Source organism: Streptomyces sp. NBC_00647 (assembly GCF_045207245.1).
Classification (GTDB): Bacteria; Actinomycetota; Actinomycetes; order Streptomycetales; family Streptomycetaceae; genus Streptomyces.
In genome coordinates this window covers 5,614,499-5,672,169 of record NZ_CP109040.1, presented here as the reverse complement: position 1 = coordinate 5,672,169, position 57,671 = coordinate 5,614,499, and the positions used below count along the sequence as shown (strand labels likewise).

Below are 57,671 nucleotides of genomic sequence, written 5' to 3'. Positions count from 1 at the left end.
ATCGCGTACGCGCCCGTGGGGGTGAGGCTGCCGGAGGCGACGACGTAGCCACCCCAGGCTCGGGTGTCGATGCGCTTGCCGAGCCGTCCGGCCGTGTTGCCGAGCCGAATTCGGGGCGGGGCGGTGAAGTACAGGTGGACTCCGCCACCTGCGGTCCGGATCGTGCGGGTGGTGGGAACGGCCTGTCCGGCGCGCTCGCAGAGCGCACGAAAGGTCGTCACGCCGGAAGGCGTGTCCGCACTGCTTTTGCGCTTGGGCATGTCGAGGTCGACGACGACCAGCCCGGACGGGCCGGTCGCAATGCCCACGTTGAACGGCAGGTCGCCCCAGGCACGGCGGATGCGGTCCGGGTCGATGGTGGCGCGCTCTTCCCACTTGCGGTGGCCACCCGCGCAATCGCCGATGCCGGGACAGACGTCCTCGCCGTGCAGGGCCGGACGTTTGTCGCCGGGACGCAGCGGGAGCACGGCCCAACCGCGTTCGGCCGCATCCAGCGCGGCATACAGGAGGTGGTTGTTCATGCCACCACCTCCACAGCGCGTGAAGCGAGGTATGCGCGGCCAATCAACTCCGTGTAGGCGGGCGGAATGGCCTCGGTCAGTTCCTCGCGGACGTCAGTCCACGTGATGCCCATCGCGGTCTGAAGCTCGGGGATGGACGGCTTGCCCCCGCCGTTGCCGTAGGCGGCCACGTACGGGCCATCGAAGTACTCACCGTGTCGCCAGCCCTTCACACGTCCGCGGTGGGGGGCGTGCGCCGGCTGCTCGACGGTCCATCCGCCCAACTCGAAGTTGCGGTGGCGGAGGACGCCGAGCCCGAACATCTCGCCGCACAGTGTGAGGTCTTTGCGAATCTCCGCGCGGCCGTTGGGCTGCTCGATGAGGTACGGCAGGCCCGTCTTGTCGAGCAGGTCTCGGGTGGGCGCCACGAGATCTTGGTGGGTTCCACCCCAGCCCTGGGAGCGGTTCGTCCCGACGGTCAGCGTGCACTTGTCCTGACACGGTGGGGAGGCGTGCACGAAGGCGTACCGGCCGATCTCCCCGGAGAGAATCAGCGCGGCGAGTCGTTCGAGCGCGTCTCCTCGGTGCTGCGGGAAGGGGTAGTTGGGCCGGTCGGCGATGTCCACGCCGTCTACGACGAAGCCAGCGCGGGCGTAGCCCACGGCGGCGCCGCCAGCGCACGAGAACAAGTCCAGGAGGCGCGGCCGGAGCCGATCGCTGCTCCTTGGGGTGGTGTGGGCCGGGCGGCCCTCGCTGAATAACGCTCGTTCGGTCATGCTGGAGGTCTCCTAGTTCTGAGGGACGGGAGAACCGGGGCGGGCGCAGGCTTGTGGTGAGACGGCGCCCGCCTCGGGTGTGTCTGCACGTGGACTGCGCGAGGCATCGAACGTGCGAGTGCAGACAGCGGGAACGACACGTGCAGTCGTGGGGACTGCTGTCGAGAGCCTTGCGGTGCGACGAAGTGGTATCGCAAGGCCAGCAGAAGTGGGGGTACTAGAAGTGGCCCTGAACGTCGTGACGTTGCTGGTTTCCGTGCTCGCCCTGGTGATCTCGGCCTGGTTGGCGTGGGGGCAGCTCACGTCATCCCGGAAGTCGACAATCCTGGCGATGATCATGGATGGGTTCAAGGACACACGAGGGGACGACTACCTAGAGGCGGTCGAATACGTGCTGTACCAGCTCGCCATCGATCACCCGCAACCGGTGCCCTATCTTCAACTCCCGGGGGAGGCTAAGAAACATGTGCAACGGGCCGGTCTCTTCTACAACGACCTGGGCAAACTGGTCGCGCACGGCATCGTCGACGAATCCCTGATCATCGGCGCCTACGGGAAGAGCCTGCTGCGCGCATGGACCGTGCTCGCGCCCTTCGTCTACCTCGAACGCCGCGCGCGTCAGCGCAACGCCATGCCGTACTTCGAGGACCTGGCATGGCGGGTGTCCAACAATCCTCCCGAGAGCGTGTACCGAAAACTGGGGCTCCATGTGCTCCCGCCTCCAACCCCGCGGTGAGCGCCAGTGGACGCCTTCGCGGGCTCAGTGCTCCTTCCACCTGTGGAAGGCGGGCACCTGGGGGAGGTTCGCGTGCTCTAGGGCCGTCGGGTCGAAGCCGGGCAGCGTGGCGCGGGAGACAAGTGCCTGGGCGAGAGATTCGGCGTAAGCGGCGCCGGTGCGTGCGACTTCGATCTGTGCTCCGGCTTTGAGGGCTTCCACTCGTTCGATGTGGGCGTGTTCCTCGCGCCGCTCCCCCATGTGCCGCTGTTGGGCGACGTGTTCGCGGCGGTCGGTGCGCCAGTGCCGGGCGGCGAGTCCGTAGGCGGCCGTGGTGGCGAGGACCCACAGCAGCAGAGGCAGGGAGAGCCCGTCGGCGTATCCGGCCACGCCCGCCAGTGCGAGCCCTCCGGACGCGGCGAACGCAGTTCCCGCGATGACGGGGTCACCGGCGCGGCCGATGCTCGCGCACATGCCGGCCGCGCCCGCGGCGAGGGAGAGCGCGGTCATCAACACCGCGTTGCCGAGGGAGTGTTCGGCGCCGTTGGAGTTCCAGATCCGAGCCAGGATCAGCACGGTGGACGTCGCCGCTGCCGGGGCGGCTTTGGGGGCGATGAGGGCGAGCCAGTGGCGGGCCACGATCTGTTCGTTCACGGTGGTCTCCTAGATCTTGCCGAGGGCGTCGACGACTGCGGCGGTCAGCTCGGTCACGGGGCCGGAGGCGCCGGTGGAGGAGAGGTAGAAGCCGAACATCACGGCGATGAACGCGGAGCCGTAGCCGAGGGTCTTGGAGCGGAGCAGGAAGAACAGGACCAGGCCGAACAGGGCGACCAGGGAGACGGTCACGGCCATCGGGTTATCCCTTCCGGGCGGGCCGCCGCGCGGCGGCGGGGGTGTCGGTGCCGTCGCGGGCCACGCGCAGCCAGAGGTTGTAGAGGTGGCGGCCGACGCGTATGCGTTTGCCGTGGCCCTTGCAGCGGCGGCATGGCTTGCCGCGCTTGAGGCGGCCTTTGCGGTCGGTCTTCATGGCGAAGCCGAAGCCGCGGCACTTGCGGCAGTCGCCGTACGGGCTCGCCGCACACAGACTCCAGTAACCGAGTGTGACGGCGAGCAGGCAGGCGCCAGCAAGGAGGAGGAGGGTCATGGGGTGCCCTTCCAGGCGGGATTCCGGGTGTTCTCGCAGGTCGGGTGCTAGGTGCGAGGTTGCTGATCAGAGCCGGTATGGGGTGCTAGCGGGGCTGCTAGGTCTAGCAACGAGGGCTGCTAGACCTAGCAGCGGTGCGCGGTCAGCCTCCGGACCGCTTTCGGTCACGCTGGGTGATGGCGGTGGTGATGTCGGCGCGGGCGATGCCGCGGCGGGTGGTGCCCTTGCCCTTGTCGGTGGTGCCCCAGACGTCCTGCGCGCTGATGCCGTGCGGGCGCAGGTTCGTGGTCACCGTCTCCGGCTTCCACCCGCCGTAGATCTCCGGGCGGAGACTGGCAAGGCGGGCGGCGATCTTCTCGTTCCACACCTTGTCCTCGTCGACGGCGACGACGTTGAGGATGTCGGCGAGCAGATCGAAGGCGGCCTCGCCGCTCTCGGGGCTCTCGCCGATGGCGTGGCCGGTGATGTTGCCGTACGCCTCGCGCATCGTCCGGGCCCGCACCACGACCTGCTCGGCGCCCAGTGCATCGACGAACGCGGACGCGACGATGCGGGGGTCGTCGCCCTCGCCGGCCATCCAGCAGATGCCGCGGTCGGTGCGGGAGAACATCGTCGCCCGGTATCCCGCCTTGTACATCGACGTACCGAGCACCATGTCGTTGGCCGGCTGGCCCATCACCTTCAGGCAGAACCGCAGCACCGCGTTGGCGGAGATGCCGGTGGGCAGCGACTTCGCGTCCGGGCGCTGGGTGCCGAAGAGGGTCACCATGCCCAGCGCGGGACCGCGCTTGCCCAGGTCGGTCGCGATCTCTTCGATCTCCGCGCCGTACTTCTCGTGCTCGAACGGCACCTGGCACTCGTCGAACCCGGCGACGATCGGGTGCAGACCGAGCGACTTGTCGTTCGCCAGCTCGGGGGTGACCTTGGATTCGGGGCAGCGGGAGCGCGGCAGGGACTTGATGACCTTCGCCCTGCGGCGCAGCTCCGCCCGCAGCTCGCGCAGTGATTCGAGGACGTAGAGGATGTCTTCGTCCTCGTCTCCGGCGCGGTAGCGGTGGCAGACCGGTTCCAGGGCGCCGAAGTCGCCGGTGCCCTTGAAGTCGAACGCGTACAGCTCCGCCCGTGGATCCAGTGCGGCGATGAGCAGGAACAGCCGCATCAGGAACGTCTTGCCCATCCGTGGGATGGACCCGACCACGACCGAGGCGAACATGAGGGTGACGGCGACGTCGCCCATGCGCTGGTCGTTGCCGAACACGACCGGCTTGAACAGGTCGACGCTGCCCGACTTCAGCAGCGGCCAGGCGGGCTTGGTGGTCTCGTTCATGGGCTTGTCGCCCACCCACAGGATCAGCCGGCCCTCGTGCTCGGTCGGGTCGGCCGACGGCCACACGCACCCGACCTTGCGGCGCAGCCCCGACGCGAGCGGCTTGCGGGCCTCCATGATGTCCTCCGGGGTCACGCCCCACGGCAGGTCAAGGTCGGCGCGGTAGCCGGGGCCGTCGCGGGTGATCTCGGAGGTGAAGCGCATCCCGTTCATGTCGCCGCCCTTCTTGATGGCGGCCGACAGCTTCGCGTTGCCGATGTTGTCCAGCGCCCGCAGCACGATCGGACCCGTCAGCTTCTGGATCTCGGTCTTCAGCACGGCCGGGCCGATCACGGGGTGGTCATGCGGGGCGCCCCAGAACCCCGCCACCAGCACCGCGGCCGACGCCAACACCCCTAACCACCCGGGGGCCAGCACGTAGAGGGTGAGCGCGAATGCAGCACCGAAGACCAGTGCCACTGTGCTGACCAGCACGCGCAGGCGTACCCGTCCGTCGCGCTGCCGGGACAGCTTCAGATACTCGGCCGTGTTCTCCCGCCGTACCTCGTACTCGCGCAGCGGCGCACCTTCCGCGTCCCACACCCACCGGTTGGAGTCCCGCACGAAGCGGGCCGCACCACGCGGCGCGTGCAAGGTGAGTTGAAGGGCGTACCAGGGGGTGCGGATGCCGTGGAAGGCCGTGGCGTAGAAAGCGTTGCCGGCCGCGCGCTGTGCGGTCGCCACGAAGCCAGGCTTCGAGGTGAGCCACGTCGGCAGGATCGGCCGACGCTTGTAGGTCGTGATGCCCGGTGCGGGAAGGTCGGGCCGGTCGACGCGACGGGCAAGCGAGTCGGCCGACTCCTCGTCGTCCGAGTCGGCCGACTCCGGACCCGACTCGGTGGGGCGGGAGTCGGGCAGTGGGTCGCCAGTCGAGGCGGCCGATCCGTCGCGGGCGGATCGGGCCTTGTCGAGGTCGACGACGTCCGCGTCGGAGTCGGCGGTCATCTCGGCTTCGAGCCGGTGGAACAGTTCGTTGTCGTCGGGCTGGTTCACTGAAGGTTCCTTCCAGATGCGGAGGGGGTGAGCGGGGTCCGGCCGACGCTGTGGAAGGTGGGCGGACGGACCCCGCGAGCAGGCGGTGAGGGTGGGTCAGAGCCGGATGCGGGTGGCCTGGAAGTGGGCCACGGCGCCGCGGAAGCCCTGCATGGTGAGCTGGTCGGTGGCCTCGAAGTAGGCGTCAGCCTTCTCGTAGCTGTCCGGGCCGGTGACGATCCCGGATACCGGGCGCCACAGACGGCCGACCAAAACCAGCGCGGACCAGTGGAAGGCGACGGTGTGCGCCGGGGGCGGGGGCGGGTTGGCCATGGCGGAACTCCTCGCGATCGGTGGGGTGTTCAGGCGGCGCACGGCGCGGTGGTCGGGTAGGCGCAGGGCACGCACATGCCGATCGAAGTCGGGATGACGTATCCGGCGTCCGTGGCGCAGGTGGGGCAGGCGCGGCGTGCTCGCATCGCTTGGCGAGCGCGGCCCGTTTGCCAGCTGTCATCGGACGGACGGGCTTGGCATGGTCGATGCGGTAGAGGTAGGCGACCAGCGGGCCGCGCCGGTAGCGCGGGCGCATGAGCTGCGCCGCGATCGGCTGACCACCGGGACGGCGCCCGCGGGCACGCAGTTGGCGACGTGTGGCGAGCCCGTTGGGGGCGTAACGCCACGGGTAGGTGGGGATGCCGTACTGAGCGCCGGTGGGGTCGTAGCACTTGCCGAACGACCCGGCCATCACGGAACGACGTGCAGCGCCGGGGCTTGGGCACGTTCGGCTTTCAGTGCGTCCCGGAGCCTGCGGGCATTCGCCGCGGAGCAGCGCACTTCCGCGCGGATAGCCTCCGCGTTCAGACCGGCTTCGTTCCATATTGCGGTGGTCGCGCGAGCCTCGATGAGCAGGTCCTCGAAGGAGCGCTGCGACTTCCCTACGACCCTGGCGGGGGTGCGGCGCCGCGGCGGCGCCTTGGGCACGGGCGGGGCTCCCGGTGGATTGCTCTCCGGAGACGGTGCGGGGATGCCCTGCTCCGTGGCAGGGGCAAGGTCGCCCATGCGCAGCATCACGCGTTCGCGCCGTGGGGTCTTCGAGCGCCAGCGCCGTCCGTGCTGCTCGCGGAGCTCCGCGCGGGCCAACTGGCGTTCCTTCTCCAGGACCAGGGCCGTGCTGTAGGAGGTGACCTCCCACAGCGTCATGCGGCGCCAGAGTGCGAAGGTGGAGGGGAAGGCGAGCAGCCAGCGGGAGAAGCGGATCTTCTCCATGCGGCGGCCGGTGGCGGCGCCGATCCGGACGGCATAGATGTGCGCGCCGATCTCGGAGAACACCACCCACAGCAGCGGCATTGTGCCATGCGCGAGCTTCGCGGACGGGGAGTGTCCGGCGGCGATGTTCAGCCCGCATGTGATGAGCGTGAGCACCCAGGGCACGAACCGCACCCAGGCCAGCGCCATGTCCATCCGGATCAACAACAGGTTGGCGACGGTGAACACCGGGATGGACACGTCGATCCCGACCGGCAGCATCCACGGGGAGTGGAATCCCCAGTGCAGCGCGGCAGCGGACACCGCGTCGAAGGAAGAGATCAGACCGAGCGCGCCGACCGCGGCAGCGGCGAGCGCACCGATTCCAGCGAGTCCCAGCTCCGGACGTGTCAACGGCGGCACCCCCACGGAGGGCGCCTCAGAGGTGGGGGCGGGGGTGGTCATGCTGCGACCCCCGTTCCGCCATGCGTGCCGGAACGGCCAGCGCGGCGCCCGCGGACGGTCGGGCACTTCTTCTCCAGGCTCAACGCGTTCGACCATGGGGCCTCACAGCGCTTGGCCCGGTACATCTGCTCGTCCGCGAGCCGCAACAGGTCCGATAACACCACCTGCTCGGTGCGCGGGTGGGCGCCGACGGCACCGATCGAGGCACTGACGTCCAGCACCAGGCCGGCCGTCTCCACCGGCGTCTCCAGCACCTCGATACGGCGAGCCAGCCGCGACGCGTGCAGCGACCAACCGGCCGCCATCGGCACGCCAGTCGCGGCAGCGAACAGCAGCTCGTTCATGCCGCCACCCCCTTACGCGCCGTGCGCCGGCGCCGGGCCGGACGGGACAGCGGGATGACGTCGAACAGGTCGGGGTTCTCCTCGATGACCTGCGCCGCGATGCGGATCAGGTCGTCGGGAAGGTTCGGGTTGTCGGCGAGGATGTCGCGCGCCGCATCCAAACGGGCGGCGCGCTCTTCGTCGCTCTCCCCCTCGACTCCGAGCCACAGCTCAATCGGGGTGCCGAGCGCGAGTTCCGCGAAGTCCTCAGGGGAAATGGCCTGTTGGCGGCCGATGTACATATGCATGGAAGGCTCCTGAAGTGGAGGGACAGGAAGCCGAAGCAGCCGCAGGCGTGTTGGTGAGACGGCGACTACTCCGGAAGAACCCAGGTCGCGAGCGCGGCACGGGTCGGTTCCGGGCGGTTGTTCGTGTCTCCTTCATCGCGACCGCGCTCCCGTGTCAGGTAGAGCTGTCCGGCCTCGAAGTAGGCGTATGGAGACGTGACCTTTCGGTCTAAGCCCTCCGGTGAATGCCAAGGCGCCGGGTCGCCTCCCCCCGTCCGATGCGGGGCTCCTGGTCGTGCGGCCTTGCAGGTCAAGCACTTACAGACACAACGGCAGAGCCCTTCCGGACTCGCTGTACCGATACGTAACAGCATGTACTAGCACGCACTAGGGCGCAAGAGGACTGCGCAGATTCGTGCTAGGTCGTACTAGGGGTGGGTACGCTCGATGCCGTGATGAGCGCTGAAATCTCGAAAGACGACCCCAGACCGGAGTCCGAGCAGGCGGCCGACATCCTGCGGCAAGAGATCGCGCGTGGCGATATCAAGCCGGGGGCCCATGTGGGCTCCGTACGGGACTTGGCTACGCGCTTCAAAATCTCGGGAATGACGGTGCAGCGAGCCCTTGCGATCCTCCGCGAGGATGGGCTCATCCTGACCACGTCGCGCGGCAGCTATGCCCGCGATCCACAGCAAGCCACTGAAGACAGCGGAACCGGCGCGGGTGTCGACTTTCCCGAAGTCCTGCGCCAGCTCGAACATCTCACCTCCCAGGTCTCGGAACTGCGCGGCAGGCTCGAAGCGCTCGAAAAGCGCTCCGTGCCGGGTGGTGCTTGATCTGCAACTAGCATGCGCAGAAGGGGAGTTGAGAGGTAAGTGACAGCCAGGGGACGGCATACCGACGGAGGGGACATGTCCGGTGACACCCGCCTGTCACCTTCCCTGTCCCCCCGGCTCGCGCGGGAGACTCGGAGCAGGCACTCGGAGGAGGGCGCATGACCGACGACAGGCCCGCATGGGCGCGACGCATCGCGGCTGAACGGATGGCGCGCGACTGGTCGCAACGTGACGCAGTCAGGGCCCTGCGAGCGCACGCTCCCGCGGAGCTGCCTGCGGAAGAGAGCATGATTCGCCAGTGGAAGCGTTGGGAGTCCGGCCAGGCGCCGAACGACTTCTACCAACCGATCATCGCGGCCACCTTCGGCACCGTGACACACGCGCTCTTCCCTGCGCCGGCGCGGCGAGATGGAGACCGGGAGATCTTGGCGGCGAGCGGTATGGAGACGCTGGAGATCGTGAGCCGTCTCAACCGGTCGGATGTCGACGGCGCCACGCTCGATGCCCTGCGGATTACGACCGACCGACTGTGCTCGGAATACCCGTACATGCCGAGTGGGCAGCTCATCATCGAGGGGCGCCAGTGGTTGCGGCGCGTCGTCGAACTGCACACGAAGAGCCTCACCCTTGCCCAGCACCGCGAGGTACTCGCGCTCTCCGGATGGCTCGCGCTCCTGGTCGGCTGCGTGGAGTACGACATGGGAGACCGTCACGCTGCCGAGTCGACGCGACGGGCAGCCCTCTCGCTCGCGACCGAAGCCGACCATCCAGAGGTTGCCGGGTGGGCGCACGAGATGCGCGCATGGTTCGCGCTCACTACCGGCGACTACCGCGGCGTGATCTCGGCAGCACAGGCCGGAGGCGATGTGGCACCGCACCACAGCGTGGCCGTGCAACTCGCGGGTCAGGAAGCCAAGGCATGGGCGCGCCTCGGAGACCGCCGGCAGGTCGAGGTGGCCCTCGACAAGGGGCGGCGCCTGCTCGAAGGGATGCCGCACCCCGAGAACTTGGACAACCACTTCGTGGTGGACCCCGCCAAGTTCGACTTCTACTCGATGGACTGCTACCGCCTGGTCGGTGAGGACAAGCTCGCGCGCACGCTCGCGGAGGAAGTACTCAGGGCCGGCACTGATTTTGACGGACGCGAGCGCTCACCGATGCGGAACGCGGAAGCACGGGTCACGCTAGGAGTTACAGCGGCACGTGACGGTGACTTGGAGCAGGCTCTCAAGATGGGCGAGCGTGCTCTCCGAGGGGACCGCCAGTCGGTGCCATCGCTCATCATGACCAGCCGGGAACTTGCAGCCGAGATGAAACGTCGGTACGCCTCGGAACCCGCAGCTCAAGAATACCTGACACGGCTTCACGCACTCGGGCAAGAGAACCCTGGGTTTCGTCCTCAATAGCCAGCTGAATCCGCTCCACACCGGTTGGCTCGCACAGTGAGGGCGCCCCGGTCGATCACGGCTTCACAGACCGGGCGCCAGCTCCCGAACAGCTCCGATTTGCCGCGTGGCTCGGGTACCAACTCCGCGCATACGGCCGGCACTCGGTCCGTTCGTTGTCTCAGGCCATGCTTCGAGGTAATCGAAGGAGCGACTTGGGGCGGCGTTCAGCACCACTGTGATCCCATGGCACACCACCTGAACAACTCCGCTGGCCGCCTGCCGCGAGGTCAGGTTCGCGAGTGCCAGCGAAGTGTCAGCTCTTCAGGTGGAAGGAGCGCACCTTTGGCGTTGTCGGCTGCCAGAATGCTGGGAGTCGCGAAGCGAAGGGGTGTCAATGCTTGCGGAGACTGCGGCGTTACGGCTGGGCACGACTGTGGCCAACGCAGCTGGGCGGTTGTGGCTGGGAGGCAAGCAGCGGGAGCAAGAACGTCTGCTACCGATGGAGGAACTAGTCCGAGTACGGGTGCCCGGTGTGCGGCTCCAGCGCGAGGTCAGGCAACAGTTCGAACAGATCACCAACGCGGTGTTCGACCGACTGGAACCGTTCATAAAGCACGCGTTCCAACGTTTGGGGGAAGGCGGTCGCCAGGCCGTGATCGACGCCGTGGCCGATACCTTCATGCGGGCGGATCTCTCAGACGAGGCCCTGCTTGCGGCGAATGCAAACCCGGCTGAGCTCATCCGCCGCATCACTCGCTCCGTTAGTACACCTGTCGGCCTGAACGAGGCGGAAACGCGCCTGTACGAGCGGCTTTTCGCCGAATGCGTCGATTACTACGTCCGCATCGTGCGCAGCCTTCCAGTCTTCGAGGAGCGGGTAGCGGGGGAACTGCTGGCGCGGACGGCCACACTAGGCGCCGAGGTGGCGCGTCTGTTGGAACGCCTTCCGGACCGTTCACTGCTCGCGCCAGACGGTGCGGACCACGACACAGCTTTTCGGCGCACGTACATGGAACTAGTCAGCAGAGACCTGGACGAGGTAGAGCTGTTTCGCAGCACCTCCGACCAGACGACCGCACCCCGCGTCCGGCTGTCGGTGGCATACGTCAGCCTCCGGGCGACGGGGGATAACGGGCAGCGCCGGCGCACCACGCGCTCCTTGCCACTGCTCAGGCCCGACATGAGGTCATGGGATGAGGCGGCAGACGAGACTTCCGGTATGCGGGTCGAGGCCGCTTTGAGCGGCGCGTCCCGGGTCTTGCTCCGAGGAGAGGCTGGCTCAGGAAAGACAACATTGCTGCGATGGCTGGCTATCACGGCGGCACGCGGGGCTTTCACGGGCACGCTGGCCACCTGGAATGGGCTCACGCCAATCCTAATCAAGTTGCGTGAGTACAGCGGCCGTACGCCGCCGAGCCCGGAGGCGATGCTAGACGGAATCGCCGGACCCATTACAGGCATCATGCCCAGAGGGTGGGTGGAGCGTCAGCTCGACGACGGCAAAGCGCTGCTCTTGATCGACGGTGTGGACGAGCTACTTGACCGGGAACGCCGAGCGGTACGCGACTGGCTGCGCAAGCTGCTGGGGCAATACAACGGTGTACGGGTGGTCGTCACTTCCCGCCCTGCGGCGGCAAGCGCGGACTGGCTGCGCCGTGAAAATTTCGAATCCCTCCACCTGGACCGGATGACGCCTCCCGACCTGGCAGCGTTCGTACGGCAATGGCACCAAGCAGTACGGGAATTGGGCGGAGAACTACCCTGCGAGGTAGAGGAACTTCCGCACTATGAGCAATCCCTACTTACCAGCCTAAAAGACCGAGCACACCTCCAATCTCTTGCGGGCACGCCATTGCTGGCGGCCATGCTCTGTGCAATGCACCTGAACCGAGGGCGCCAGCTACCCCGTGATCGCATGGAGCTGTATCGCAATGCGCTCCACACCTTGGTCCATGACCGGGACGCCGATAGGAATGTGCCAAGCGCAATGGACAGTAAGCTCAGCCTCGGCGACAAAACCGTCATACTTAGGGACCTCGCATGGCGGTTGTCGGATAACAACCGTACTGAGATCGATTTGGATAGAGCTGCCGAGTATGTGGGGGCGAAGCTCAGAGCGATGCGCCACCTGGACCTTCTGGACGGCAACCAAGTCTTGGAGCAACTACGGCACCGCTCCGGAATTCTCCGATCTCCCGCCGCGGGACGCATGGACTTCGTGCACCGAACCTTCCAGGAGTACCTCGCAGCCAAGGAGGCCACAGAGGAGGACCGCATCGGTAACCTGGTCGGTCGAGCGCATCTGGATCTGTGGCGAGAGACAATCATCATGGCGGCAGGCCACGCCAACACACGCCAAAGAGAAGAGCTACTCGGCGGCATCCTCGACCGCGCCGGAGAGGAGCCCCGGCACGCTCGCGCTTTGCAGCTGCTGGCGGCAGCCTGCCAGGAGACGTTGCCATCAGTGTCAGACACGCTCGCGAGCCGCTTGGACCAGGCCGTGACCATGTTGCTTCCAGCAAGACGTAAGACGGATCCGCCCTCACTGGCGGCGGTGGGGCCCAGCCTGCTGCGCTGGTTTCCGCCTTCATTGGGGCATCTGACCGAGAATGCTGCGGAACAGACAGTACGGACTGTGGCGCTCATCGGGGGTGAAGAATCACTGGAACTATTGAAGGGATATGTTGAGGATCGACGCCACAACGTCACCGACGCACTCATCCACGCATGGAACTACTTCGACGCTGACGCCTACGTTGACGCGGTGCTTTCTCGGCTGTCTCTGCAAGGGCACGAAGTCATGGTCACTCATTCTGGCCAGATGGGCACTCTGAGGAGATTGCCCTCGTTGACACACCTTCGCCTAGATCAGCCAGTAAAGGAACTCGATTCACTCACCGACGTCTCGCCTCTAAGGTCATTGTGGGCAACCGCGATCGATGGCATCGACCTCTCTCCTCTGCGGGCTCATTCCGGCTTGCGGGAACTCATGCTGTTCGGCCTCGGGCCCGTCAGAGAAGCCTCGGCTATCGCAGACATGAAGGATCTGCTCGCCCTAACCGTACCTATTGGTGAGGGATTTGACCTCGACATCTTGCGCAGATTCCCGAAGCTCGAGAGTCTAAGCCTAGGTGGAGTCGATGAGAATTCAGATCTAAGCGTTCTACCCACCATAACGGGCTTGCGGGACTTGCACTTCGTTGGGTTCGCCGATGCGACTACGGCAGGCTTCCAAGAAATCGCTGCGCTGCCCGGCCTCAACAGCCTGTCCTTGTATTGGTACGACGTGACGGCCTGGCTCGCGACACTTAAGGGTGCCCGGTCGCCCCTCAAGCAATTGTATCTGTACAGCTGCGTCGCGCCCGTAGATCCTCTGGCCTTCAAGCACCTCGACGGCCTTCGTGTGCTTTCTCTGGCTGACTGCCACACTGCCGATGGTGCACTCATCACGGCCCTGAATATCCCGGGGGTATACGTCGAAATCTCAAATGACTGAAGCAGGGAAACGGATGACCGAAGATATAGCGGAACCCCGAGCGAGGCCGTCTGTTGACCACCCGGCAGGACCAGCATTGGCCGCCAACGACCCGCGCCGATCGGGGGCCAAACGATGCAGCCCTGCCCAGACCATCCTGTACAGCAATGGACTGTGCCAGAGCTGGAACAGGCAGGTCAGCCCCCGGGCAGGGTAACGAGGGAGTCTGACCGCGTTCGAGGCGAAGAGCTGATTACGAAGCCGAGCCCGCACGTCAGGTTTGGGCGTCCGCATCCAGGTACTCCCGGGCGACCCTTATCCACTCTGCAAGAGTCCTGTCCAGAGCAGCCTCTGCCTCACGAAGGGTTCGCAATCTGTTGTCTAGCGGAAGGCGGCTCCTGGCGTCATCGATGAGGGAGGCGGCTCGCCTGCCCGTAACGCCACACCTCGCCAGAGACGTCAGCGCAAGGGCTTGGGCCTCAGCAACAGCTGCGTTGCGTGCGCCTGCCTCTCTGATTGGGTAACTGGCGCCTTCTGCCTGTGCTCGGGCCGCTGCCCTCAGATCGTGAAGTGCATCCCGCGCGGTCAAAGCTTGATCCGCGTCAACGCCATCCGGCCCGTCACCGTTCTCCACGGCGCGCAACATGGCGTCAGCTCGTGCAGCCGTCGCAGCCCGCACTGTCGAGAGAAGGACTGTGGTCACTCCGTCACGAACACGACCGGCTGCCTCCGCCACGTGCACGGGGCCCTCCAACTCAACGACCGAATGCGCGAACTTGACAGCGCCGCTGGCAGTAGTGACAGCACTAGCTAACACGGCGTGGTCCTCGCCGGGCCCCGTTCTCGTGACCAATTCCTCAGCAGCGGCAACTGCATCGTTCACGGCTATCGCGAACGATGCCCAGGCTTCCCGCCGCAATGTGTGACGCCACTGGCGATACTCAGCCCGGGCTTGATTTCGGGAAGCGTCCAAGGCGGCGCGGTAGGTGGCCTCGGCCTGCGCCCTCCCCGCCTCAGCCCCGAGTTCGGCTGCGCGTACGGCTGCTCTGGTCTGTGCCCGTCCGACCAAGATGGCCGTAGGTACGCCTATGAGCGCTACGAGAGATGACGACATGGCACCTACGCCTTGGAGATCCATGGCTACCTATGATCGCGCGATCCGTTGAACTGTTGGAAGAGGGCTGCATCGCTAGCAGGCCTCGTAAGCCGGCATTCCTTAGGAGAAACCTGGGAGAAGATCTTCTCCCCGCGTCTCCCTGAGACCGCGCAAGACCGCGGCACGCCAAGGCTCTGACCTGCATAAGTAAGGTGGATAGAAGGTGCGGATCGCACCCCGACCTTATTCGGAGCGAAGAGGTCGTGGCGTGATAGCCACGCATCCCGACGGCGCCCCGCCTTACCCGAATTGCTGGTGAGGCCTCGTGAGGCAACCGACGGTGGCATTGCATGGGGCTAGCGCTGATGATCTTCGGCAGTTGGGGTGCCGTCTGCCAGCGCGGCCCTCACTGCGGCGCCGGCAGACACGACCGCGAGAGAGCTGAGCTGGCCTACTGATGGCGGGTACGGGCCCCGATCGTAGCTGTACCGAGCAACCTCAACTGTCCTGAAGGACCATGGCGTCGATGTGCTTTGCATCCTTCACAGGCTGCCTTGCGCTCCGATCTGGTCTTGAAGCGCAATAACCCTTCACAATGAGCTGTGCAGCGACAAGCTACAGGGATTGACAGGCTCCCGGCCCCGCGCAACGAGATCGAGTGCAGGCTGCTTCAAGTGGTATGGATGGATGCCTTCAAGGGCCACGGCGGATGGCCCACCTTTCATCAGGTCGATCGACGGCTCGACCAGTACGGAATCGATGCGGTCGCGGTCCTTGGAACACTCACGCCGCATCTCCTGACGGGCTGGCCCGACCCAACCCGTCGGGTTCCGTCCCCGGAGACAGAACTTCGGTTGACGATCGCCGGCGTCGCTCATTGCCCCGGTTCGGCAGACGTAGTGGACGCCTTCGTCTCGCTAGTCAAGACCATGACAAACCTTGAGACTGGATGGCCCAACCCCACATCTCGCCCCACTCTCCGCAGCCCCGATGCGATCAAGCGGGTAGAGCTCGCTCACAGCCCGAGGAAGGAACTCCTGCGCCGCGCCTTTCTGCTTGCTCGTGAGGAACCCTGGGCCGTCTACTCCAACTCGGGCGCCCTGGCGTTGCCTGTTTGGGATGAGGCGCAGTCGAATCGGACCGTAGACGCGCACGGGATCGAGGGCTGGGAGCTTGGAGTCGACCGGAGAGTCCGGGCATATCGCGAGGTGCAAGACATCGGCGACTACTGGAATCGCCGCAGTTGGCAGCTGGCGGATGCTCAAAGTCTGGTGCCACCCCCTCCACCGCCGTCGGCGAGCGAGCTGTTCACCCCGCGGCATGTGCGGTACCCCGGCATGGAGGCCAATACAGCACTTCTAGCAGTGTGGTTGCTCCAGCAGACGGATGGCGACACCACCCGATATGAGAGCCCGGACGGGTTCGCCCAGGAACGTGACCTCCCCTCCGGGAGGCTGCGAGGGGTACTCGTGTACGCCCAACAGCACCACTGGGTAGAGGTCCTTGACACCCTCAGTGGCACCTCTGTTCGTCTCACTGTCGCGGGCGTGGAGATGGCCGAGGAACTGCTGCGACTGCGCAGCAGCCGGCGCGTGCGCTTTGACTACCTCACCAGCGCCCTGGTCTCGGTTGCCATGGACACCTATCCAATGTGCCGACTGCGGGTGGAGGACTTCCTCATCTCACCTGCTTCATGGCTCCATGGCGATTCACTCACAGTCGACGAAGTGCTGCGAGCCGTCGAGTACCTCCGCGAGAAGGGGCTGGCCGCGATTGATTACGGCCAGGGAGGCCCTGCTGTGGAGCTAAGTCTCACAGGATTGGGCATCGACTGCGGCACAGATGACGACGTCAACGTTAGGAATTTCATGAGCAATCAGCCAGGCTTCAGCATCGGAACCGTCAACAACTACGGCGGTGCTCCGCAGATCGGCATGAACAACACGCAACACAACACGTTTGGATCCAGTGCCAAGGAGCTGGCTGAGTTCGCCCAACAAGTCCTGGCTGCCGCCCACACGATCGACCTACCTGAAGACCAACGCACGCGTCTACTCCAGGATGCCCAGTCGCTTGCTGACCAGGCTGAATCCGGCACGCCCGAACCCGGACGGGTACGCCAGCTCATGGTTCGTGTGCGCGACTCCCTTACTCAGAACGCCACCGATGCCGTGGTCCAGGGGCTGCTCAATGCTGCCCAGAACTGGCTCTGACGACGGGCCTACTCATCACAAGTACAGCATCATCAGGCGTGAACCTACCGGATCGGCCCCGAGGAAGCCGGAGAGGTGCTGGGAGAAAGCTGGGAGAAGATCTTCTCCCAGCACCTCACGGGCGCCTAGGCAGACCAACTCGTACCAACGTACTGACCTGGTCGCATACCGCGCAGGAGGGGTAGGGATCTTGCCCGGACCTTATTCGGGACGAAGAGGTCGTGGGTTCAAATCCCGCCACCCCGACACAGGTCAGAGGCCCATTCGCGTGATCGCGAATGGGCCTCTGTCGTGCGTACAGCAGCGGAGTACAGCAACCGCTATGACTCGTGCTGGCCGTCCTCGGCCGACGGCCCTTCCGCCCGCTCTTGCTGCTTGCGCTTCCCCTTCTTTTCCTTCTTCTGCTTGCTGCCGCCACCCAGCGCCTTGCCGAGCTTGCGGAGCGCCCGGCGGGTCTCGGCAGAGGGCACGTGCGTATAGACCTCCATCGTGACCGCGATCTCCGAGTGGCGGAGAATCTGCATCGCAATCCGGGGGTGGACGTCGAGGGCCGCCAGGAGTGAGGCACAGGTGTGGCGGGTGTCGTGGACACGGATGCGGCGGACGCCAGCCCGCTCGCAGCGACGGTCGAACTCGCGGGTGAAGTTCCTCGGCTCGACCGGGGTGCCGTAGCGGGTGGTGAAGACGAGATCTGACTCCGTCCACAGATCCTTGGCCCGCTCCTTCGCAGCCTGCTGCTCCTTCTGGCGGAGCCGGAGGGCGGTCAGGCAGATGTCAGGCAGCGGGAGCACCGCCTCCGAAGCCTCCGTCTTGGCCGTGTCGGTGTGCAGCAGCCGCCGGCGGACCCGCTGCAGCTGGTGGCGGATGTGCAACTCCCCCGTATCAAGGTTCACGTCCGACCAGGTGAGACCCAGGACTTCCCCCTTGCGTAGGCCGAGAACGAGGATCAGGACGTACGCCGGATAGAGGTAGTCCCGCCAGATCTGGGCGTTCTCCAGGAAGGCGCAGGCTTCCTCCACCGACCAGGGTTCCGGCCGCTTCCGCCGGGCCCGCTGGACCTTGACGAGCTGGGCGACGTTCTTCGAGATGCGCTCCTCGACCATGGCATTGGTGAGCGCGCTGCGAAGGATGGTCCGGGCGTCATTGACCGAGCGCTTCGAGAGCGTCTGTCGGCAGCACTCCCCCATGGCGCAGCACCGCCGCCGTTCCTCGGGCCGCTTGGCATCCTTGCCCTGGGCGCAGCACTGGCAGGTGTCGGCAAGCTTGTTGAGCCAGCCGCGCATGTCCTGCACGGTCAGCCGGTCCAGCCGCTTGGAGCCGAGAAGCGGCACGATGTAGAGGCGTACGGTCGTCTCGTAGGTCGCTGCGGTCAGCGGCCGAAGGTTGGGCTCTACGACTTCCCGAAGCCAGTAGGCCAAGTACTGGGTGAGGGAAGGCGTGTTGGTCGCCACCGGGCCCTTCTTGGCTTCGCTGTGGAGCTTGAGCCATTTCTCGTGGACATCCTTACGGGTCGGTCCGTAGACGTACTTCCGCTTGCGGTTGCCCTCCGGGGTCGTGACCCAGGCGTAGGCCGCGTAGCCGTTCCGGTAGGGGTAGATCGACCCTTCGCCGTTGCCTCGCTTGCCGCTCACGCGGACCACCTCTCGGATTCGTCGGCGCAGCGGTTCACGTAGTCGTCCACCCAGGCCGGGAGGATGCGGCGATTGCGGCCGATCTTGACGGAACGAATCTCGCCGGTGAGGACGAGCATCTTGGTCTTGGAGAGGCTGAAGGCGAGCATTTCGGCGACCTCAGCCGTCGTGTGCCACTTGCGGTGAAGGGTCACCGTGGTCATGGAGTTGGTTCTCCTTCTCCGTCGGGAGCGGGTGTACGTGAGGCGGCGAACAACGCTTCCGCGGCGGTCAGGCCGGTGCCGGCGAAGCGCCAGTGGGAGAGGACGAGGACGGTCTCCGGGTCGGGCAGCGGGTGGCCCGCCTCGGCGGCGCGCTCGCGGGTGCGTGCTTCGTTGTGGTCGGCGCGTTCCTGGCGGAGGGCGCCGAGGGTGACGGAGTAGGCGCGGGACTTGGTGGAGAAGTGGCCGCGGAAGCCGAGCATGTGGGCCCACTTGCGCAGGCGCAGTTCTTCGAGCTCGGGGAGGCCGCCGAGGCGCCAGCAGGTGAGGATCATCTGCCGGGCGTGGTCGGTGACTTCGGCGCCGATGAGGTCGGTGATGGGGTTGCGGATGGGGCGGTCCAGGGTTCCTGTCGCGCTTTCGGCGCCCTTGGTCGCGTACTTGGCGATGTACGCGGCAACAGCACGGCTGCTCAGGTTGGTGGCGCCGGTGAAGTCCGCGGACCGGATGGGGCGGACGTCGAGCTGTTCGCCGAAGCGGAAGGTGCGAGCACGGCCATCCAGGACCGGGCCGGGTGTCTCGGCGAGGGCGGCGGCCGATCGGATGGCGTCGGTGAGGAGTTGGGTGGTGGCCCAGGCCGGTGGGGTGTCCTCGGCTCCATCCGGACCGTCGAGACGGATCACGGCATGGAAGTGGACGGCGCCCCTTCGCTGATACTCGGCAACCTTGGCGTAGGACACCTTGAGGCAGTTGCGCAGCTCCGAACGGCCGATGCCCGCGCGGGATGCAAGCTGCTGGCGGAGGTACGTGACGAAGCGGGCCCATAAGGCCCCGGCGTGGGCGTTCCACAGGACGGCGGATCGGTAGTCGTAGCGGTCCGCATCCAGCGGGGTGCCGAGTACGGCATCGCCGTCCGTGTGCAGGCGCCCGCATCGGCAACGGCCGCCACCGGGCCGGTTGTGGACGGGGCCGAAGGACGGTGCAGTGAAGGTGGCGAAGACGCGGGGGTGTTCGGCGACTGCGGGACCGATTCCCTTGCCGCCGCTCAGGCCGGCGGTGACGAGGTGGAAGGTGTCCTTGCGGTAGACCTCGGCGCAGGAGGCACAGCGGGTTGCGCGGCGGTTGTTGCAGCGGATGAGGAGTTGCCCGGCGGGAAGGTCGCGGTCGGCGATCTCTCGGACGATTTCACCGGTGGCGGCGAGGACGTCCAGGCGGCGGCCCTCCATTCGTACGGGCCGCTCGCAGCCGCCGAGTCGTTGGATCTGGTGCGCGTAGGTGCTGAGGTCGCCGTGTTGGGCGAGGGCCGCCAGTTGGCGGACGGCTCCGGTCGGAGCCTCGGAACGCATGTGCGGGTTCCTCCTTGAGGGAACTGGATTCGAGACGGACTGGCTTGTCCAGGGGGCTAGACACCGTGGGCAAGCCAGTGCGCGGAAGAAATGAAATCAGCGGCGGTCGCTCTTCAGGATCGAGCGGATGGTGACCGCACAGACGGCCACGGAGGCGGCGGTGATCGCGACGGCGAGAAGCATGGACACCAGGACGGCCCCCACGACCAGGACGACGGCGGAGCCGCCCACCACCAGGGTCAGCGCGCTCCCCGGGGTGAGCTGCACGGCAGGACGGTTCGAAGCCACCCCCGCTGCGGGAACAGGCGCCGCACCACGCTGGGACGGAACCGGGCTGTGGACGGTCGAAGGCGGCGCGGCAGGTACCGGCGCGGTGTCCTGTGGCGGGTACTTGGGCTTGAACATGGGGCGGATTCCTTTCTGTGCGGTTGCGTTACTTGAGGACGGGGTCAACGGCGGGGGCGAGGAAGCTCCCGGCGGCGAGGTAGCCGCCGAGGAGGAGCACGATGACGAGCCACCAAGGCGGGCGGGCGAGTCGGACTCCGAGGGCCCCGACGGCGAGGAGGGCGAGCCAGAGCGGGACGTGCATGTCTGTCGTCTCCTGTCAGGCGCGGCAGCGGTGAATGCGGGCGGCGAGTTCGGCGGCGGCGCGGCCGTCGTACTCGGCGGAGAAGTCGCAGTGCGGGGCGGTGCAGGCGGCGACGTGTCGGTTTCGGCCTCGGGAGAGGTACGAGGCGACCTGTACGGGGCCGATGCGGCGGACGTCGCGGAAGCGTGGGCTCATGGCGAGCGTCTCCCTGGTCAGAGGTGCGCGGCGACGGCCGGCGTCATGGACGCAGGTAGGCCGAGCCGGGCACGGACGGTGTCGGGGTCGGCGGGTTCGCCGGTACTGGAGTGGAGCTCTCGGGCGAACGCTTGGGCACGGTCGACGAGGGCGGGCGGAAGGTGGACGGTCGAGGCGGGCACCGGTGCCGGGCCCGGGTCGGCCGCGGGCTCCAGGACCGGGATGGGGTCCGGGTAGACCGTGCCGCTTGCAGTCGGTTCGGCGAGCGCGGGAGTCGGAGCCGACAGCATCGACTCCCCCGCCTCGGACACGGCCGACGCACTACGGTCGGCGGAATCCGAGGAAACGGGCGTGTGGGCCAGCAGGGTGCCGCCGAAGAAGGCGACGGCCGGCCAGCCCGCGACGACCACGCGGAGCAGGGCGGGAACGTGGGCCAGGTCGAGGAGTCCGGCGGTGGCGATGTTCGCGCCGAGGGACGCGGCGAGGGCGACCAGGAACCAGAGTCGCGACCCGGCAGCCGGGAGCCCGGCACGTTGCTGTTCGCGCATTCGCCGCCAGGCGGCGACGAGAAGCAGGTCGACGGAGACGGGATAGGCCCACGCCTTCCAGCCGCCCTGCCCCGCCGCTTCGGCCAGATCGTGCAGGTGGGAGAAGGACAAGGCGCCCGCGATGACGGCTTGAATGATCACGGCGTCCACACGGGCCGGGAAGGCACGCATCGGCACGGACTCCTTCCGGTTCGAGGCATGGGAGGGGTAGGGACACGGCGCGAGGCGGTCACGCCGACCGAGGAGAAAGAGGTGCCGCTACTCGGCCACCGGGCGAGCGACGGGCGCCGCCGCAGTGGAGGCCGTGGGCTTCCCCACGGCCTCCGACGCAACGGCCGGCCGGAAGGAGGCAAGGCGAGGCAGGTCCGGGACCAGGTCCACGGTGGCGCGGCAGACGGCCGCAGCGTCGTTCAGGGTGAGGTGTGGTGAGCGGGCGCGGGACCAGCCGCCCGAGGAGTCCCCGACGACGGCCACACCGGGGCGGTCGGCGGGGATGCCGGTCGCGGCGAGCGCGGCTTCCGGGGAGATGTCGGCAAGAGCCATGTTCGCGGAGGACTCGTCGTTGACCCGGTGGCAGACGCGGCCGGTGAGCTGGGCCCGCAGCATGGTGGCACCCTTGCCGAGTTCGGAGCCGAAGCGCTGTCCGCACACCTCCAGGTAGATGCCTGCGGCGCGGCCGAGCTGGGCGATGCGGATCAGCTTGGTAACCATGGCGTCCCGGCGCTTCTCGTCGTCGCGACTCGCGGCGAGGAAGAGTTCCGCCACCTCGTCGACGACGACCACGATCGGTACGGGCCGCACCGCATCGGACAGGCCCCACACGTCGGAGGTGAGCACGGCGGCCGGGCCCGCTCCGGAGGTGACGCCGATCAGCCGGAACCGTTCCTCCATCTCCTCCAGGAGGACATCTAGGAGTTCGTTCGCACGGTCCGAGGTATCGGCAAGCGCGGACAACCGAGGCGCGAACGGGGCTAGTTCAACGCCCCACTTGCAGTCGATGCCGACGAGGACGACCCGTTGCCGGGCCAGGCCGCACAGCAGGTTGCGCAGATAGACGGACTTGCCGGATTGGGTGGCGCCAAGGATCAGTTCGTGCGGCACGGTTCGGAAGTCCCGCACGTGCCAACTCCCGTCGTCCCGGAGGGCAAGCGGCAGGGTCAGCGGGCCACCGGAGAGCCTGCGTCGGGCGGGACGCACGTTGGCGAGTACATCCCAGCCGATGAGCCGCAGTTCGAGGCGTCCCGGCTTGGTCGGGCGGATGTGGACGGCGTGCGCCGCCCAGGCGTGGCGCAACCGGTCGGCGGAGGCTGCGAAGTCCTCCGGCGCCTGCCCGGTCGCCATACGCAGCCGCATCACGAGCCCCGAGCCGGTGGCCAGGGGAAGCGACCGGCGCGGCGGAACGGGTGACGCCTCCCGCCCCATCATCCGGGCCGTCGCTCGCCGCACAGCCGAGGCCGGAACGGTCAGACCGCACGCGTCCATGGTGGCGCGGTAGGTGGCGAGCACGCGCAGCGCGACGACCGGATAGCCGATGAGCCACCAGAAGACGACCGGTAACCGGCGGCGCAGCACCTGCAAGATCACGGCCAGCGCCACCAGCGCCAGGAGCAGAGTCCACACGGAGTCGGTCATGGCGCTCAGCCCTGCACCGAGGCGGGGACGTTGGCCATGACGGCATCGGCCCGGTAGGCGATCCCATGCCGGGCCCGACCGCCGAACTCGCTCTCCCACGGCCGAGCGACCAGGCCGGAAAGGATCACCGGGGTACCCATAACCAGGCCCTCGCCGATGCCCTTGGCGGGCACGGTCACCTTGACCATGTCCGAGCCGCCCTGGGCGATGAACACCAGCTCCAGCATCATCAACCGGTCGTTCGTCACCGGGTCCACGGCGATCTCGCCCGTCTGGCGGTCTTTCACCTTCACCTCGGGCAGCTTGGTGACGAGCAGCGTCGCGGCCGAAGTGTCCACGGGGATGACACGCATTCTGTTGACCTCACTGAGTCTGTGACGCCACTTCTGACGTCATCTCGATTGGATACCCCCCTAGACAGTGCAAAGAGGGAGCCACCCCGACTGTCTAGGGGGGTTGACGCCAACAGTAAGCCGACGGCTCGTCAACTGTCTAGGGGGGTACACAAAGAGCTTTGCGAGCCGAAGCGGCTACGGCAGCATCCAATGCAGCACGGTGGCGTCGTCACGCACCTTGCCCCGCGGCCACCGCCGGCCGACGGGGTCGTCGGCTTCCGCATCGCGCACCCGGCGGATCACCTCAGCAGGACCGGAGGCAGCGACGAGCGCGAACAGCTCATCCCAGGTGGCGAGTTCGAACCGGTCGACGAGACGGGTGGCCCCATCACTCATCAGCGCCACAGACGCCAACGATTCCAGTGGGACGGAACCGGTGAGCGCATGTTGGGCCGCTTCCGGGTCAGGCCCCGCAATCCAGAAACCCTCGGGCCGGTTGCGCAGCCGGGTTAGGGCACTCCTGTACTCGGCAAGAGCGGCGGCGTGTTCGGGCGAACCGGTGGGCAACGCATCGACGGGACCGCGCAGTTGCTTGCCTACCGCGTCCAACCGCCGGTCGGCGACGACGTCGACCGTGCCGTCACGACCGGCCAGGAGGAGCGCCGAGTCTCCCAGGACGGCGTATTCCAGGGTGCCCGCCAGGGCCCTCGCGGCAACGACCGTGCTGGTTGGGCTGGCCGGGTGGTGCAGGTCGCAGTCGCCCTCATGCAGGGACCGGACGGTACGGATCGCATGACTCAGGCACTCGGCCAACGGAAGGCCCGGCTGCCCAACGAGCGTGCCGAGCAGGACCCCGCCCAGCGTCGAGGAGAACCAGGCGACACCGTGCTCGCAGCCAGTCTCGCCCCCGGCCACTCCCGCGCCATCGAGGAGGACGGCGGCCCCGGAAGAGGCGGCGGCGAAATCCTCGTTCGGCATGCCGGGTGCCGCAGGGAGCGAGACCAGCGCGATCGTCACGCCGCCGGCTCCTCGTCGTGACGGTAGAGCGGGCAGAGCAGTTCGACGCTGCGGGGTTCGCCGGTTTCGGGGTCGTACTCGACTCCCACGAGAGTGGAGAAGCGATGTTCACCGACCTGTCCCCACAGGCTGTTCAGGTCGGAGGAGAGCAACTGGACGACGCCGAGGGAGCCCTGCGTATGGATTCCGGCGATGGCCAACAGCGAGCCCGCTCCGTCCGGCCGACGCAGCCTACCGAGGTACCCGACGTCGTAGGGACGGAAAGGGTCACTGTCCTGACCGGACCGGTACACAGTGTCCGTACGTCTGTCGACAACCGTCCACGGGCCGTCGTCCGCCTGCTCCCAGCTCAGCACCGGGTCCTGGCCGTAGGTGTCCCACATTTGCTGAGACATCCGGGGGCCGCAGACCACGACTAGGCCGTCACGGTTGAGGTCGATGTCACCGCTCACGGACACGTGCTCGGAGAGGACATCGAGCCCGTACGACCTTGCCAGGTCCTCCAGCCGCTTGCCCGAACTGACGTCGTCGACGGCGACAACCGTGCGCCCGCGCTCATCATCGCGGCGCAAAGGCGTGGCCACGGTAACGGCGCCTCGCCCGAGGAAGGCCCCTTCGGGAGCCGGTCCAGTGTGCCGGATCTGATGGATGCGCCCGCGGCTCAGGCCGGCCTTTGCCGCGATCTGCGCGTACGACAGCCCCTGCGCATGCAGGTCCTGCACTACACGCCGACGCAGCCGAGCGAGTTCCGTAACTTCCTGCTGTGCGTCGGCCAACCTGGTCGTGACCTCACGCAGCAGCAAGTACGGATCATCGATGGCCGCGATCCGTCGCAACTCGTCCGACATGCCCACACCTCCTAGACGCACCCAGGAGTCTAGGGCCCTAGACGATTCGGGCGGGAGACGCCGTCCCGTACGAACATCAACCACATAGAAGCCGGACCGATATCCAGGGACCCCGCGAGGGCTCACCCCCCGCCGCCCGCAGGGCATGCAACGCGGCCGGCCAGGGTGAGGGGGATCATGCGCCAGCTCGCGCAAGCTCGGCCCAGACGGACCGGCCGTGCATCCGTTGCTTCACCCCCCAGTCTTTGGCGCAGGTCGCCATCAGCAACAGCCCGCGCCCACCCTCCTCCTCCCAGTCATTGGCAGCGAGCAGTTGCGGTCTATCGTCGCCCCCTTCGTCGGTCACCTCGATGCGCACCCGGTCGTCGTCGAGCACGACGATCACGAGAAACCAGCCGCCCTTACGGCCACTCCGGGAGTGCCGGACAGCATTGGACGCCAGCTCACTGACAATCAGGACGGCGTTCTCCACCATGCGGGGGCCCTCGGCCTCCATCAGGGCAGCGACGAAGTATCGGGCTTCTGCGACCTGTTGTGGCAGGCCAGGGAACGGACGGCACCACTTCGCAAGCAAGAGGAACACTCCTCGTCTAGAGGGCTAGACAGCACGCAGGCAGCGTATTCCTCAGCACACCAAGCTTCTAGGCATTCAGAGGAATTATTCCTCTATGGAGTGACGTCCTCGGGCAGGACTCGTAGATCAGCCATGATCCTCATCAGCAGTTCCCGTGCCTCATCACCGAAAACAGCCACACCCTCGAACTGGGCGAACGACTCCTCGTACGACGCGAACACGTCCGGATCCTTTTCCGCCCGCTCATCTCGGAAGGTCTCCACGACCACCGTCTCCTGGTCGCACAAGGTGAAGCCGTGTCGCGGCATGACAGGCACAGGTCGATCCCACGGGAGCACCCCGAACCGCACAGTGGTCAGACTCTCCACCGCAAGCAGTCGGTCTAGCTGAGCAAGCATCAGCGCCGGACTGCCGGGCCATGTCCGCAGCACACCCTCCGTCACCAAGAAGACCGACTCTCGCCCGGGTTCGTACAAGACGCTCTGTCGATCCACCCGAGCCGCAACAGCCTTGCCCACCTCGGCAGCATCCGCGCCGGGCGTGCTCGCGAAGACGTGCCGTGCGTACTCCGCGCTCTGAAGCATGGTCGGCAGAACCACGCACTGGAACGACCGAACGAGCCGGGCCCCGCGCACCGCCAGATCTACAACGGCATCCGCGGAAACACTCGAGCTCGACAGGTTCTCGTCTGCGCCCACGGAAGGAGCCGACTCAACTTCAGCGAGAGCCACCCGCAACTCCGCGACAGCAGAAGCATCCAGGCCGAGAGCTCCGGACAGGCGGTCGAGGACGTCACGACTGGGAACCATCCGCCCGTTCTCCACCTTGGAAACGGTTGGCTGGCCCACCCCAGCCCGCTGCGCCAACACGGCACCAGTCAGGCCGGCATCCACTCGCCGAGCCCGAAGAAGTGCCCCCAGCGCCCGCATTCGTTCCTGCCGCTCACTCCCCATACCCAGCGTTCTACACCAACGCCTGGCGAGCACCCAGTTCAGCGATCACACCGACCCCAAGATCACGACGTGATTCAAACTTTCTCTACTGGTTCAAGTGCCCGCGCGAGCGCGGGCTGGCCCCTGGGGCCCGACCCCTCTGCGCCTTCGGCGCCGGGGCCGGCCCCCTGGGGCCGCAGCAAGCGACGGCCCATGAGTAGAGACCCGGACACAGAGTGCTCCGGTCAGGACGTGCCTCCGGCGGGGACGCTCAGGCTCCGAGACGGCGGGGGCTCCGTTCGCGAGTGCCGGCCGAGTGCGGCGTGCGCGGGGTGCTCCCATCCCGTCTGCCGTCGACCCAGGCAGAGCCGAGCAGCCGCGGCCCAGGGCGTCAAGGTCGTTCGTACAGTGGCGCGCTCCACCTTGACGCCCTGAACCACGCCCGCTCCACGGCGTGTGGGCCGACGGCAGACGGGATGGGAGCTGGCGAGGTTGGTGAGCTGAGGCACTGCCGAAGCCATCCATCCGGAGCACTCAGAGCGCAAGGGTGGCGAATCGCCCATAGCTTCTTAGAAGCCATGAAAGCCACCTCTTGTCACAACAAATATGTTGGGCTACGCTGATGAGCAATCCACAAAACGGGTACCTGCCTCCAGGTGATCACCTCAAAACTTGGGAGCAGGTCTGCACCGAGTACGGCACGAGCAAGGCAAGACGCACCCTCCTTGCGGACCTCAGGGTCGTGCTTTTGGCGTTGAGGAAGCTTGGAGTCGAAACGGTCTGGCTAGATGGATCCTTCAGCACAGGAAAGATCCGCCCAGGTGACATCGACGTCATCTACGCGCCGCCGACCAACGCAGATGTCTGGAACTGGGGACTACTGAGCCCCCACAACCGGATCAAACTGAAAGCTCGCTGCAAGATCGACCTCTGGCCCAGCACCGCCCATGGCGTCTTCGTGCTGGGCACTCCAGAGCAGTCGATCAAAAGTTTCATGAGTACCGACCGGGATGGCACCCCACGAGGGATGCTGCGCCTCGACTTGGGGGGCCCACTATGATCAAAACAGAGCGCCAACTCAGCATGGCCGAGGAGAAGCTGCGCCAGGTTCATGCGGCGACCAAGAAGGCCGCCGAGGCTGGCGCCGGCATCCAAGAGGAGTCCCTGCAGGACTTCGCTGCAGACCTGCAGCGAGAAATCACCGAGTACAACGAAATCCGCCGAGGCGAAGTGCGGACGTTCCAGGTGGACGGGTTCTCCGACCTGGCAAAGGCACTGATCAAGGCTCGCATGACTTGCAGGCTCAGCCAGGCAGATCTGGCCGAGCGGCTCGGAGTAGCCGAGCAGCAGGTACAACGCGACGAAGCAGGCGGATACGAGCGAGCCAGCCTCACACGGCTCGCCGACGTCGCTGAAGCGTTGGGATACCACCTGACCGGCAATCTTGAGCCTGCGACTCCGAGGGAACCCCTCACGGAGGAGGAGCTCCTCATCCCGCCCATGGGGCACTCCCAGTAGACCGACCCACAACCTCAGCCGGTACACACCGAAAGCCCCTCACGGTCAGACGAGGGGCTTTCGGTTGCGTCGGGCCCGCCAGCCGCACCCCTCCAAGCCATTGCCCCGACGCAGCCACGTTCATCACAGTCCCTAACAGCACCACGTTTACGCACCTCGGACCATGAAGCTCCGTCGCACGCGAGGCGCGAATGTGGAACGAGGCCAAATCGCGACCTACTCGGATCCGGTCGGAATCAACCACACTTGAACATATAGGGGGTTTATCCGATCAATCCCAGCCCGCATGTGATCGCTGTGGTTCCGCGAGCTCCATCGTGCGCGAGCGAGGGTGCATCGACCTCATGGCCAAATATGTGCGATGCCTGCTGGAACAGCATCGCCAACGAGATGGCCGAAGTCGACGGGGCCACGGCTACCCCGCGGCCCGATCCGGACCCGGACGACGCGTCATGGATCGAGCCACCCACTTGCCCCACATGTGGCGCATTGGTTCAGGTATGTCCCACGAACTACTAGCGTGAGCCATAGATCACAGCGCGAGGTCAGGTGGGCCGCCGTGCCCGCAGCGTGCCCGATCGAGCGGCGACCGGCGGGGAGCCACGGGGAACGTCGGCGAACAGCGCGAGAACCCGGACGTCAGCGTCTCGCCAGCTCAGCCCCGATCCGCATACGCGATCTCCAAACCGGTGCTCCTTGCCAATGAGGCAGCCCTTGTCACGACCGCGTGCGGCGACTGACACCAACAAGCACGAACAACCGCGATCGGCGCCGGACCTCAATGCGCGATCGGCAGATGCCCAGGCGGCGTTGGCGGACTCGTGATCGACCTGATAAGGATGCGGGCATAAAATCACATCTGTTGCAGCGTCTAGCCCCAGCATGTGACCTGCGTTCTGAGCGAGCCCGCTGAATCCGAGCCGGCGGCGAAGCACGGTGATCATTGACGGCCACTCACCCTGAGTAGGTTGCCCAAGGCAAGATCTCTAAGGGAGAGGGTGCCACGCGCCAAGAACCGTCGCGGCCGACTGGCCAGCCCATCAGGCCCAACGATTCCCACTCAGCAGAGATGGGTATCGCTGAGGGTGCCCCGGCGGGGCAAGCCGAGCGCGAGTTGGTCAAGCGCCAGGCCGAACGGCAGTGTGCGGCGAGCAGCGCGAACGGACAGGCCCGTGTGGGAGCGTCAGAAGCAGGCGCGAGAAGCAAGCTTGCATGAGCTCAAAGCTGATGTTGAGAAGCGCACCTGCCAGGCACAAGACCGCCTGTCCGAGCTACAGGTGTTTGGCTACAAGCGCTGACGTACGAGGGGGATTGCAGTCGATGAACGTCGTCAGTAACGCAATCACAGCCGTAGTCACATTGTTCGCCGTGCTGCTCGGCGGGTGGCTGTCCACCCGGAATCAAGATCGTCTTTGGCGGCGCGAGCATGCTCGACAGTGGAGAGACATACGGCTAGCTGTATACCGTGACTTTCTAACGGCCTACCGCGAGTACGTGGCCTTCACTCGCGACCCTGCCGCCAACATCTCGGCTGTCCCGCATCCGACTCGGATCGGAACAATGATGCCGTTCTTCGATGCAACTGGTCGTTCCTATGCGGAGCGAATGGAAGCCACGAAAACATCTGCCCTTCTTGTAACGGAACGCCCTACCATCCTGAACACCGTCGAACAACTAGTGCGGTGCGCTCGCCACATCGCCGCTGCCCGCGCCACGCATGGCGTGGGAGATATGCCCGCAGAGAAGTTCCAAGAGCTCTGGGCTGCCGAACGAAACTTCCTGGACGCCGCACGTCGCGAGCTTGGGCTCTACTCCATGCCACCAGACGCAGCAGGGCTGGGGTAGGCGGCGGACACGGGTCTTGCTGGTCGTCAGCCAGGAAAGCCTCTGCTAATTTGCTCGCCTCATCATCCTGGTTTAGCTGCTGCGATACAGGCCTCTGCCCAAGCCTGCGGGCGTTTGGTTGTTGGGCACCGCAGACAGCCGCACCGCAAGCGCACCAGATCGAGCGGGGAACAGCGGGGAACCACGGTGAAGGCCCCCGGTCGGAAGCGGCCACCATCCGAGCATCCGGACCAGGTCAGCGCACCGATCAGCAACAGAGGCTCGCAGCCTCCCAAGCTGAGAGCGCGACGCCGTTGCTTGTTGCTCATCTTGGGGACCCAAGGCCGCAGGAAGTCACATCAGCCGACTCCGGGGGGCGGTGGCGCGCCTGCACTGTTGCGCTCAGCGCGGCGCCGGAGCCGGTCCTCCTCCTGGGCCTCCGCAATGGCCTCCCACTCATCCCGCTTGGTCTGCATGGACTCCCGCGCTTCCCGGAAGGCGTAATTCGGTTCAGGCAGTGCCTCTTCCCGCTGCCAAGCTCCTACGCACTCCACAGCATGGGCAATCACCCCGCGCAGCACCCAAGCACGGGAACGGCCGTGGAAGGCATACACCAGCCCGCTGTCCCACTCCTCCAGCAGGTTCATGGTCTCCTTGAGGCGATGGCGCAACTTCTTGTCCCGCATGACCCCGATGGCCAACCGGGCCGGCGCAATGAAGTCTTGTAGCTCCTCGTCCCACGCTTGTCGTGCCGCCGTTACGGCGGTGGTCGCCGCGGCGTCGATCCCCGGCTCCCATTCGCCTGGGGTCTCCCGGACATGCTTCTGAAGAACACGAAAGGTCTCGGCCAACGTGGCAACGGCTTGGTCCTGCTTGGCCTCGAGGCGGGCCGAGCGGGCATCAGCCAGTGCCTTAGCCTGCGCCCGGTGTGTACCGAGGTATGACAATCCCGCACCCACCAGGGCGCCAACGAGTCCGGAGACGGGTGAGATCCAGTCCATGGCCGCCAGTCTGCTGGATGGCCTATTGCTCTGGCAGCCTGTTACTCACAAACGAGGAGCAGTACCGGGTGAGTGTCTAACTGCGTGACAACGCCAGCGAACAACGCCGGACGAGCGCGGACGACTACGGACCATCAGTGCAGCTGACAGGCTCACCGGCCCAAGGTCAGACACCCGCCCAAGTTGCTTCGGGACGAAGAGGTCGTGAGCTAAAGGCTGTCGCGCTCAATCAGTGAGCCGTCAGGGCTCAGTGTGTAGAAGCGCGGCGGGGCCACGGCTTCCACGGCTCTGCGCAGCTCCGCTTCCTGTTCCGCACGATCAGGTCCGTGTGGCTCCCGCACATGGAAGCCGTGCAGCTCGATGGCATCCGCGTCGACGTCATCTGGCTGAGGGCGGCCCTCCTGGATGAAGCCGCAGAGTGCCCGCAACGCGTCTTCGCCCTAAGGGGTGAAGGGGCAGGGCATAGGGCTCTTCCTCCTCCAACCGCAGGTGACCGTCACGGACCACTGGCACTTTCGTGACCAGGTTTGGGGAGCTCAACGGACTTCGGGCCCGTAGTTCAGATCGAGGGTTGCGGCTATCTTGACTCAGCCAACCTGATCCGTCGATTCAGTCTCCTCGTACCCGTATTCATGGACTCTTTCAAGCATACCCGATACGGTACTTTCAACGGACGAAAGCTCAGGGTCATTCTTTGCTAGCGTCCTCTTCAGGAATAGCTCTCTAAATCTCGAATCGGCGAGCACCAAAGACATTCTCGCAAAGGCAACCGAGTTCAGCCCCTCGCTGAAATCTTCCGATTCAATTCGCGCGGCAACATCTGCGATAGATTGAAGAATCTTGGCCACGCTTTGGATATCTCGAAATCCTACTTCCCTAATCTCAGAAGTGAATGTTGAGATGCCGGCGTCATTACCCAAGGCTCGATCCTTGTACTCTCGCAACAGGAGGGCGTGGATCGTGTCGGCATTAATCTCGGAAGGGGGAACTTCTTTGCTGCGAAGGATATCCCTCTCCGCGTGAGCAGCAGAGCGCGATGAGGCTACGTAGAGGGCCTCAAACTGGCGATCCGCCACAAACAAGAGGCCACTTAGCGCTGCGAAATCTCTAAGCAGATCTTGCGGAACGCTTTCCTCATTCTTATAGCTGAGGTAATGCGACGCATTGGCCCAGGCGTCCATAAGGATGGTTCTTACTTGAACTTCAAATCTGAGATCCTTGATGTGATCATAGCGCGGGCCGACGTGGGTAGATGATAGTCGACAGATGTAATGGTGAGACATATATCCAAAGACCTCAACCCGCTCCTGTCGAACCTTATCCTCTTTGGTAATCACTTCAAACAAGGACGAGAGAACATCGCTAACTCGATCGAGATCTGCCAGGAACAAACACACGACTCGGATTCCAGCGAGGTCGTCCATTTGGGCCAGTGGATCAGAGTATGACTTCCGTTCAATTTTTTCAAGAAAGCTATCTAGCGTCTTTACCCGTGATGTGACCGAATGATATTTGATGCCCTGTTTCTTTAGTGCTTGCTCCAGCGCGTAAGTGACCTCCGTGCATAGGTCCTTACATCTGCCTTCCCTGGCGAGGTAGGCATCTTTGGAGCTTTCACTCTGCGACGCGTCCATGTAGCGCAGGGTATCCAGTCTGCACTTGCGTGTCCTGAAAACTCTCAGGCTGCATGGCGACGGGAGCCATCGCTGAGCATCGAGCAAAACCGAGCATCTAGTCATTCCGTGCCCGTTCGTGTCGCCGACGAGGCACTTTGAGATCGGGCCTGGGCTGTCTGTGGGCTCTCCGAGGAGGCTCAGCGGCGACGACTGACGACCATCAACGACGGGCTGTCCGGGCGCGCGACCCCAGGTCACCCGAATCAATATGCGACATTTGCCAGCCATGCCTAAGCCCGGAGAACTGAGTTGACGCGCGCTGGTCTCGCGCCCTGGGAACGGCAGCAGGTGTGTCTAACTGCGTGACAACGCCGACAAATTACGGCGGACGAGCGCGGACGTATTCCTCGGCGCAGGCAAGGGGCACACCAGCCCAAGGCAAGGCCCTCGCCCAAGTTGCTTCGGGACGAAGAGGTCGCTCAGTTGGGGTGCGCCGCATGACCAACGACGCCCCGGACTGTCCCAAGTGCAGCCAACCTATGGAATCCGGCGGCCTGGTCCTCTCCACGCGAGGACGACGGCCGGCGGGCTTGTCGGTCATTGTGGAGGTGTGCCGATCGGCACGTCTGGTGGAGCTCGGCCGACCGGCCGGACGAACCACTGGAGGTCTGCCCTGGTGCACTCGCTGAAGCGCGAACGATACGTGGACGGTGAGTCCTTCCCTGTTCCTAAAGGCGACTGACCAGCATGAAGGGCCGGAGCACACGGGCCTTCCAGAACCGCTGCAGTACAGCAGCGAAGTACAGCAACCACCGTGACCGCAGTGGACCACCAACAGCCATCAACGGCCGACCGACCAGCCCACCAGACCTCATTGACCGCCCTGCCGAGAGTTCGGGACGAAGAGGTCGTGGGTTCAAATCCCGCCACCCCGACAGCTGAATAGCAGTTCAGAGGGCCCTTACCGAATCGGTAAGGGCCCTCTGGCGTTGCTGCGTGTCTAACCGCGTGACTATCGATTCCCGAGTGCCTACGACCCGCGTCGGGCGGAGCCGAAGATGCCGTCCATGACCACGGCGCCGGTCTGGATCACGGGCCGAATCTGCTTCCGGTAGACCTCCTCGGTCACCGCGGTACCGGAGTGCCCGACCAGCCGAGAGATTTCCTCCAGCGGGACGCCCCGGTCGGAGAGCAGAGACACGAAGCTGTGCCGGAGCTCCCGGGGCGTCCGCTCGTCCGCGCTGATCCCATCGATGCCCTTGAGCGCCTGGCGGAAGGCACGACGGACGTTGGCAGCGTCGAGCGGCTTGCCGACGGCCGAGGAGAAGACGAGCCCGTGTTCTTCCCATTCATCGTCGGCGGCGAGCCGATCCCAGCCCTGATCTTCGAATTGCTGCCAGAGGGCTTCGACGCAGCGCGCCGGCAGGGCGAGCGTGCGACGGGACTTGCGGGTCTTGGTGTCCCCGCTCCGCCGGACCGAGCGCCACACAGCGATGTGCGGAGGCTGCGGCGGCTCGAGGTCCGGCCGACCCTTGAGAAAGACGTGGTCCCAGGTGAGGGCCCGCAGCTCCTCGGTCCGGGCACCGGTCAGCAGGGCTACGACGATGTACGCGTGCATCGAGGTGCATCGAGGTCCCTTCGGCCCCCTTCAGCACTGCCTCAGCCTGAGCGAAGGTGAGCGCCTTGGAGGGACGCCCCGCCTGCCCCTGAGGCACCGAGCACAGTTCCACGACGTTCCGCTTCACCTTGTCCCGCGCCATGGCCCGCCTGACCCCGCGGTTCAGGCAGGAGTGGACGGCTTGGAGCGGGCGCGTGCTGAGTGTCTTCACTTTGGTGGCCAGCCAGCGGTCCACGTCCTCCGCGCTCAGGTCGCGCAGCTTGCGGACGCCGAGCGAGGGAACGACGTGCTTCTGGCACAGGAGCGTCACCAGCCAATAGCGCGAGTTCGATTCCAGTCATCCGCTCTTGAACGAAGGCCCAGGTCACAGACCTGGGCCTTCTTCGTTGTCCAGACCCCACGGGATGTGGCGTTGCCGCCGCGTGCCCCAACTCGCAGGAACGCCCTGGCCAGAGGGCCCTCGCGCACCGGTTGCACCACACGGGCCCAGACGACGACCGCCGCATGGCCACCTGGCGTGAATTCCTCGACTGCCGCCGACGGCATCCGCTCCGTGAAGGTCCAAACCCCCTTGCACGACATGCGCGTACGCCCGCGCGGGTACAGCGGAGTCGCAGAAACTCAGGACCTCCGCGAGCGGGACGCCCGCATCGGAGACTGGCCACACAACCCGACGCGGCCCCCAAGAACATCGTCCCGAAGGGCCGACTCACTTCCGGCCGCTTGTACTTGGAGGGGACAACTCCGGGGACAGACTTGCCACGCTCGAGTACGACGTAACCAGATCAAGGGCCTGATCCACTGAGTGGATCAGGCCCTTCTCCCGCCACCGGCGTTCACCCGGGGACAAGGCCGGCTGCGGATCCGCCTGTCATGGCATCCGCCCATTGCCTCCACTGGCGGATGCCTGCCCCGGAGCTCCGACTAGCGTGAGGTCGGAAACCAGCTCGCAGGATCGGCTGCCGCCTGCTCGCCCGTCTCCAGGTTCTTGACCTCGTGCGCCGCGCCCTCCTGGAAAGGCGGGAACCACACGAACGGGATGCCCTTCCGGGATGCGTAGCGGACCTGCTTGGCCACCTTGTCCGCCTGGTGGTAAAGCTCGACGTTCATGCCCCGCTGACGGAGGTGCGCAGCCGTGGCCTCGGCTTCGTGCCGGCGGTCGTCTCGCGGGATGACCACGAGTACATCACTGGGGCACTTCGGGCCTGCTTCCAGGAGACCCTCTGCCATGAGCTTGGCGAAGATGCGCGTCAGCCCGATCGACATGCCCACACCCGGGAGGCTGCGCCGGATGAACGACCCTGTCAGGTTCTCGTAGCGCCCTCCGGAACAGATGCTTCCGTAGTTCGGCCAATCTACGAACTTTCCTTCATAAACGGTCCCCGTGTAGTAATCGAGTCCGCGCGCGATCGAGAGGTCCGCGACGATACTGCCGGTCGGCAGATTGGCCAGGGAGTCCAATACATAGCTCAGCTCAGCGAGTCCTTCGGTGAGCAGCTCGGACGTGACACCCAGGCTCTTGATGTCGTCCACGATGGCCGAGCTGGTGCCACGCATCCGAGCGAGCGCAAGGCAGGAATCGATGGTCTGCGCGGGCAGGCCGAGTTCGCCGGAGAGGATCTTCGCGACACCCTCGGGCCCGACCTTGTCCAGCTTGTCGACGGCCCTGATCACTGCCAGCGGATCACTGATACCCAGCCCCTCGTAAAAACCCTGGAGGACCTTCCGGTTGTTGATGTTGATCGTCCATGCGGGCAGATTCAGGCTGGTCATGACCTCGTGGATCATGCGTGGGAGTTCGGCGTCGAAGTGCAACGGCAGGTGATCGACGTTGATCACGTCGATGTCGCATTGGGTGAACTCGCGGAACCGTCCGTCCTGAGCACGCTCGCCGCGCCAGACACGCTGTATCTGATAGCGCTTGAAGGGGAAGACAAGTTCGTTGAAGTGCTGGGCCGTATAACGCGCGAACGGAACGGTCAGATCGAAGTGAAGGCCGATCCGCGAGTCACTGGCGTCATCGGCGTCTTCCTGGAGTCTGCGCAGCGCGTACACCTCGTTGGAGGTTTCGCCCTTGGCGGTAAGCACGGAAAGGGGCTCAACCGAGGGGGTCTCGATCGAACAGAATCCGTACTTTTCGAATCCCGACCGAATGAGATCGAGCCAACGCTGCTCGACCATACGGATTTCAGGCAGCCACTCGGGAAACCCGCTGACGGGCACAGGGCGGACCAGCTGAGGCTCGGTCATCGGCGGCACTCTCTCTTTGCTCTGGCACTCTTGGCAGTCGAGTCGTGCCGACGGCTTATTCAGTTAGGCGCGTGCGGAGATGCCCGGGGATTCCGCATTCACGGTCGATTGCACACGACTCCATCGTTGATCATCCCAAGGACCCAACCGAAGCTCAATGTGTGCTTGATCACATGACTCACATAGGGTGAGCGTGTCGCGTATATTTATGCACTGAATCTTTACTCCGAATTACGGGGAGATCCTCCGGGGGAAAGGTTCTTTTTAGCGTTTCAACCCATTAGAGCAGCGTGGACAGCAGACCGCTATGCGCGCCAAGGCTTGCCGACATGACTCGTCGGCGGCTTGCTCCGGTGGGCGTGCACCACGCAGAAAGAGGGGGAACGGACTTCGTGGAGCCTGAAGTAAATTCCGTGGAAAATGTGCTGCAGATATTGTTCCGGACCGCCAAGGGACGGACGTGCTGGGATCCGGCGACCATTGCCGACGAGACGGGCTGCAATATCCTTGAAGCGGAAGAAGCTGTCGACAGACTCAAGGCACTGAGACTTCTGGCCCCCGCGCCGGGATCGGACAGCGGATACACCTCGGTGCAACCCGGCACGGCGCTGACACGACTTCTGGCGCTAGAGAACGAACTTACTGAAGGATGGTACCGGGAACGCCGGAAACGACAGGCAGCGATCGAAGAGCTGGTGAACAAGTTCTCCCTTCAGACGGGAGCCTCCAACAGCGCCCAGATCGATGTGCTGACGAGCCCGTCCGAGGTCAATGATTTCCTCGAGGAAAGCGCGGCCAACGCCCGGGATCTGGAGCAGGCCATGCATCCGGGAGGTGTACCGCCCGTTGAACTCATCGACGAAATGCTCTTGCGGGACGCCGAAGTCCTGGAGCGAGGTGTCCGTCTCCAGGGTCTCTATGCTCGCCATCTCGCGACGATTCCCTACCTCATGGACTATCTGGTCGATGTGTCACACGAAGGTGCCGATATCCGACTGGCCGACGCACTCCCGCTGAGAATGATCCTCATCGACAGCGCGACGGCCTTCCTGCCCCTCGACCCCCAGAACAGCTCTGCGGGTGCCTTCGCCATGCGGAGCCCCGAAGTGGTCCGTTCGCTGAGCGTCATCTTCGCCTTCCACTGGTCTGTGGCAGCACCCCTCAGTGCCACACGCAGGGAAGGTGCCGCGGAGCCCGCGCTGACACCGGAGGAACAAGTGATCGTACGGATGATGGCGATGGGCGCGAAGGACGAGGCCATCGCACGCCACTTGGGGTTCTCCACACGGACGCTCAGCCGCCTGATCTCCCGGATGCTCGATCGGCTGGGAGTGGAGACCCGCTTCCAGGCGGCTGCGAAGCTTACCCATGCCGGGGTGCTGGACGCCTCCAACTCCCCGGCAGCCTGAGTTCAGCAGTCGGCTTTCCCGTTCGGCATCCATCGACGCACACAGGGGATCGACGGGGGCTGCGGCCAGTCACCCACAGCGGCCGGACTCCCTGCCGCGTACCGGTATGCAGCCCCCTGCGCCCAATAGGGGCAGTCGTCACAGGCGCCCCTGTCTCCGCATGACACCGGAACGGTCTGTTCTAGCTCGGTCACGGGAGAATGTCCGTACCGTTGAAGCGCAACAGCAGGGCGAGGTCGCGGATATCGTCGTGCTTGGTCGCCCAGAGCAGGAGCCTTTCGACCCCCAGCCCGAATCCCGACGTACGAAGCGGGTGGTAGGCATTCATGTTCACATACCACTCATAGGCTTCCTCGGGCACCTGGTGGAGCTCGAGCGCGCGCCTCAGCTCCTCCACGGTCAGGTGCCGTTCACCGGCACCGACAGTCTCTCCGATTCCGAAGAGCAGGTCCGCGCTGAGCGCCTTCCGCTCGTCGTGCGGCGCGAACCCCTGGTAAAAGGGAACGCTCAGGTGGTCGGGGTGGGTCACCCAGACATAGCCGCCGAACCGCTCCATCAGGGCGCGTTCACCGGAGCGGGTGAGGCTGCGGCAATCCGGCTCGAGCTCGCGCACCGCGTCCGGCCGGCCTTCGAGCAGTCCCACGGCTTCGTCAAACGTCACACGCGGGAGCGTGGCCGCACCTGCCAGGAACTCCAGGTGATCGACCGACCCTGCCATCTCGAGCAGTTCACGGCGGCCGTGCTCGAGGAACGACACGGCAAGGTGGCGCAGATAGGCCTCCACCGTTTCCATGACGTCGTCCAGCCCACCCGGTATCTCTGCCTCGCTGTGGAAGAACTGGCACAGGTGGGTTTCGTCAGCAGGCTCGCCGCGGAAGGACGGCATGAGGTAGTAGGAGCCGCCGGGCGCGAGACGACAGCCAAACTCCAGCATGAATTGCATGGAGTCGGCGAGATACGTAGGAACACCTTCGAGTTCCACCTGAACCGGGGTGCTGTCGCTACCCCGCCCCATCGGGCTGGAAATGGAACCAGTGGTGATCGGCAGGTGCAGGAACCTCGCGCCGCGCTGCTTCCAGAATTCCGTGGTGCTGTGGGCGACGATGTCCTGAAGGGCGGTGAGGTTCCGGTACCAAGGGTGGTCCAGGACGGTGAGGTAATGCTTGTCCGGGTTGGTCCACGAGCGGGGCGCTTCAACGGATTGCACGGGAACAGCCTTCCTTCATACACAGATCAATGACTCGGTCAATTCACCAGGGCTCGGTCCATCCATCCTTTTCGATGGAGGTCGCCCGGTCCATAGGGCAGGGCTTCGGGAACTCGACATGACGTGCTGCCGCCAAAAACAGGGTGATTCTCAATATGCGAGACAGGTCAGCGACGGGCCGGTGCCTCGTCACCCTTCGCCAGCAGGTCGAGGAAGAGCGCGAGCCCCCGCCCGGCGCCGGGTCGGTGAAGACCCAACGGGCCCCCTGAGGTCAGCTGCGTGGCAATGTCCCGATAGGCCGTCACGCGCAGGTCCTGCGGGGAGGGCAGTTCGAGGAGCCGGACCTCGTCAACGGTGTCCACCCGCAGTTGGCGACCGTCCAAAACGATGCTCCGGGCCACATCGATGATTTCCAGGCGGTGCCGGTCCCAGGGCGCATTCAGGGTCACCGCCATCGAGAGAAACGCTCCCGAGGCGAACTGCGCGAACCCAGTGGCGGTTCCATCCCCAGAGGCCACGAGTCGAGCCACGACGGGGGCGCCGAACAGGTGGCACATGAGATCGACGTAGGGAGCCAGAGCGAGCGTCGTCGCGGGGAGATCGGTGCCGGCGTGCGCCGCGGAGGACTGTTTCCGACGAGCCGGTGTGAAGCAGGACAGGGTGAGCGCCCCGCAGGCACTGCCGCTCCACGCGTCGCTGCTCAGCTCGGGCACGCCCGACAGCAGCATGCGGAGCGGCATCGGAGCGAACGTGCGAATGGTGTCCGAGTCCTCGCAGGTCGCGAGGAAGTCGATCTCGTCCAGGGACAGGAACGGGGGCTCCGCGAGGAGCACGGCCTTGCTGGCGTCACGGGCGGACACGATCAGGTCCATCCGCCCCGCGAAGGGAGCGCAGAGCGCAAGGAGCGAGACGTCGGGCAGTGCCAGCAGCTCCGTCCACGACCGCTGGTCCGGCTCCTGTCCTGCTGCACCGGGAGATCCGGGAGTTCCGGAAACGGGGTGCACGGGACCGATCACGTCGTACTCGTCGCAGCGCCGCAGGGTCTCCCACACGGCACGTGCTCCGGCACCCCGCCCGGCGACAACCGTGGGGATCGTCATGGGCAGATCCTTTTCCGGGGCTCATTGCGTTCCGCATCACGGTGGTTGACAACGAACCCCACAGTGACGAGCACGGCCATGGCCACGGCCGCCAGGCTGATGCAGAGAAGAGAGATCATGGCTCAGACAGTCACCATCATCCGGGACCACGTGGTCGCGCCGAAGGCCGGCAGACGTTCTCCTCGTGGCGATCCGGCACCGGACTCGAGCATCCAGCGTGCCGCACACTGCAGGCTCTCGCGCAGGACGATCCGTGCGAGCATGGCGCCGAGGCAGTAGTGCTTGCCCAGGCCGAAGGACAGATGCACCGGACCCTGACGGCCCGGCAGAAAGTCGTCAGGACTCTCGAACTGCTCCGGATCCCGGTTGGCCGCGGCGATGACCAGAACGACCCTCTCCCCCGCCCCCAACGCATGGGTGCCGATGCGGATCGGTGCCGTGGTGGTACGGGGTATGAAGTGGAATGGCGCATCGAACCTCAACGCCTCCTCCACGACCGCCTCCACGACATCGGGATCCACGGCCATGGCCTTCCATTGTTCGGGTTGCCAGCCGGCCATGATCTCCAGGGCGGTGGTGAGACTGCTGGCTACGGGATCGACTCCCCCCGTCAGCAACTGAGTGAAGAGCGCCAGCGCCGACGACGGTTCGAGCTCTGTCATGCCACGGAGCGCGATGAGCCGTTCGTCCGTCCCCGATTGCAGGGCCGGAACGACGACGGAGTGAAAGTAGGAACGCAGCTCGTCCACGGCGCGCATTGCCACGGCTGCGCGCTGTGGATCGGCGATGGGCGTACTCAGGAAACTGATCAGATCGGTCGACCACTGTCTGACCCGGGTGTCGTCCTGCGCCGGAACCCCAAGAACCGCGCAGGTGAGACGGGTGGCAAGCGGCAACGAGAAGTCGCTGTGCAGATCGGTCTCACCCTGCCCGATCCGCCCCAGGAGATCGTCGGCCAGAGTTCGCGCATAGTGCGACCAGGCTTCGGCGGTCCGCCGGGGGAAGGCGGGAGCGATGGTCTCCCGCAGGAGAGTCTGATGGGGCGGATCGCTGAAGACCATCCAGGAGTTGAAGAAGGCTTCAGCCTGCTTGACCACCGGCAGGTCCTCGGGGCGCTGCTCTCCCACGTAGTCGCCCGGGCAGGCCGAGAGGCTCGCGTCCCGGAGCAGCTCGGTGATCAGCCGGTAGCTGGTGACGTACCAGGAGTTGGTCTCCTCATGCCAGTACACCGGATTCTCGGCGCGCAGGAGGGAGAAGGCCGGGTACGGATTGCGGGCTGTCTCCTCTGCGAGCAGCAGCCGACTGTCGAACATCATCCTCGACTCCTGTTCTTCCGCAGGGATTTCAGCAGAGGTGCAGCTGCGGCGACGGCTCCGGCAGTGGTGATGAGGCCACCGAGAAGCTTCGATTTGCGGGACGTCCACATCGCCTCGGCCACTGGCCTCGCCACCGATGTCGGAACGACGAAGAGCGGCGCGGAAAACCAGGACAGGTGCCAGAAGGAGATGTCCAGGGTCGCCTTCACGGCTCCGTGAAAGGCGGCCGAGGACAGGCCGAGCAGCGACCGTCTGTGCCAAGCGAGGAGCAACAGCGGTGCGAAGGCCAGTTCGTACGCCACCGTCGCTTTGGACAGTACGGGCGGAAGTTCGGGACGCTCCGCAGCGAAGTACTTGCCCAGACGTGTCCCCAGCTCTCCCCAGGCACCGTGCAGAGCACTCCCCTCAGTCCATTTCCAGCCCGCTCCGACGAACTTCGAAATGCCGGACTGCAGATACATGCAGGCGTAGTACGCCTGCAGAGCGGCGAGAAGTGCGGATGTGCTCCGGTCGGCTGATGAGACTGGTACCGAGTCATCGACCGGTCGGGTCAGGGACAGTGCACCGAGGAAGACGTTCAGGTGGCTGTTGTAGCTCCACAGGTCCTCGTGGAAAGCCACGACGTAACGCTGCAGCAGCGCGAAGGAGCCGTTCGCCGCGACCTTCACGGCCGGGTGGTCGCTGCCCAGTGCCCAGGCCGCCGTCGATGCGGCAGCCACCACGCGGAGCCCTTCGTAGACGACTGGATCGAGGGCCTTGCGCCTGCGTTTTCCGGCTTCCGTGCCGGCCTTGTTCAGCATGTCGGCGTACTCGGCCAGGAAGTCTCCCGGAGGGAGGTGCCACACGGTACGGACGACGGCGGCACCGGTCGTCATACGGCACAGGGCCAGTCGTTGAGCCGCGTCCTCCTGCTCGAACAGGACCTCGCGCAGGCGGGCAGCCGCAGGATGTGATTTCACGTTACCTCTCTCAGACCGGCCGTATCCATGTCGGCCCGCGCCCGTGGGTCACTCCCTCGGGATCGTGCCGATGGAGCAGCCTCGGTTCGTGGACCGAGGCACGGTCGAAGACGTCGCATCGCTCACGGTCCACTTCGATGACATAGACCTCCAGGGCGACGAAGGGTTTCCCCGTCGGGGATCTCGGCGCCGCCCGTACCTCGTCGAAGCCCTCCCACGGCGACCGATTGATCCTGGACAACGTCCTGCGGGAGAACTCCTCGCGCAGGTCGGGGTTCCCACCGCTGTAGAAGACCTGATCCATGAGGGAGACGACCCTGAAGAACTCCACCGGGAGCAGGCACCACGGGTCCGTGGGGCCGACCATGACCCCGTCCTGCTCGTACAGCACCACTCTCAGCTGCACCCATCGTTCCGGAAGGGTGTAGTTGAACATGTTGTAGGCGCAGAAGGGCCATGTGTTCCGGTTCTTCATGGTGTGCCAGAACTGGACACCCAAGTAGAGCGCGGCTCCACCCACGACTGCTCCCGGGCGTACTTTCAGCTGCATGCTTTCTCCAGGTACGGGCTCCGGGTGCGGACGCTCCGACCGCACCCGGAAATGGCATGGCCTTCTTCTCAGGCGCCCCGAAGTTCGCTGATCGCGGCCGTGATGCCGGCGACGGGAACCTCGCGTGCTTCCTTGGAACCCATGTGCCGTACGCGGGCGGCGCCGGTGCCGAGCACCTCTACCAAGTAACTGACCTCGCCTTCCTCGGCGATGTGCAGCCCCTCTGCCTCGTCCACCGGGTCGTAGACGGCCTGCGTGGAGATGCTTTCGTCCCGGAGTCGACGGACGGTGCTGAGCACGTCCTGCTGGTCGCTGCCTTCGCGGGGGACCACGACCGCGGCGTTCTCGCGCAGGCCGCGCTCCAGGCGCAGCCCGTCCTCACGCAGCAGCCCCATGAGGCGGGCGAGCCCCACGGACATGCCAACACCCGGGTAGCTGCTGCCGTTGACATGCTTGAGGAGGTCCTCGTACCGGCCGCCGGCGCCGATGGCACCCCAGTGCTCGCGGCCTGTGGCGAAGGTCTCGAACACGGTCCCCGTGTAGTAGTCGTGACCCCGGGTGATGGAGAAGTCGAGAACGAGGTGGTCCTCCGGCATACCCAGGTCCTCGGCCGCCTGCAGCACGGTGGTGAGTTCACTGATGCCGGTGGTGTCGGCGCCGCGCAGGGTCAGCAGGTCACGGGCATCGGAGAGCGTCGGCAGCGTGCTGAGGAGCCCAAGGTCCGCGGCCACGTGCGGGGGGATGCCGGCGGCGGCCAGCTGGCTGCGCGTCTCCTCCTGGGACTGTTTGTTCCCCTTGTCCAGGATCTGCACGATGGCCCGTGCCCGGTGGACGTGGATGCCGTGGCTGTCGAGGAGCGCGGCCAGGACCTTGCGGTTGGAGATGTGGACAGTGAATCCGTCCACGCCGATGTTCTGGAAGGCGCCCACGAGAGAACAGGCGATCTCCGCGTCGTACAGCAGGCTCAGTTCGCCCTGTCCGATGACGTCCACGTCGCACTGGTAGAACTCGCGCCAGTGCGTCGCGGTCGGCATCTGCTCTGCCCGCCACACCTTGTTGATCTGGTAGCAGTGCAGGGGGAACGACAACCGGTCGGAGTTCTCCGCGATGAACCGTGATACCGGGACGGTCAGGTCGTAGCGCAGGGCGAGGTTGGCTCCGGTGTAGGACTCCGGAGGCTCCTGCACCGAGAAGGCGAACTCGGGGATGCCCCCGTCGAGGTACTGGGCGCCACCGGCGACCAGTACCTCCTGACGCTGCACGGCCGCAGTGTCGAGGGGGCGGAAGCCTCGGGCTTCGAAGCCTTCTCCGATGGTGCGGATCACGCTCTGCTCGTACATCACGTCGCCGGGCAGGAACTCCGGGAATCCCGGCATGGAAATGTCCAGGCCGCTTGCCGCTACGCGCTCGCGGCCGGGTGCTGCGGTGCTCATTGTTTCCTTTCGATCTTCTGGAAATGCCGGTTCAACGTGTGGCGGGCGGCAGGAGCACGAGGCGGGGTGCGGTTCCGTCCGCGCACTCCAGCCGGGCCTGGCCACCGACCGGCAGCGTGGTCATAGGCTCGGAATGGCCAAGGTCGTAACCGGCAGCGACGGGAAGGTGATCGGGCACGATGGTGCGGACGACCTCGTCGTAGTCTGCGAAGCCGCTCAGGCAGGCCCGGGACCGGCCGATGCGGCTCACCACCAGGCCGGCCGCCCGGTCGAAGACGCCTGCCATGCGCAGCTGCCACAGCCGGGCCGCAAGCTCATCCGGGGCTACTGCCTCGACTTCCAGGAAGACCAGGCTGCCCTCGGGCTGCTCCAGGTACGCCGTGCCGGCCAGCAACGAGAGGACGGTCAGGTTGCCTCCCCAAAGAGGACCCTCGGCCGGTGCCTCGGCCGGGCGGAGGACCCTGATCTGCTCGCCGCCCGTACGCGGGGCCCTGCGCCTGGAGTCCTCCTTGTCCCACCAGAGCAGTTCGTCAGACCAATCGGCCGGCGCTTCGACCAGATGTTCCCTGCCGGATGCCGGCAGGCTCGTGACCGTACGGAACTGGTCGCGGGTGTAGCCCCAGGGACCTCCCGCCTCACCCCACTCCGAGACGACCATCGGACCGTGGAAGGAGACCAGGCCGGACCGGCATGCAACGGCGTTGAGGAGCGCGGTGATGTCGCTGTACCCGATCAGAGGTTTGGCCGATTGGGCGATCAGGTCCCAGTCCAGGTGGGGAAGTACACCGATGAGTGTCCATCCCCCCACCGCGGCGATCACTGCGTCACACTCCGGGTTCCGCAGTTCCCGGTGCAGTTCCGCTGCCAGCTCCGCAGGTGCCAGTGTCGACACTCCCTCGGCGGCCGCGCAGGAGGGGAGGGTGCGGACGGAGAACCCGTCTTCTCGCAGTGCCTGGACGCCTCGGGCGAACCGTCGGGGGAACGCGTGCGGAGCGGGGGAGCTGGGAGCCCAGACGGAGAGTCGGGCGCCTGGTTCCAGGGGGGACGGCCACTTTGCCATGACGACTCCTTACAGAACCGTGGCGGTGAACAGCTCGGGCTCCACGTCGTCCGACTCCTTGCGGAGCAGCAGGGTGGTGAATCCCATGTGGCTGAGGTTCACGCGGAACAGCTGCATGAACTCGCGGTAGCGCTTCGACAGCAGCTCACGGGCGTCGTCGGCGAACTCTTCGAGGTGCGGGCGGCGGAGGATCTCGTCCACGAACGTGTCGACGTCCGCGGGAGCGATGTCGTCGAAGCGGGAGTCCTGCAGCCAGTACTCGTGGCGGTTGCCCCCCACGAAGAACTCCATCCAGAAGTCCCGGTAGAGCGGCTGGATGTCCACCTGGATGGCTGCGGAGACATCCTTGATCAGCTGGTCGGACGGGACGTCGATGTAGTACATCGGGATGGCGCCGATGAAGCCGCCCGGCTTGAGGACGCGGGTGTACTCGGCGAGAGCACGGTCACGGTCGGGGATCAGGGACGTGACGTTGCCGCAGAACACCATGTCGAAGGAGTCCGACGGGTAGCCGGTGTCGGTCGCGTCCTTGCGCTCGAAGGTGATCAGATGGGAGACGCCGGCCTGTTCGGCGCGTCGGCGGGCCTCGACGAGGCTCTCCTCGTTGATGTCGATGGCAGTGATGCGGCAACCCACCAGCTTGGCCAGTTCGACGGCGGTGATCCCGGTGCTCGTGCCGATCTCGAGAACGTGCGAGTCCTTGGTGAGGAAGGCGTTCTGGGCAATCAGCGCGATGCTGCGGACACCACCCGGCGGGCGGTTGGTCTCCCGGACCACGCCGATGAGCTGGTTGTAGTCCATTGCGTCGATTTCACTGCGCGTGGGCATGTGGATTCCTCTGCTGTAAGAAACGGTTGTTTTTCAGGAAGAGAAGTGTCTTGGGGGCCGTTAGGCGGTCGGTTCGACCTCTACACGCAGGTCCCGGACGATGCGGTGGGCCCGTTCGACGTACTCGTCGGCGGAGTCCGCGCCGAGCACGATGAAGCCGCACCAGTTCGACGGGTGGGTCAAGTCGACGTCGTCGCCCACGCTGCGCAGCTTCTGGGCGCGCAAGACGCCGTCGAAGGCGCGCATGTCCTCTTCGCCGGGCATCTTGGTGATGCGGCCAGAGGTGGCCGGGCGCAGTTGAAGGGCGCCCAGGTAGCGCTTGCCGGACCGCGGCTGATCAATGGTTCCGCGCACGGTTCCGGAGGCGAGAGCGGTATGCACCTCGTAGCCGAGGTATTCGCTCAGGACCTGTCCGATCCATGCTCCGCCGAGCCGCGTGGCGATTTCCGAGAAGACCAGTTCGCCGTCGGCGCGCTCGAACATCTCGAGGTGTGTCGCACCGCTGGTGATGCCCATGGCCCGGTTGACGCCTCGGTGCAGCTCGAGCGCCCGCCGGTAGAGCTCAGGGGCGTCATCGGCGGGAAGGACGTAGCTCCCGTCGATGGGGGCGTCGGTCACCGGGATGTTCGCCGCGGAGTCCTCCACGAGCGCGAGCCTGGGCTTGTAGTAGGCACTGACGACGAAGTAGAGCGGTTCGTCACCGTTCCACAGGGCATCGACGTGCAGCTCCCGGCCCTCGATGCGCTCCTCGGCGATGAGCTGTACCGAGCGCAGTTCCGGGTCGGGGGCCAGAGCCTCCAGAACACCGGCGAGGTCTTCGGGCTGGCGCACGGTGACCGTACCGATCGTTCCGGATCCGGCGGCCGGCTTGATGACCAGGGGGAAACGGAGTCCGTCCCGTACTGCCTGCCGATCCCTCTCCGAGGCGCGATCGGGCAGCGTCATCCAGTCGGCCACGGCGACGTCCGTTCCCCGGAGCCGCTGCTTCATCATGCGCTTGTCCCGGAAGGACACGTGCTTCAGCGGGTCCGTGGTCAGTCCGAGCAGCACCTCGAGGTAACCCGCACCGAACTGGCTGAACTCGGTCCAGCTGATGACGTGATCGACCTTGATGTCGCGGAGCGCCAGATCGGCGGCGACCGCGGCCACTTCCTCGTTCGAATCGAAGTCACTGATCCGGTAGACGCGCGCCGACTCGGCGAGCAGGTCCCAGTCCGGGTCCATGAACTTCACGTCGAAGTCGTCCAGCACCACGTACACGTGCGGGGTGATGTCGAGCAGGGAGCGGGTGAGTGTCGGGCTCCACTTGCAGACCACGACGTTTGTGTCGGCCCGGACCTGCTGGACCCGCACGTGGAACGCCGCCCGCACGCGGTCGGCGATCTCCTGGAGGTGCTCCACGCTGTCGCCCGAGAGGAGGGCCTCCGTGTAGAAGTTCTCACTGTCCAGCGAGGTCACCTCGAACGAGTCGAACTGGTAGCCGTCGACCACGCCGGGTATCGCCTTGATCTCGGCAAGGGGGGTCGCCTCGATGACGGTGCCGAGCTGGTTCACCTCGAAGGGAAGGAGTCCGAGGAGTTCATCGCTGCGCGTACACGTCCGGAGGGCTTCGGTGTCCTCCTCGCCGAGAGCCATGCAGACCGTGACCTCGACCGGGTCGACGTTGCAGGTCCGCATGGTGGCCGACCGGTACAGACCGCCGCCGGACCGCGGATTGATCTCCACCAGCTCGGCAGTGCCGTCGGACAGCACCCTCCCCTCCACATGGAGCCAGCCCCGGCCCAGACCGAGTTCCGTGCACAACGCGCTGACCTTGGCGGTCAGCTGATCAACGGCGCTGCGGACATGGTCCGACTGCGGCGGGGACAGCCGAAGGCCCGCATCGTGGTGGCGCTCCTCGTCGTGTTCGGGCTTCTCGACGGAGAACAGCGCGTGGAAGACACCGTCGACGACAGGGCCGTCCACCGAGAACTCCGTACCGTCGAGATACTCTTCGACGATCACTTCCAGCTCCGGTCCGGCTGCCCGCATGATGTCCTGCAGACAGCCGCGCAGCTGCTCCACACTGTCCGCCCGGCGCACCAGGCGGGAGCCTCCCGAGTCACGGGCGGGCTTCACGATGACCGGGTACTTCGTCACCACCCCGGCGTCGATCGAGCCGGCAGGCCCGTTCTCGAACCGGAGCGAGGACTGCCCGATCCGTGTCATTTCGGAGCGCACCGCGGCCTTGCTCAGCAGGGTGTCGCGGGCCGGCTCCCCGCCCGGCAGACCATAGTGCCGGGCAACTTGGAGCTGCCACGGAAGGAGCGGCTCCACCAGGTTCACCACCGCAATCGGCACGACCCCTGCGCGGTCGATGGCCTCGATGAGCTGCGGGAAATCAGCGGTGTCCCAGTCCACGACCACATGAGCGTCGCATGAGTCACGGTTGATGTCGTCCGGCACGGCAGAAACCAGAATGGGACTCAACCCACGGTCGCGTATCATTCCGGCGACCATCCGGACGCCACCGGCAAATCGCTTCGAGAAGATCAATACATCCCGGGGATAATCCGGCATGAGAGGGTTCCCCATTTCTTTGCTATGACTGGCTGGAGTGAGCATCTGCGAGGCGAAGGGCCTCTTCATCCTCGGCAGCACCCGGAGCAGAGGACAGGAACAGCAGAGAACATCCCATCACCAGCAGTCCACCAATTATCATAATTGGACGCACGCCGACGAGGCCAGCTATGAAACCGCCGACAAGAGCGGCCAGCAGTGCCGCTCCGTAATTCATTGCCTGAGTCACCGAGTACACCCGCCCGAGCAATTCACTGGGCGTGACCCGTTGCTGATAGGCCGACACTGAAACGTTGTAGGCGAAAGCGGCGATCCCGATCGTAAAGAATGCCGCCAATGCACTCCAGAAACCTTGCGCGAGACCGAACGCGAGACGGGCTCCGCCCGTGACAGCCAACATGGATATCAATGTCGCCCGCGTTCCGACAAATGCCACCAGCCTGGGAGTGGCAAGTCCGCCCAGGACACTTCCGACAGCCGCCGCACTGAACAAAAAGCCATATTGCCCACTACTGAGGCCCAGATCCTTCTTCGCATACACAACGAGGAGCGAGGAGCCGGCGAGCAGACAAAAATTCACCACCGTCGACGCCACTGCCGCAGCCCGCAGCAGGGGGGTGGCGCGGATCACGCTCAACCCCTCGAGCAACTCCGATCTCACCGTCGAACTGGGATCACGACCCTGGCGCTGCGATCTGGCCGTCGGCTTCGAGGATCCCCAGTGCACCAGCAGAACGAGTACGGTCGCACAGACGAACGTGGCACCGTTGACAAAGAACGGGATACTCGCAGAAATCCCCAAGAGGAAAGCAGAGATCGGCGACCCCGCAATATCCTGCATGAAGATCCGTACCGCGTAGAGTCTGCCGTTCCCTTTTTCCAGCAGATTTTCAGGCAACACGTCCGCCAGCATCGGCTGCGAGGCCGTGTCCACGAATATCTCTGCCAGCGACAGCATCGCCGTCAGGATATAGACGTGCCAGAGTTCGACGCTCCCGGCCACGACGTGGTAACCGAACAACGCGAGGGGCCCGGCTCTTAGCGCATTGCCCCAAGCGATCGTCTGCCGCCTGTCGAACCGGTCCACCAGAACCCCGACCAGTGGCCCGAAGATCAGTCCGGGCACCGAAGACAGAGCCATGATCAGAGCGATATCGAGCGGATCGCTGCTGACCGAGTACGCGACCAGCGGCAAGGCCACCATGCGCATTCCGTCACCCAGGTTGGCAACGGCAGCCGAACCCCAGAGCAGCCAGTAATTTTTTCCCAGAGAAGACTTCATGGATCCCCGCGCCTTGACCGATCACCCCGTTCCACGAATTGCTCCTACCACCAGCCGTTGACGATCGACATCTTTTCTCCCCCGTTTTCCCCGCACGTTCCCCGATTGGTCTCCTCAATACTTGCCGCGACGGGTCACCCAGTCCATACATCGATGAGTTCATAAGGTCGCCGTGGCGACAGGACGACATGCACACCAGACGTCTCAGAATCTGAGACTCGGATCGGGTACGCACCGGCCGGTCGATGGGCAAAACCCATCAGCGGGCACGCATGACAAAGTGCGCTGCTGCAAGCGCGACGCGTGATCGTCCGCCCGAGCCGCAACCCGTCTCAACTTCCGTCTCATCCAGTTACGTTCACGGTCCCGACCGTCGGTTAGGTCCCTGAAGTGGTTCGGGCCGCCCCAAGACAGGCCGGGGACAGCCGAAGTCACGCGCGCCACAACCATTACGCAGCGGCAGTGGTCAACATGAACGACCGATGTACCAGGGACCGATACCGGGAGTCTCCGTGCCCAACCGCAATCGCCGTCGTTCCGCCGTGGGTTGTGCCGCGCTCGCCGCGCTGCTGACCGCCCCCGTGCTCCTGGCCGCACCGGCCTCCGCCGCGACGACGACGCCGGTGATCGACTTCAACGGCGACGGGTTCGCCGACCTGGCGATCAGCGCGCCCAACGCCACGGTGTCGGGCGTCGGCGACGCGGGCTACTTGTCGGTCGTGTACGGCTCCTCCGCCGGGGCCGACACCGCGCACTCCGAGCTGATCACGCGCGCCACCGAGGGCGTGCCCGGGGACGTCACGGAGTACGACGCCTTCGGCAGCTGGACAGCGGCCGGCGACCTCGACGAGGACGGCTACACCGACCTCGTGGTCGGCGGTTACTACACGCCTGTGGTGTTGTGGGGCTCCGCACAGGGACTCCGCGGCGGCGCCGCACTCGCCGGTAGGGCGTACCAGGTGGGTGCCGGTGACATCAACGGCGACGGTCACGCCGACCTCGTCGCCAACGTCGGTGGCTCGCTGGAGGTGCGCTTCGGTCCCTTCACCCGCGCCGGAGTGCCCGCGTCGACCGACACGCTCGCCTTCGACGACGAGGACGGCCCGCAGGACTTCACCGTCGGCGACGTCACCGGGGACGGCAAGGACGACGTCGTCACCCAGCACGGCTTCGACGAGATGCAATACAAGTCCCGCCTGTGGAAGGGCACGTCCACAGGACTGAGCAAGAGCTTCCAGTCCTCCGGCTATTACACGGTCGGCGGGCTCATCGCCGACGTGAACAAGGACGGCTACGGCGACTTCATCGCCCGTCAGGTCGACCACGTCTCCGAGACGAGGGAGTACCAGGCCGGCGACATCCGCGTCGTCTACGGCTCGGCGTCCGGCTTCTCCAGCCGTACCAGCAAGATCAACCAGGACACGGCGGGCGTCCCGGGCGTCGGCGAGGAGGGCAACGGCGACACCGACTACGGCGACCAGTTCGGCTACTCGCTCGCCGCCGGCGACGTGACCGGCGACGGCTACCCGGACATAGCGGTGGGCGTACCCGGCGAGGACATCGGCTCGATCCGTGAGGCAGGTGCGGTGGTCCTGCTCAAGGGCGGCGCGTCCGGCCTCACCGGTACCGGGGCACAGGCCTTCAACCAGTCCACGTCCGGCGTGCCGGGCGTTTCGGAGAAGGGCGACAACTTCGGCGCCTCCGTCCTGCTCACGGACGTCAACGCCAACCATCGCGCGGACCTCGCCGTGGGCACGCCCCAGGAGGACGGCACCTACCAGGACTCGGGCGCGGCCTGGCTCCTCCGCGGCTCGAAGAACGGCCTGACGACCACCAACATCGCCTCCTTCAGCCCCGGCACACTGAACGCGCCGGAAAAGGGTTCCCGATTCGGAGCCACCTTCCCGCGCTGAGCCCGTCCGGCCGGCGGGGCATGCGCGGACGAGTCCGGACGGCCCGAAGGTCCAAGGCCCCAAAGAGTGAGTGCATGCGCCGACTGTCAACCGCCCTCAGCGGACGGATGACCAGCCCACCGGCTCCCGAGAGCAACAAGCTCGCTCCAAGCCCGGACCTGGCCCCTTTCCAGGTGACGGTCAAGAGGTGACGCCCGTGTCCGGTCCGCGGGTAACTGCGGACCAGACACGGCAGTTGAGGAGCAGCGCCGGGTGAGTGTCCAACCGCTCCGCTTCGTCCCGGGGCGGGAGGGGCCTCCCGGATGCGCCGGGCTTCCCCACTGGAACCACCCGCACCCGTGCGGCAGTCTTCTTCCTCGTGGGGAATCTTCCGTCTCAGAGTGCGTCGAGTGACGCCGGTGCGCACATGGTGGTGGCCGGGGACGACGCCCTGGCGCACCGGCTGGCCGCCGAGTTGCGTGGGGTGTACGGCGAGCGGGTGACCCTCGTGGTGCCGCCCGCGCAGCACGGTGTGCGGCCGCCGGTCGTCGGGCGGACACGGGCCACCGCCCTGTTCGACCGTGTGTCCGCCGCGGTGAACCGCGCCTCCGGGAACGGAAACGGGAACGCAGGTGGGGCCGGGGCCGGGAATGGTGAAGCCGGGGGTGTCCGGACAGGTGAGGCTCCCGGTTCCGAGCGGGTGCTGGAGGCCGCCGAACTCACCGAGAGCGTGCTCGCCTACGCGGGCGTCGAGCGGGCCGCCGCACTCGCGCTCGTCTATGACGACGACGAGACCAACATCCGCGCCGCACTCACCGCCCGGCGGCTCAACCCGCGGATCCGGCTGGTCCTGCGGCTCTACAACCGGCGCCTCGGGCAGCACATCGAGGCCCTCCTGGACCAGGCCTCGGCCCTGGCCAACGCCGCGGCCGCGGCCGACAGCGCGCTCGCTGCCGGCGCCGATGCCGGGGCCGCTTCAGGGCCCGATGCCGCGCGGGCGGACGGAGGCGTCGAGGCCTTCGACGCGTCGACCACCGTGCTGTCCGACGCCGACACGGCCGCGCCCGCGCTGGCCGCGACCGCCGTTGCCGGTACCAGCAAGGTCGTCCAGACCGACGGGCTGATGCTGCGCGCGGTGGAGCGACCGCCGCCCGGTCCTGGTGAAGTCGCCGATCCCGGGCTGTGCACGCTGGCACTGCTGTCCGCCACGACCAACGACCCCGCCGGCGCCGACGGTTCGGAGAGCAGCGGAGCACAGGGTCCCCAACTCCTGCCCGACGAAAGGGCAGTGGCCGCCGCGACGGGGCGCGGCACCGTCGTTCTGGAGAACGTGGCGTACTCCGGTCCCGAACTGAACGCCGGGCGGGGCGTCGTCCCCTGGTTCGGTTCCCTGCTGTCGCGGCGGCTGCGCTGGTCGTTCGTGGGACTCGTCGCGTGTGTGATCGGGCTCGCGGTCGCGTCGATGCTGGTCACCCGAGAGCCTCCGCTCCAGGCGACGTATCTGACACTGCTCGACCTCTTCGCCATCAACGATCCGGCGATCGGGCAGCCGCTCGGGCGGCAGGTCCTCCAACTCTGCTCCGGGGTCGTCGGGTTGCTGCTGCTGCCGGTGCTGCTCGCCGCCGTGCTGGAGGCGCTCGGGACCTTCCGCAGCGGGTCCGCCCTGCGGAAGCCGCCGCGTGGACTGTCCGGGCACGTGGTGCTGCTCGGGGTCGGCAAGATCGGTACGCGGGTGCTGGCCCGGCTGCGGGAGCTGCGCATTCCCGTCGTGTGCGTCGAGGCCGATCCCGAGGCGCGGGGACTGGCGCTGGCCCGCCGGCTGCGGGTGCCCGTGGTGCTGGGGGACGTGACGCAGGAAGGCGTGCTGGAGGCCGCCAAGATTCATCGGGCGCACGCCCTGCTGGCGTTGACGAGCGCGGACACCACGAACCTGGAGGCCGTGCTGTACGCACGGACCGTACAGCCCGATCTGCGGGTCGTACTGCGGCTGTACGACGACGACTTCGCGACCGCCGTGTACCGCACCCTGCGAGCCGCGCATCCCGACGCGCTCACCCGGAGCCGCAGCGTGTCCCATCTGGCCGCGCCCGCGTTCGCGGGGGCGATGATGGGGCGCCAGATCCTCGGGGCGATTCCCGTCGAGCGGCGGGTGCTGCTGTTCGCCGCGGTGGATGTGGGCGGGCATCCGCAGTTGGAGGGACGCACGGTCGGGGAGGCGTTTCGGGCGGGGGCGTGGCGGGTGCTCGCGCTGGACACGGCGGCGCCCGGAGAGCGCCGGGCGGCACCGGCGTCCGCCTCGCACGGTCCCGGACTGGTGTGGGACCTGCCCTCCACGTACGTCCTGCGGGCCGAGGACCGCGTGGTGCTCGCCGCGACGCGGCGAGGGCTCGCGGAGCTGCTCGGCCGACGGCCTCGGCAGCGGGCCGGGGAGTGACGCCCGGCCCGCGTCGTCATTCGGCCCGCGTCGGGCCCCGGCTTCCGTCGGGCGCAGGCACTGAACAGGCACTGCCCAGACCAGCGCAGGCCCCCGGGAGGGGTCTGGGACCTCCCGGAGGAACGCGGCACACGGCGGGTCCCGGATCGGCCCGAGTGGAGGGGCTGGGGCTACTTCCCCAAGTGGCGCTCCGCGAAGTCCAGTTCCAGGCGGACCTGCTTGATGCGTTCGTCGACCACCAGGGAGCCGTGGCCCGCGTCGTAGCGGTACACCTCGTGGACGGCTTCGCGGGCGGCGAGACGGTGGACGTAGTTGTCGATCTGGCGGATGGGACAGCGGGGGTCGTTGACACCGGCCGAGATGTACACGGGAGCCTTGACCGCGTCGACGTAGGTCAGCGGAGAGGACGCCTCGAAGCGTTCGGGGACCTCTTCCGGAGTGCCGCCCAGCAGCGTGCGGTCCATGGCCTTCAGCGCCTCCATCTCGTCGTGGTACGCCGTGACGTAGTCGGCGACCGGGACGGCGGCGATGCCGAGGGCCCATGCGTCGGGCTGGACGCCGAGGCCGAGGAGGGTGAGATAGCCGCCCCAGGAACCGCCGGTGAGGATCAGGCGGTCGGGGTCGGCCAGGCCGGACGTCACCGCCCACTCGCGGACCGCCGCGATGTCCTCCAGCTCGATGAGCCCGACGCGGTGCTTGAGGGCATCGGTCCACTCGCGGCCGTAGCCCGTGGAGCCTCGGTAGTTGACCCGGACCACCGCGTAGCCGTGGTCGATCCAGGCCGCCGGGCCCGCCGCGAACGAGTCGCTGTCGTGCCAGGTCGGGCCGCCGTGGATCTCGAAGACGGTGGGCAGCGGGCCGGTGGTGCCCACCGGCTTCTGGATCAGGGCGTGGACGCGGCCGCCGGGTCCCTCGACCCAGACGTCCTCCACGGGGACCGATCCCGGGGACTTCAGGCCGGGCGGGTCCAGGACGATCTCGCCGGTCGTCGAACGGACGGCCGACGGTTCGGCCGCGGAGGACCACAGGTATTCCACGGTCCCGTCCGGGCGGGCCGTCGCCCCGGAGACCGTGCCGGGCGGGGTCGCGACCTCGGTCAGCTCGCCGGAGGCGAGGTCGTAGCGCCACAGGTCGCTGCGCGCCTCGAAGCTGTGGGCGATGAGGAGGGCCGAGCCGTCCGGATACCACTCGGCGGCCACGTCACCGGGGAGGTCGATGCGCAGGTCCGTCTGTTCGCCGGTCGTCACCTCCCACACCAGGGGCTCCCAGCGGCCGCGCCGCTGGTGCCCGATGAGCAGCCGGCTGTCCCCGTCGACGGGGGCGAAGCCCAGCACCTCGAGGCCCAGCTCGACCGTGCCGCCCTCGGTGTCGTCGAGCTCGGCGACCGCCGAACCGTCCGGGCGCAGCACCCGCAACGCCGAGTGCATCGCGTCGCCGTGCTCGGTGTGCTCGACGGCGATCAGCGAGCCGTCGTGCGAGAGGTCGCCGACCCCGGCCGACTCACGGTGCCGGTAGAGCTCCACCGGGGCCTCGCCGGTGCGGGCCAGATGGATCGTCGAGCCGTCGTCGTCCGTCGAGCGGCCCACGACGGACGTACGCCCGTCCCGGCAGATGGCCAGGCCCGCCGGGTAGGAGGGGTCGAGACCGGGGACCGCCGGCTCGTCGGTCTCTCCGTCGACCAGGGCGGCCCCGAAGGGGCGGCGGCGCCAGATGCCGAACTCGTCGCCGTCCTTGTCGTCGAACCACCAGATCCACTCGCCGTCGGGCGAGAGCACCCCGTCCGTCGTGCCGTTCGCCCGGTGCGTGACCTGGCGCTGCTCCCCCGTCGCGCGGTCCCACGCGTACAGCTCGTACGTCCCAGTCGCGTTCGAGACGAACAGGGAGCGGTGCGGGGCGTCCTCCGCCCAGTCCGGCAGGGACACCCGCGGCGCCCGGAAGCGCTTCTCCCAGTCGGGCATGTCTGCCTGGTGCTGCTCGGTGGACCTGGTGCTCTCAGTCATGGCCCCATAGTGCCTGGCCCGCCCGGCCCGTGCCGACGAGGTCTCCGGCCTGTGGACAACTTCGCGGACCCCGGGCAATTCGCCGCCCTCCGGCCGGCGCGCGGAGCCGAGCCCGCGGCCGGGAAAGGCGGGCCGGGGCCGGCCTCGTAGTGAGGGCAGATGTGCAGGTCAGGGGCGATGTCAGTGCCGGGGTGCAGACTTTTTCGCATGACCGATCTGCGCAAGACCGTCGAGAGTTACTGGGCCGCCGCCAACGCCCGGGAGTGGGTCGCTTTCGCGGACCTGCTGGCCGAGGACGTCGTCTACACCCTGCCGCAGACACGGGAGCGCATCAGCGGCAGGGCGCGGTACGTCGAGTTCAACCGCGAGTATCCGGGGGACTGGCAGGTCCGGATGGAGCGGGTCATGACCGAGCCCGGTCAGGCCGTCACCTGGACCCTCGTCACCGTGGGTCTGGAGAAGATGCACGCGATCACGTTCTTCACGGCGGACGAGGAGGGCCGTATCGCCACGGTGACCGACTTCTGGCCCGAGCCGTACGAGCCGCCGGCGGGCCGGGAGCATCTGGCCGAGCGCTACTGAGCGGGACCCACGGCCGAGTCCCGCACGGCGGCCCCGTACCGTGGAAGGCGTGTACCGGTTCCTGCTGACGCCCCGATGGTGGGGGATCAACGTCTTCGTGCTGTTGGCCATCCCCTTCTGCGTGTTCATGGGGTCGTGGCAGCTGGGGCGCTTCGAGGACCGCGTACAGGACCACCGGACGGCGGACAGGGCGGCTTCGGCGGCCAAGACGGACCCGGCCCGGCCGCTGGCCGAGATGCTGCCCGTGACCACGGAGACGTCCGGCAAGCAGACCACCGCGAAGGGGCGGTACGGCAAGCAGCTCCTCGTGCCCGGCCGCGAACTGGACGGCAGGCGCGGGTACTACGTGCTGACGCTCCTGCGGGTCGACGGCGGCAAGGCGCTGCCCGTCGTCCGGGGCTGGCTGCCCGGTGACGCCGACCCGGCGAAGGCCCCGGCCGCGCCCGGCGGCGAGGTCACCGTCACGGGTGCCCTCCAGGCGTCCGAGAGTCCGGGGTCGAACGGTGTCAGCACGGCCGGGGGACTTCCCCCGGGGCAGACCGCCGCGATCAGCTCCTCGTCGCTGGTGAACCTCGTGCCGTACGC

49 protein-coding genes and 2 pseudogenes (2 of these 51 running past the window's edge) are annotated in these 57,671 nt (G+C 66.3%); 12 read left to right on the top strand and 39 right to left on the bottom strand.

Annotated elements, in window-relative coordinates; translation table 11 throughout:
• Positions 1–521, bottom strand: partial view of a bifunctional DNA primase/polymerase gene (locus OG788_RS24955; RefSeq protein WP_406373558.1) — the 5' portion only. The gene continues 370 nt to the left of window position 1, outside the view; only the first 521 of its 891 coding nucleotides appear in the window; its start codon is at positions 519–521; its stop codon lies off the left edge, out of view.
• Positions 518–1,276: a DNA methylase gene (locus OG788_RS24950; RefSeq protein WP_406373556.1), complete on the bottom strand. Its 759-nt coding sequence runs from the start codon at positions 1,274–1,276 to the stop codon at positions 518–520. Before OG788_RS24950 ends, OG788_RS24955 begins: the two co-directional genes overlap by 4 nt.
• 223 nt (positions 1,277–1,499) lie before the next feature.
• Between OG788_RS24950 and OG788_RS24945 the strand changes: the two genes are divergently transcribed.
• Positions 1,500–2,012 (top strand): hypothetical protein, encoded by a 513-nt coding sequence (locus tag OG788_RS24945; RefSeq protein WP_406373554.1) that lies wholly within the window; start codon positions 1,500–1,502, stop codon positions 2,010–2,012.
• Positions 2,013–2,036: 24 nt separating this feature from the next.
• Here the strand turns inward: OG788_RS24945 and OG788_RS24940 are convergent, their stop codons facing one another.
• The 9 genes and pseudogenes from OG788_RS24940 to OG788_RS24900 form a co-directional block, all read right to left on the bottom strand.
• A complete protein-coding gene (locus OG788_RS24940; protein WP_406373552.1) occupies positions 2,037–2,645 on the bottom strand; it encodes a hypothetical protein in 609 nt (202 codons plus the stop codon).
• 9 nt (positions 2,646–2,654) lie between these two features.
• Positions 2,655–2,843, bottom strand: a complete 189-nt coding sequence (locus tag OG788_RS24935; RefSeq protein ID WP_406373551.1) for a hypothetical protein — start codon at positions 2,841–2,843, stop codon at positions 2,655–2,657.
• 4 nt (positions 2,844–2,847) lie between these two features.
• Complete coding sequence (locus OG788_RS24930) at positions 2,848–3,135, bottom strand: hypothetical protein (RefSeq protein WP_406373549.1); 288 nt, start codon at positions 3,133–3,135, stop codon at positions 2,848–2,850.
• A gap of 142 nt (positions 3,136–3,277) precedes the next feature.
• A complete protein-coding gene (locus tag OG788_RS24925) occupies positions 3,278–5,494 on the bottom strand; it encodes a cell division protein FtsK (protein WP_406373548.1) in 2,217 nt (738 codons plus the stop codon).
• A gap of 96 nt (positions 5,495–5,590) precedes the next feature.
• On the bottom strand, positions 5,591–5,806 hold the full coding sequence (locus OG788_RS24920) for a hypothetical protein (protein WP_406373546.1): 216 nt from the start codon (positions 5,804–5,806) through the stop codon (positions 5,591–5,593).
• A gap of 29 nt (positions 5,807–5,835) precedes the next feature.
• Positions 5,836–6,218: pseudogene (locus OG788_RS24915) on the bottom strand (RRQRL motif-containing zinc-binding protein).
• Positions 6,218–7,183, bottom strand: coding sequence for a DUF2637 domain-containing protein (locus tag OG788_RS24910; protein WP_406373544.1), 966 nt, complete (start codon positions 7,181–7,183; stop codon positions 6,218–6,220). The pseudogene OG788_RS24915 and the gene OG788_RS24910 overlap by 1 nt, the downstream one beginning before the upstream one ends.
• Positions 7,180–7,527 carry a diguanylate cyclase domain-containing protein gene (locus tag OG788_RS24905; RefSeq protein ID WP_406373542.1) on the bottom strand — a complete coding sequence of 116 codons (348 nt, stop codon included), beginning with the start codon at positions 7,525–7,527 and terminating at the stop codon, positions 7,180–7,182. The genes OG788_RS24910 and OG788_RS24905 overlap by 4 nt, the downstream gene beginning before the upstream one ends.
• Positions 7,524–7,814, bottom strand: coding sequence for a hypothetical protein (locus OG788_RS24900; protein WP_406373540.1), 291 nt, complete (start codon positions 7,812–7,814; stop codon positions 7,524–7,526). Before OG788_RS24900 ends, OG788_RS24905 begins: the two co-directional genes overlap by 4 nt.
• 434 nt (positions 7,815–8,248) lie before the next feature.
• Between OG788_RS24900 and OG788_RS24895 the strand changes: the two genes are divergently transcribed.
• From OG788_RS24895 to OG788_RS24880, 4 genes are all read left to right on the top strand, one after another.
• Positions 8,249–8,629: a GntR family transcriptional regulator gene (locus OG788_RS24895; protein WP_406373538.1), complete on the top strand. Its 381-nt coding sequence runs from the start codon at positions 8,249–8,251 to the stop codon at positions 8,627–8,629.
• 158 nt (positions 8,630–8,787) lie between these two features.
• The gene (locus OG788_RS24890) at positions 8,788–10,035 is read left to right on the top strand and encodes an XRE family transcriptional regulator (RefSeq protein ID WP_406373537.1); all 1,248 of its coding nucleotides are present in this window, start codon (positions 8,788–8,790) and stop codon (positions 10,033–10,035) included.
• Between the two features lie 376 nt (positions 10,036–10,411).
• On the top strand, positions 10,412–13,513 hold the full coding sequence (locus OG788_RS24885) for an NACHT domain-containing protein (protein ID WP_406373535.1): 3,102 nt from the start codon (positions 10,412–10,414) through the stop codon (positions 13,511–13,513).
• A 1,758-nt stretch (positions 13,514–15,271) separates the two neighbouring features.
• Positions 15,272–16,801 carry a hypothetical protein gene (locus tag OG788_RS24880; protein ID WP_406373533.1) on the top strand — a complete coding sequence of 510 codons (1,530 nt, stop codon included), beginning with the start codon at positions 15,272–15,274 and terminating at the stop codon, positions 16,799–16,801.
• Positions 16,802–17,121: 320 nt separating this feature from the next.
• Here OG788_RS24880 and xerC (OG788_RS24875) read toward each other — a convergent pair whose 3' ends face one another.
• The 13 genes from xerC (OG788_RS24875) to OG788_RS24815 all read right to left on the bottom strand — a co-directional run bounded on the left by xerC (OG788_RS24875) (position 17,122) and on the right by OG788_RS24815 (position 26,645).
• The gene (xerC, locus tag OG788_RS24875; RefSeq protein WP_406373531.1) at positions 17,122–18,441 is read right to left on the bottom strand and encodes a tyrosine recombinase XerC; all 1,320 of its coding nucleotides are present in this window, start codon (positions 18,439–18,441) and stop codon (positions 17,122–17,124) included.
• Positions 18,429–18,635: an excisionase family DNA-binding protein gene (locus OG788_RS24870; RefSeq protein ID WP_351543049.1), complete on the bottom strand. Its 207-nt coding sequence runs from the start codon at positions 18,633–18,635 to the stop codon at positions 18,429–18,431. Before OG788_RS24870 ends, xerC (OG788_RS24875) begins: the two co-directional genes overlap by 13 nt.
• Positions 18,632–19,978: a replication initiator gene (locus OG788_RS24865; RefSeq protein ID WP_406373529.1), complete on the bottom strand. Its 1,347-nt coding sequence runs from the start codon at positions 19,976–19,978 to the stop codon at positions 18,632–18,634. Before OG788_RS24865 ends, OG788_RS24870 begins: the two co-directional genes overlap by 4 nt.
• Before the next feature lie 96 nt (positions 19,979–20,074).
• Entirely contained in the window at positions 20,075–20,383 is a 309-nt protein-coding gene (locus OG788_RS24860; RefSeq protein ID WP_406373527.1) for a SpdD protein, read from the bottom strand.
• A 28-nt stretch (positions 20,384–20,411) separates the two neighbouring features.
• On the bottom strand, positions 20,412–20,567 hold the full coding sequence (locus OG788_RS24855) for a hypothetical protein (protein ID WP_389089161.1): 156 nt from the start codon (positions 20,565–20,567) through the stop codon (positions 20,412–20,414).
• A 15-nt stretch (positions 20,568–20,582) separates the two neighbouring features.
• Positions 20,583–20,762 carry a mobile element transfer protein gene (locus tag OG788_RS24850; protein WP_406373525.1) on the bottom strand — a complete coding sequence of 60 codons (180 nt, stop codon included), beginning with the start codon at positions 20,760–20,762 and terminating at the stop codon, positions 20,583–20,585.
• A gap of 17 nt (positions 20,763–20,779) precedes the next feature.
• On the bottom strand, positions 20,780–21,481 hold the full coding sequence (locus OG788_RS24845) for a DUF2637 domain-containing protein (RefSeq protein ID WP_406373523.1): 702 nt from the start codon (positions 21,479–21,481) through the stop codon (positions 20,780–20,782).
• Between the two features lie 87 nt (positions 21,482–21,568).
• Positions 21,569–22,942 carry an FtsK/SpoIIIE domain-containing protein gene (locus OG788_RS24840; protein WP_406373521.1) on the bottom strand — a complete coding sequence of 458 codons (1,374 nt, stop codon included), beginning with the start codon at positions 22,940–22,942 and terminating at the stop codon, positions 21,569–21,571.
• A gap of 5 nt (positions 22,943–22,947) precedes the next feature.
• Positions 22,948–23,295 (bottom strand): hypothetical protein, encoded by a 348-nt coding sequence (locus OG788_RS24835; protein WP_406373520.1) that lies wholly within the window; start codon positions 23,293–23,295, stop codon positions 22,948–22,950.
• A 177-nt stretch (positions 23,296–23,472) separates the two neighbouring features.
• The gene (locus OG788_RS24830; RefSeq protein WP_406373518.1) at positions 23,473–24,294 is read right to left on the bottom strand and encodes a protein phosphatase 2C domain-containing protein; all 822 of its coding nucleotides are present in this window, start codon (positions 24,292–24,294) and stop codon (positions 23,473–23,475) included.
• Positions 24,291–25,142: a sigma-70 family RNA polymerase sigma factor gene (locus OG788_RS24825; protein ID WP_406373516.1), complete on the bottom strand. Its 852-nt coding sequence runs from the start codon at positions 25,140–25,142 to the stop codon at positions 24,291–24,293. Before OG788_RS24825 ends, OG788_RS24830 begins: the two co-directional genes overlap by 4 nt.
• Positions 25,143–25,317: 175 nt before the next feature.
• A complete protein-coding gene (locus OG788_RS24820) occupies positions 25,318–25,716 on the bottom strand; it encodes an ATP-binding protein (protein ID WP_406373515.1) in 399 nt (132 codons plus the stop codon).
• A 92-nt stretch (positions 25,717–25,808) separates the two neighbouring features.
• Positions 25,809–26,645: a helix-turn-helix domain-containing protein gene (locus tag OG788_RS24815; RefSeq protein WP_406376833.1), complete on the bottom strand. Its 837-nt coding sequence runs from the start codon at positions 26,643–26,645 to the stop codon at positions 25,809–25,811.
• 625 nt (positions 26,646–27,270) lie between these two features.
• On the opposite strand from OG788_RS24815, the gene OG788_RS24810 reads away from it, so the two are divergent.
• Positions 27,271–27,708, top strand: coding sequence for a DUF6932 family protein (locus tag OG788_RS24810; protein WP_406373514.1), 438 nt, complete (start codon positions 27,271–27,273; stop codon positions 27,706–27,708).
• Positions 27,705–28,166, top strand: a complete 462-nt coding sequence (locus OG788_RS24805; protein ID WP_406373512.1) for a helix-turn-helix domain-containing protein — start codon at positions 27,705–27,707, stop codon at positions 28,164–28,166. The genes OG788_RS24810 and OG788_RS24805 overlap by 4 nt, the downstream gene beginning before the upstream one ends.
• A 2,183-nt stretch (positions 28,167–30,349) precedes the next feature.
• Here OG788_RS24805 and OG788_RS24800 read toward each other — a convergent pair.
• The 4 genes and pseudogenes from OG788_RS24800 to hisS form a co-directional block, all read right to left on the bottom strand.
• Positions 30,350–30,991 carry a hypothetical protein gene (locus OG788_RS24800; protein ID WP_406373510.1) on the bottom strand — a complete coding sequence of 214 codons (642 nt, stop codon included), beginning with the start codon at positions 30,989–30,991 and terminating at the stop codon, positions 30,350–30,352.
• A gap of 587 nt (positions 30,992–31,578) precedes the next feature.
• Entirely contained in the window at positions 31,579–32,625 is a 1,047-nt protein-coding gene (locus OG788_RS24795; RefSeq protein ID WP_406373508.1) for a GTP pyrophosphokinase family protein, read from the bottom strand.
• A 1,012-nt stretch (positions 32,626–33,637) separates the two neighbouring features.
• Positions 33,638–34,532 (bottom strand): annotated as a pseudogene (gene xerC / locus OG788_RS24790) (tyrosine recombinase XerC); the annotation flags it as partial.
• A 617-nt stretch (positions 34,533–35,149) separates the two neighbouring features.
• Positions 35,150–36,475: a histidine--tRNA ligase gene (hisS, locus tag OG788_RS24785; protein WP_406373506.1), complete on the bottom strand. Its 1,326-nt coding sequence runs from the start codon at positions 36,473–36,475 to the stop codon at positions 35,150–35,152.
• Between the two features lie 413 nt (positions 36,476–36,888).
• On the opposite strand from hisS, the gene OG788_RS24780 reads away from it, so the two are divergent.
• The gene (locus OG788_RS24780; RefSeq protein ID WP_406373505.1) at positions 36,889–37,884 is read left to right on the top strand and encodes a helix-turn-helix transcriptional regulator; all 996 of its coding nucleotides are present in this window, start codon (positions 36,889–36,891) and stop codon (positions 37,882–37,884) included.
• Positions 37,885–38,074: 190 nt separating this feature from the next.
• Here the strand turns inward: OG788_RS24780 and OG788_RS24775 are convergent, their stop codons facing one another.
• The 10 genes from OG788_RS24775 to OG788_RS24730 form a co-directional block, all read right to left on the bottom strand.
• Positions 38,075–39,091 carry an amino acid--tRNA ligase-related protein gene (locus OG788_RS24775; RefSeq protein ID WP_351543017.1) on the bottom strand — a complete coding sequence of 339 codons (1,017 nt, stop codon included), beginning with the start codon at positions 39,089–39,091 and terminating at the stop codon, positions 38,075–38,077.
• A 167-nt stretch (positions 39,092–39,258) separates the two neighbouring features.
• Positions 39,259–40,191 carry a hypothetical protein gene (locus OG788_RS24770; RefSeq protein ID WP_406373502.1) on the bottom strand — a complete coding sequence of 311 codons (933 nt, stop codon included), beginning with the start codon at positions 40,189–40,191 and terminating at the stop codon, positions 39,259–39,261.
• 122 nt (positions 40,192–40,313) lie between these two features.
• Positions 40,314–41,507: a cytochrome P450 gene (locus tag OG788_RS24765; protein ID WP_406373500.1), complete on the bottom strand. Its 1,194-nt coding sequence runs from the start codon at positions 41,505–41,507 to the stop codon at positions 40,314–40,316.
• A complete protein-coding gene (locus OG788_RS24760) occupies positions 41,504–42,466 on the bottom strand; it encodes a hypothetical protein (RefSeq protein WP_406373498.1) in 963 nt (320 codons plus the stop codon). Before OG788_RS24760 ends, OG788_RS24765 begins: the two co-directional genes overlap by 4 nt.
• A 10-nt stretch (positions 42,467–42,476) precedes the next feature.
• A complete protein-coding gene (locus OG788_RS24755; protein WP_406373496.1) occupies positions 42,477–43,016 on the bottom strand; it encodes a hypothetical protein in 540 nt (179 codons plus the stop codon).
• A gap of 68 nt (positions 43,017–43,084) precedes the next feature.
• On the bottom strand, positions 43,085–44,449 hold the full coding sequence (locus OG788_RS24750) for an ATP phosphoribosyltransferase regulatory subunit (protein ID WP_406373494.1): 1,365 nt from the start codon (positions 44,447–44,449) through the stop codon (positions 43,085–43,087).
• A gap of 31 nt (positions 44,450–44,480) precedes the next feature.
• The gene (locus OG788_RS24745; RefSeq protein WP_406373493.1) at positions 44,481–45,509 is read right to left on the bottom strand and encodes an LD-carboxypeptidase; all 1,029 of its coding nucleotides are present in this window, start codon (positions 45,507–45,509) and stop codon (positions 44,481–44,483) included.
• Between the two features lie 9 nt (positions 45,510–45,518).
• Positions 45,519–46,337 (bottom strand): class I SAM-dependent methyltransferase, encoded by an 819-nt coding sequence (locus OG788_RS24740; RefSeq protein WP_406373491.1) that lies wholly within the window; start codon positions 46,335–46,337, stop codon positions 45,519–45,521.
• Positions 46,338–46,397: 60 nt separating this feature from the next.
• A complete protein-coding gene (locus OG788_RS24735; protein ID WP_406373489.1) occupies positions 46,398–48,782 on the bottom strand; it encodes an ATP-grasp domain-containing protein in 2,385 nt (794 codons plus the stop codon).
• 136 nt (positions 48,783–48,918) lie between these two features.
• The gene (locus OG788_RS24730; protein ID WP_406373488.1) at positions 48,919–50,178 is read right to left on the bottom strand and encodes an MFS transporter; all 1,260 of its coding nucleotides are present in this window, start codon (positions 50,176–50,178) and stop codon (positions 48,919–48,921) included.
• A 512-nt stretch (positions 50,179–50,690) separates the two neighbouring features.
• On the opposite strand from OG788_RS24730, the gene OG788_RS24725 reads away from it, so the two are divergent.
• Positions 50,691–52,091 (top strand): FG-GAP-like repeat-containing protein, encoded by a 1,401-nt coding sequence (locus tag OG788_RS24725; protein WP_406373487.1) that lies wholly within the window; start codon positions 50,691–50,693, stop codon positions 52,089–52,091.
• A gap of 406 nt (positions 52,092–52,497) precedes the next feature.
• Positions 52,498–54,504 (top strand): NAD-binding protein, encoded by a 2,007-nt coding sequence (locus tag OG788_RS24720; protein WP_406373484.1) that lies wholly within the window; start codon positions 52,498–52,500, stop codon positions 54,502–54,504.
• 170 nt (positions 54,505–54,674) lie between these two features.
• Here the strand turns inward: OG788_RS24720 and OG788_RS24715 are convergent, their stop codons facing one another.
• Complete coding sequence (locus OG788_RS24715; protein WP_406373482.1) at positions 54,675–56,504, bottom strand: prolyl oligopeptidase family serine peptidase; 1,830 nt, start codon at positions 56,502–56,504, stop codon at positions 54,675–54,677.
• A gap of 207 nt (positions 56,505–56,711) precedes the next feature.
• Between OG788_RS24715 and OG788_RS24710 the strand changes: the two genes are divergently transcribed.
• Both OG788_RS24710 and OG788_RS24705 read left to right on the top strand, forming a co-directional pair.
• Entirely contained in the window at positions 56,712–57,086 is a 375-nt protein-coding gene (locus OG788_RS24710) for a nuclear transport factor 2 family protein (RefSeq protein ID WP_406373480.1), read from the top strand.
• Between the two features lie 49 nt (positions 57,087–57,135).
• Positions 57,136–57,671, top strand: partial view of an SURF1 family protein gene (locus OG788_RS24705; protein WP_406373478.1) — the 5' portion only. Its footprint extends 289 nt past the window's final position; 536 of the gene's 825 nt are visible here — the first part of the coding sequence; the start codon lies at positions 57,136–57,138; its stop codon lies off the right edge, out of view.

What these genes read in the sequence shown, in the direction of transcription:
- OG788_RS24890 (WP_406373537.1), top strand. Translation starts at nt 8,788, where the DNA reads ATGACCGACGACAGGCCCGCATGGGCGCGACGCATCGCGGCTGAACGG.
- OG788_RS24810 (WP_406373514.1), top strand. Translation starts at nt 27,271, where the DNA reads ATGAGCAATCCACAAAACGGGTACCTGCCTCCAGGTGATCACCTCAAA.
- OG788_RS24805 (WP_406373512.1), top strand. Translation starts at nt 27,705, where the DNA reads ATGATCAAAACAGAGCGCCAACTCAGCATGGCCGAGGAGAAGCTGCGC.
- OG788_RS24920 (WP_406373546.1), bottom strand. Translation starts at nt 5,806, where the DNA reads ATGGCCAACCCGCCCCCGCCCCCGGCGCACACCGTCGCCTTCCACTGG.
- OG788_RS24845 (WP_406373523.1), bottom strand. Translation starts at nt 21,481, where the DNA reads ATGCGTGCCTTCCCGGCCCGTGTGGACGCCGTGATCATTCAAGCCGTC.
- OG788_RS24765 (WP_406373500.1), bottom strand. Translation starts at nt 41,507, where the DNA reads ATGATGTTCGACAGTCGGCTGCTGCTCGCAGAGGAGACAGCCCGCAAT.
- OG788_RS24740 (WP_406373491.1), bottom strand. Translation starts at nt 46,337, where the DNA reads ATGCCCACGCGCAGTGAAATCGACGCAATGGACTACAACCAGCTCATC.
- OG788_RS24950 (WP_406373556.1), bottom strand. Translation starts at nt 1,276, where the DNA reads ATGACCGAACGAGCGTTATTCAGCGAGGGCCGCCCGGCCCACACCACC.
- OG788_RS24900 (WP_406373540.1), bottom strand. Translation starts at nt 7,814, where the DNA reads ATGCATATGTACATCGGCCGCCAACAGGCCATTTCCCCTGAGGACTTC.
- OG788_RS24885 (WP_406373535.1), top strand. Translation starts at nt 10,412, where the DNA reads ATGCTTGCGGAGACTGCGGCGTTACGGCTGGGCACGACTGTGGCCAAC.
- hisS (WP_406373506.1), bottom strand. Translation starts at nt 36,475, where the DNA reads ATGACCGAGCCTCAGCTGGTCCGCCCTGTGCCCGTCAGCGGGTTTCCC.
- OG788_RS24850 (WP_406373525.1), bottom strand. Translation starts at nt 20,762, where the DNA reads ATGAGCCCACGCTTCCGCGACGTCCGCCGCATCGGCCCCGTACAGGTC.
- OG788_RS24710 (WP_406373480.1), top strand. Translation starts at nt 56,712, where the DNA reads ATGACCGATCTGCGCAAGACCGTCGAGAGTTACTGGGCCGCCGCCAAC.
- OG788_RS24795 (WP_406373508.1), bottom strand. Translation starts at nt 32,625, where the DNA reads ATGGACGCGTCGCAGAGTGAAAGCTCCAAAGATGCCTACCTCGCCAGG.
- OG788_RS24865 (WP_406373529.1), bottom strand. Translation starts at nt 19,978, where the DNA reads ATGCGTTCCGAGGCTCCGACCGGAGCCGTCCGCCAACTGGCGGCCCTC.
- OG788_RS24910 (WP_406373544.1), bottom strand. Translation starts at nt 7,183, where the DNA reads ATGACCACCCCCGCCCCCACCTCTGAGGCGCCCTCCGTGGGGGTGCCG.
- OG788_RS24930 (WP_406373549.1), bottom strand. Translation starts at nt 3,135, where the DNA reads ATGACCCTCCTCCTCCTTGCTGGCGCCTGCCTGCTCGCCGTCACACTC.
- OG788_RS24855 (WP_389089161.1), bottom strand. Translation starts at nt 20,567, where the DNA reads ATGCACGTCCCGCTCTGGCTCGCCCTCCTCGCCGTCGGGGCCCTCGGA.
- OG788_RS24840 (WP_406373521.1), bottom strand. Translation starts at nt 22,942, where the DNA reads ATGACCGACTCCGTGTGGACTCTGCTCCTGGCGCTGGTGGCGCTGGCC.
- OG788_RS24825 (WP_406373516.1), bottom strand. Translation starts at nt 25,142, where the DNA reads ATGTCGGACGAGTTGCGACGGATCGCGGCCATCGATGATCCGTACTTG.
- OG788_RS24750 (WP_406373494.1), bottom strand. Translation starts at nt 44,449, where the DNA reads ATGAGCACCGCAGCACCCGGCCGCGAGCGCGTAGCGGCAAGCGGCCTG.
- OG788_RS24770 (WP_406373502.1), bottom strand. Translation starts at nt 40,191, where the DNA reads ATGACGATCCCCACGGTTGTCGCCGGGCGGGGTGCCGGAGCACGTGCC.
- OG788_RS24720 (WP_406373484.1), top strand. Translation starts at nt 52,498, where the DNA reads ATGGTGGTGGCCGGGGACGACGCCCTGGCGCACCGGCTGGCCGCCGAG.
- OG788_RS24835 (WP_406373520.1), bottom strand. Translation starts at nt 23,295, where the DNA reads ATGCGTGTCATCCCCGTGGACACTTCGGCCGCGACGCTGCTCGTCACC.
- OG788_RS24905 (WP_406373542.1), bottom strand. Translation starts at nt 7,527, where the DNA reads ATGAACGAGCTGCTGTTCGCTGCCGCGACTGGCGTGCCGATGGCGGCC.
- OG788_RS24745 (WP_406373493.1), bottom strand. Translation starts at nt 45,509, where the DNA reads ATGGCAAAGTGGCCGTCCCCCCTGGAACCAGGCGCCCGACTCTCCGTC.
- OG788_RS24880 (WP_406373533.1), top strand. Translation starts at nt 15,272, where the DNA reads ATGGATGCCTTCAAGGGCCACGGCGGATGGCCCACCTTTCATCAGGTC.
- OG788_RS24860 (WP_406373527.1), bottom strand. Translation starts at nt 20,383, where the DNA reads ATGTTCAAGCCCAAGTACCCGCCACAGGACACCGCGCCGGTACCTGCC.
- OG788_RS24800 (WP_406373510.1), bottom strand. Translation starts at nt 30,991, where the DNA reads ATGGACTGGATCTCACCCGTCTCCGGACTCGTTGGCGCCCTGGTGGGT.
- OG788_RS24730 (WP_406373488.1), bottom strand. Translation starts at nt 50,178, where the DNA reads ATGAAGTCTTCTCTGGGAAAAAATTACTGGCTGCTCTGGGGTTCGGCT.
- OG788_RS24715 (WP_406373482.1), bottom strand. Translation starts at nt 56,504, where the DNA reads ATGACTGAGAGCACCAGGTCCACCGAGCAGCACCAGGCAGACATGCCC.
- OG788_RS24935 (WP_406373551.1), bottom strand. Translation starts at nt 2,843, where the DNA reads ATGGCCGTGACCGTCTCCCTGGTCGCCCTGTTCGGCCTGGTCCTGTTC.
- OG788_RS24870 (WP_351543049.1), bottom strand. Translation starts at nt 18,635, where the DNA reads ATGACCACGGTGACCCTTCACCGCAAGTGGCACACGACGGCTGAGGTC.
- OG788_RS24755 (WP_406373496.1), bottom strand. Translation starts at nt 43,016, where the DNA reads ATGCAGCTGAAAGTACGCCCGGGAGCAGTCGTGGGTGGAGCCGCGCTC.
- OG788_RS24895 (WP_406373538.1), top strand. Translation starts at nt 8,249, where the DNA reads ATGAGCGCTGAAATCTCGAAAGACGACCCCAGACCGGAGTCCGAGCAG.
- OG788_RS24815 (WP_406376833.1), bottom strand. Translation starts at nt 26,645, where the DNA reads ATGCGGGCGCTGGGGGCACTTCTTCGGGCTCGGCGAGTGGATGCCGGC.